The organism is Streptomyces sp. NPDC046925 (assembly GCF_040644915.1).
In the GTDB taxonomy this organism is placed as follows: Bacteria; Actinomycetota; Actinomycetes; order Streptomycetales; family Streptomycetaceae; genus Streptomyces.
On sequence record NZ_JBEYWZ010000008.1, the window covers coordinates 286058 to 342705 of the forward strand.

Genomic DNA, 56648 nt, shown 5'->3' on the forward strand with positions numbered 1-56648 from the left:
CGCGATCGCCGTCCAGATCAGCGGGGCGAGGGAGACGGCCGTGAACAGCGCGAGGACGACGTACGTCACGGGCCCCGCGTGCATCGTGCGGCCGGCCTTGAGCCCCAGCGGGCGGCCCGGCTTCGGACCCGTGGCGAGGGCGGCCTTCGGGCGCGCGACGGCGTCGGCCGGCTCGGTCACGTCGGCCTTGTCGGTCGGGTCGGTCGGGTCCGCGGCGACGCCGGTCGTCGGGCCCGTGGCGCGGGACTTCATTGGGCCTTCCTCAGACGTCGGGCGATCAGCAGATTGACCGCGGCGATGATCAGCAGGATCGCGAGCATCAGCCAGGCGACGGCCGAGGCCCTGCCCAGATGGCCGTTGATCCAGCCCTGGTCGTACAGATAGAGACCAAGCGTCTGGAACTGGTGGTCCGCGCCGCCCTTGGACCCGGCCGTGCCGCCGAACAGGAGCGGCTCGCCGAAGAGCTGGGTCGCCCCGATGGTGGAGACGACCACCGTGAACAGGATCGTCGGACGCAGCATCGGGATGGTCACGTGCCGGAACTGCTGCCAGCGCGAGGCGCCGTCGAGCGAGGCCGACTCGTACAGGTCGTGCGGCACGGCCTGCATCGCCGCCAGATAGATCAGCGCGTTGTAGCCGGTCCACCGCCAGATGACGATCGAGGACACCGCGAACTGCGAACCCCAGGAGGATTCACGCCAGTTGACGGGGTCGATGCCGACGGACCCGATGATCCAGTTGACCATGCCGCCGTCCCACGCGAAGAGCAGCGTGAAGACCAGCGAGGCACTCGCCACCGAGGTGGCGTACGGAGCGAGCATCGCCACGCGCCACAGGGTGGAGCCGCGCAGCTTGTAGTTGAGCAGATGCGCGATGCCGAGCGCGATGGCCAGCTGCGGGACGGTGGAGATGACGCCGATGGTGAAGGTGTTGCCGAGCGCGTTCCAGAAGTAGTCGCTCTGCAGCAGGTTGGTGTAGTTCTCCAGGCCGAGCCAGGTGCTGTCGTCGAGGTTGGTCAGCTCCAGGCGGTGCAGCGAGGCCCAGCCGGTGTAGAGCAGCGGGAACAGGCCGAAGGCGCCGAAGAACAGGAAGAACGGGGCGACGAAGACGTACGGCGACGCCTTTATGTCCCAGCGGTACAGGCGACTGCGCCACGAGGACGTGGGGGAGCCCTTGCGGGTCCCGGACGCGGCCGGGGCCGCGTCCCCTGAAGGGGACGCGGTCTCGGCGTGCTCAGTGGTCTCGGACATGCGCGTCACTGTCCCAGAACATCCTTGATCTCCTTCTGCGCGGCCTCCCAGCCCTCAGCCGGAGACTTGCCCTGCTGCTCCACCTGGAGCACACCGATGTCCGTGATGGACTGGCCGATCTGGGCGTCCTTCAGGCCGTAGATCGCCGAGGGGGTGTTCTTCGCGATGTCCGCGTAGATCTCCGTGATGGGCGCGTCGTTGAAGTACGCCTTCGTGGCGGGCGAGGGCTTCAGCGTGTCGTACGCCGACGGGGTGGAGGGGAAGCTGGCCTGCTTGGCGAAGACCTTCGCGAGCTGCTCGGGCTGGGTCAGCCAGACGGCGAGCTCGGTCGCCTCCTTCTTGTGCTTGCCCGCGCTCGGCACGCCCAGGAACGTTCCTCCCCAGTTGCCGTCGGTGGGCGCCTTGGCCATGTCCCACTGGCCCTTGCCGCTCGCGCCGGTCTTCTCCTGGATGTAGCCGGCCATCCACGCCGGGCAGGCCACGGAGGCGAACTTGGCGTTGGCGAAGCCCTGGTCCCAGGTCGGGTCGAACTGCTTGAGCTTGGACGACATGTCGCCCTCGGAGACCTTCATCGCCGCGTTCCAGGCGTCCTTGCGGCCCTGGCTGTCCTCGTAGATCTCCTTGCCGCTCTTGTCGTAGTACCGCTCGGTGGCACCGGCGAAGACGGCGTTGTAGACGCTGGAGGCGGAGTCCACGAACTTGGTGCCCTTGGGCGCCTTCTTCATGTACTTCTCGCCGAGCGCGACGTACTTGTTCCAGTCGCCGGCCCACTCCTTGGCGAGCTCCTCGCGGTCGGTGGGCAGGCCGGCCTTCTTGAAGAGGTCCTTGCGGTAGCAGAGCGCCGTCGGGCCGATGTCGACGCCGAGGCCGACCGTCTTGCCGTCCTCGGTCGTGGCCTGCTTCCACTTCCAGTCGAGGTACGTGGACTTGTCCACGCCCTTCGCCTTGCTCAGGTCCTCGAACTTGGCACCCTGGGTCTGCACGACCTCGGTGATGTTGCTGACCTCGACGGCGGCGACGTCGTTCACGCCCGCGCCCGACTGGAGCTGGGTGAGCAGCTTCGGGTAATAGGCGTCGTTCCGCTCGATCACGTTCTCTTTGATCTTGATGTTCGGGTGCGACTTCTCGTACTCGTCGTAGAGCCCGGCCTGCTTCAGGCCGAGCACACCGAACGTGCCCACGTTGAGCGTGACCTTGCCGTCGCTGCTCGCCGAGTCGCCCTCGTCGTCACTCGAACAACCGGCCAGCAGGCTTGTTGCCAGCGCGGTCACGGCCGCGAAGGCCACCAGCCGACCGGGTCGGCGATAACTCGTGCGCATTACGTCCTCCTGTTGCCTGACGTGCCGACCCCCCGGCCAACTGCACTTCTTGCCCCGTTGCTTGACTCTTCGGCTCGGGCGGGGAACGTGCGGGATGTGTACGTGTCAGGTACTGTGGGAGCGCTCCCACAAGTGATGAGTTGAAGAGTCGTAGCTTGAAGCGGGGGTGTCAAGGGACCGGACAGAGAGATATGTCTTCAGTTATCGGGCTGTTACGAGGACGCTCGCATGATCGGCCCTTCTGCCCGGCAAAGATCAGGCTGTTACATTCCTCTACATTCCTCGCCGGGGGAAGTGCGACGGGAGGCGGACAATGGCAGCTCACGGTGCACGCAGCCGCAGTGGCGGGCGACCCACCCTGGAGGAGGTCGCCGCACGGGCGGGAGTGGGCCGGGGGACGGTGTCCCGGGTGATCAACGGATCGCCGCGGGTGAGCGAGGCGACCCGCACGGCGGTCGAGGCCGCCGTCGCCGAACTCGGTTACGTCCCGAACACGGCGGCCCGTGCCCTCGCGGCCAACCGCACCGACGCCATCGCCCTGGTCGTGCCCGAGCCCGAGACCCGGTTCTTCGCCGAGCCGTACTTCTCCGACGTCCTGCGCGGGGTCGGCGCCGAGCTCGGCGAGACCGAGATGCAGCTCCTGCTGATCTTCGCCGGGAACGACCGCAGGCGGCAGCGCCTGGCCCAGTACCTCGCGGCCCACCGCGTCGACGGGGTCCTCCTGGTCTCGGTGCACGCCGACGACCCGCTGCCGGACCTGCTCGCCCAGCTGGAGATCCCCGCGGTGATCAGCGGCCGCCGCTCGGCCGACGAGGCGCTGCCCTCGGTCGACTCCGACAACTTCGCGGGCGCGCACTCGGCGGTGGAGCACCTCCTGGGGCGCGGCCGCACCCGCATAGCCACCATCACGGGCCGCCTGGACGTCTACGGCGCCCAGCGCCGCCTCGACGGCTACCGCGCCGCCCTCACGGACGCGGGCCACGAGGTGGACGAGCGCCTCATCGCGCCGGGCGACTTCACGGAGGAGGGCGGCCGCCGGGCGATGACGGAGCTGCTCGCCGCCTGCCCCGGCGTGGACGCGGTGTTCGCGGGCTCGGACGTGATGGCGGCGGGCGCCCGCCAGGTCCTTCGCGAGGCGGGCCGCCGCATACCCGACGACGTGGCGCTCGTCGGCTTCGACGACTCGGCGATCGCCCGCCACATGGACCCGCCGCTGACGAGCGTGCGCCAGCCGATCGAGGACATGGGCCGCGCGATGATCGACCTCCTGCTCGCCGAGATCGCCGACGACCGCCCGGCATCGGCCCGCCGCCTGGAACACCGCCAGCTGGTCCTGCCGACGGAACTGGTCGAGCGCGCGTCGTCCTGAGGCTCCGCAGGCCCCGGGGGCCCGCGGGCTACCGAGCCACGAAGAAGGCCCGGTCCGCTTTCGCGGACCGGGCCTTGATCATTCAGGGTGAGTGACGGGACTTGAACCCGCGGCCACCTGGACCACAACCAGGTGCTCTACCAACTGAGCTACACCCACCATGTCCGGTCGTTTTTCTTTCTTCCGACCGGCCGAGAAAAAGTGTACAGGGTCCGAAGGGGTGCTCGCGCACCCCTTTTCCGGACCCCGTACACAGGGGTTCCGCGCGGGCTACTCCGCAGGCAGCACGTGCTTGGCCGCGATCGTTTTCGCGGTGTCCGAGTCCGGGCCCGGCTGCGGAACGAAGACCGCCTCGCGGTAGTAGCGCAGCTCGGCGATGGACTCGCGGATATCGGCGAGCGCGCGGTGGTTGCCGTTCTTGTCCGGGCTGTTGAAGTACGCCCGGGGGTACCACCGACGGGCCAGCTCCTTGATCGAGGAGACGTCGACGATGCGGTAGTGGAGGAACTCCTCCAGCGTCCCCATGTCGCGCGCCAGGAAGCCCCGGTCGGTGCCGACCGAGTTCCCGCAGAGCGGAGCCTTGCGCGGCTCCTTGACGTGCTCACGTACGTACGCCAAGACCTGCTCCTCGGCGTCGGCCAGGGTCGTGCCCGCCGCCAGCTCGTCGAGGAGCCCCGAGGTGGTGTGCATTTTGCGCACCACCTCGGGCATGGTCTCCAGCGCCGCGTCCGGCGGGCGGATCACGATGTCCACACCTTCACCGAGCACGTTCAGTTCCGAGTCGGTGACCAGTGCGGCCACCTCGATAAGTGCGTCATCCGCCAGCGAGAGCCCGGTCATCTCGCAGTCGATCCACACCATGCGATCGTTCATGCGTCTTACCCTACGGCGCACTCCTCTGGCCGGGCAGAGGCGGACGGCCTGGCGCGTACACATCCGAGTACGGCTTTCCCGGTTCCGTCGGCAGCGAGGTCGTAGGGCCGAGCGCACTCGCGGCCGCCGTACGCCTGGTCTGCGACGGTACGGGCCCGCCTCCCTCGCTGTTCACCGTCGGCGCGGCGGGCACGGGCGCCGGGGGTTCCAGCAGGGCCCGCTCACCCCCCTGCGGCCTGCGGGCGCGGTAAGCGGCCCGGTAGGCGGCGGGCGAAGAGCCCAGCTGACGGCGGAAGTGGCCGCGCAGGGCCACGGGCGAGCGGAAGCCGCAGCGGCCCGCGACCTCGTCGACGGAGTAGTCGGAGGTCTCGAGCAGCCGCTGTGCCTGCAGTACGCGCTGAGTGATCAGCCACTGCAGGGGAGCGCTCCCGGTGAGCGAGCGGAACCTGCGGTCGAAGGTGCGCCTGCTCATGTACGCGCGCGCGGCCAGGGTCTCCACGTCGAACTGCTCGTGGAGATGCTCCAGGGCCCAGGCGACGACCTCGGCGAGCGGGTCGGCGCCGATCTCTTCGGGTAAAGACCTGTCGAGATAGCGCTCCTGGCCGCCGGCCCGGCGCGGAGGCACGACAAGCCTGCGGGCGAGCGCGCCCGCCGCTTCGTTGCCGTGGTCCGTCCGCACGATGTGCAGGCACAGATCAATTCCGGCCGCGGTCCCCGCGCTCGTGAGCACGTCTCCGTCGTCGACGAAGAGCTCACGCGGGTCCACGTGCACCGACGGATAGCGCTTGGCCAGCGTCGGTGCGTACATCCAGTGCGTCGTCGCGGGACGGCCGTCGAGCAGGCCGGCCGCCGCGAGCACGAAGGCTCCGGTGCACAGGCCCACGATGCGGGCGCCCTCTTCGTGTGCGCGGCGCAGCGCGTCGAGTGCTTCCGGCGGCGGCGATGTGATCGACCGCCAGGCCGGCACCACGACGGTGCCCGCTCGTCCTATGGCGTCAAGGCCGTGCGGCGCGGTGAGTTCGAGCCCTCCGGTCGTACGCAGCGGACCCTCTTCACCGGCGCAGACAAGCAGCCGGTAACGCGGAACCCCGGCGTCCTGCCGGTCGATCCCGAACACGGAGAGCGGTATGGAGCTCTCGAAGATGGGGCCACCGCTGAACAGCAGCACCGCGACAATCTCCCTGCGGCGGCGTCCGGAAAGCTTGCGCGACGCGGCTTCTTGCACGGCAGTGGAGTCGTGGCTCATGGTGCTAAGCCCCCCTCGGTCGTCGCGGCTCCCTGTTCTCGGCCTGTTCTGTTATTGCTGTGTCTGTTGCGGCCCTTACGGGCCCTGCGTTCCCGGCGCTCTTGGCGTTCCTGTCGGACCTGTCGCTCCTGCACGTTTCCCCTCGGTCCTCCACCAGTCCCCCGCCGTAATACAGTCATGATCGAATCTACTGCGTCCCGTGCTGCCGGGGTTACCAGTTAAGGACCCGGCACTATGTCGACATGGCAACTTGGCGTGAAGCAGTCGATCACGAAGCGTTGCACTCACGGGCGTTGCTGGGAAGTGCGCCTCGCCTCCGTGGCCGGTCCCCGTAGGGTTCAGGCGGCTTCTGTACGCCTTTCAGCCCTGGTGGGACCGGGGTTCGGTACCCCTTCGGCCAAGGAATGCATGGCCATAGGAAGTTGGCTGAAAAGTAACGGGGGAGTACGCGCGAATCGGTCAGTCCCCCGGCGCAGACCCACCAGCATGCCGACCGCCCCTGTGCGCCCCTGCGCCCGCCCGCCCGTGCCGTCCGCGGCGGTCCTCGCCCCGCTCCTCGACGAGCCGCGCCGTCCCCCGTTCCGACTGCCGCAGGAGCAGCCGGCAGACCCCCGTCACGGCCACGAGACCCAGGGCCGCCCCCGCGGCTCCGGCCAGCGACGTCCCGTAGCCCACAAGGACGACGGGGACCAGGACGCAACTGAAGGCGGCCCAGCGCACGACATCGCTCACCGAGTCCTGCGCGGGCGCGGGAGTCGGACCTTCGGCGCGCGGCGCCGGGACAGCGCCGCGCGGACGCTCGTGCGCCCCCTGCGGGGCGCGGCGGCGGCCCTGCGTCGTGGCTCGCGAGGAGGTCGTGACTTGTGAGGACACGGACGACGGTCCAGGCACGGCGGGCTCCCTGTGGCGGTGGCGTACCGGAGTTCAACGCGTGGTCGCCCGGCCGGTCACTGGCGTAGACCTTGTGGCCGAAGCAGGACCCTGCGGGTGGGTGCCCAAACCGCCTGTAGGAGGCAGCAACCATTGCCATACGGGCGCTGCTCATGCATGCTCCGGTGAACGCCGTGAGGCTCCCGCAGGGCGGACGGCAAGCTCTGGGCAGGAGAGGAGTGTCGCCGTACCCTTGGGGGTATGGGGTTGGGAAGATGATTCCCGGACACAGCTCCGGTGGTCGTCGCCGCTCCTCCTCGTCCCTGCCCGCTCCTGTCTGATCTGTCCGACCCGCTCCACCCGGAGCCGTACGACCCGAACAGAGCCGACCCTCCCACAGAGGACTCCTTCGCCGAGACACCCATGGCCGGTCACGAATTCTCCGAACCTCCAGCGGACCGCAAGCGGCAGGTCGCCGATCCCACGACGACCCCCCAGGCGGCGGAAGAACCACGTCACTCCTGCGATCCGGCCTTCCGGCACGGGGTCGTCGTCGGTTTCGACGGCTCGACCTCCAGTGAGCGCGCTCTCTCGTACGCGATCGGGATGGCCCATCGCTCCGGGTCCGGGCTGATCATCGTGCATGTCGCCAACAGACTCCCCACCACGGTGTGGGCGGGCTGCGAGCCGCCGGTCTTCGTCGACGTGCCGGACCACCGCACGGAAGTGCTCGGCCTGGAACTGGCCTGTGCGGACTATCTCGCCGAGGTGCCGTGGATCCTGGTGGAGCGCGGCGGCGACATCTGCCACGAACTCGAAGAGGTCGGCCGCGAGTACTCCGCGGACGCGATCGTCGTCGGATCGACGCACGGGATCGTGGGGCGCATTTTCGGCTCGGTCGCGGGCCGGCTCGCGCGCCGCGCGCAACGGCCCGTGGTCGTCATTCCGTAACGTCCCTTTGTCCCAGGTGGGACACGGGTGGCGTGGCGTCAACTTCCTTGCCGTGTAGATAAATCTACTCGTGCGTAAAGGTGGGTTGTGCCCTTGTGAAGGGTACGTACTAGTGGCACGACAACCTGCCGACCGTGGAGTGACGGCCACCGGCTGAGGCAGGCGCGGGTCGGGGGAATGGGCGCCCCCGCCCCTTGAAGAACGACCCCTCGCGCGTTTGGTGGCACGCGCGAGGGGTCGTTCATGTCCGGGGTGCGGTGACCGCTCCGGGCTGCGGGGACTACTCGACCGTGACGGACTTGGCGAGGTTGCGGGGCTTGTCGATGTCCCGGCCCAGGGCCAATGCCGTGTGGTAGGCGAGCAGTTGGAGCGGGATGCCCATCAGGATCGGGTCGAGCTCGTTCTCGTTCTTCGGGACGAGGATGGTCTGGTCGGCCTTCTCCTGCTCCTGGTGCGCGACCGCGAGGATCTTGCCGCTGCGGGCCTTGATCTCTTCGAGGGCGGCGCGGTTCTTCTCCAGGAGGTCGTCGTCCGGGACGATCGCGACCGTCGGCAGGGCGGGCTCGATGAGCGCGAGCGGGCCGTGCTTGAGCTCGGACGCGGGGTAGGCCTCGGCGTGGATGTACGAGACCTCCTTGAGCTTGAGGGAGGCCTCGCGGGCGACGGGGTAGCCGCGTACGCGCCCGATGAAGAGCATCGAGCGGGCGTCCGCGTACTGCTTGGCGATCTTCTTGATCTCGTCCTCCTGCTTGAGGATCTCCGAGATCTGGCCGGGCAGCTTGCGCAGGCCCTCGATGATCCGCTTGCCGTCGGAGACCGACAGGTCGCGGATGCGGCCCAGGTGCAGGGCGAGCAGGCCGAAGGCCACGGTGGTGTTGGTGAAGCACTTGGTGGAGACGACGCAGACCTCGGGGCCCGCGTGGACGTACACGCCCGCGTCGGCCTCACGGGCGATCGCGGAGCCGACCACGTTCACCACGCCGAGGACGCGGGCGCCCTTGCGCTTGAGCTCCTGGACGGCGGCGAGCACGTCGTAGGTCTCGCCGGACTGGGAGACCGCGATGTAGAGGGTGTCGGGGTCCACGACCGCGTTGCGGTAGCGGAACTCGCTCGCGGGCTCCGCGTCGGCGGGGATGCGGGCCAGCTCCTCGATCATCTGGGCGCCGATCATGCCCGCGTGGTACGAGGTGCCGCAGCCCAGGATCTTGACGCGGCGCACCTTGCGGGCGTCGTGCGCGTCGAGGTTGAGGCCGCCCAGGTGCACGGTGGAGAAGCGGTCGTCGATGCGGCCGCGCAGGACGCGGTCCACCGCGTCGGGCTGCTCGAAGATCTCCTTGTGCATGTACGTGTCGTGGCCGCCCATGTCGTACGACTCCGCCTCCCACTCCACGGTGGTCGGCGACGCGGTCGTGCGGGAGCCCTCGGTGGTGTACGTGCGGTAGTCGTCGGCCTTGATGGTGGCCATCTCGCCGTCGTCGAGGGTGACGACCTGGCGGGTGTGCGAGACGAGCGCGGCGACGTCCGAGGCGACGAACATCTCCTTCTCGCCGATGCCGAGGACGACGGGGGAGCCGTTGCGGGCGACGACGATGCGGTCGTTGAAGTCGGCGTGCAGGACGGCGATGCCGTACGTGCCCTCGACGTGGCGCAGGGCCTCGCGGACCTTCTCCTCCAGCTTGTCCGCCTGCGAGCGGGCGATGAGGTGGGTCAGGACCTCGGTGTCCGTCTCGGAGAGGAACTCGACGCCGTCGGCGGTGAGCTTGGCGCGCAGCTCGGAGGCGTTGTCGATGATGCCGTTGTGGACGACGGCGACCTTGTCGTCGCCGGACATGTGCGGGTGGGCGTTCTCGTCGGAGGGGGCGCCGTGGGTGGCCCAGCGGGTGTGGGCGATGCCGGTGGTGCCCTTGAAGCGGGCGGGCACCTTGGCCTCCAGGTCGCGGACGCGGCCCTTCGCCTTGACCATCTTCAGGCCCGACGCCTTGGGGCTGGTGATGACGACGCCCGCGGAGTCGTAGCCGCGGTACTCCAGGCGCTGGAGACCTTCGAGGAGGAGGGGGGCCACGTCACGCTTGCCGATATAACCGACGATTCCACACATAGAGGGTTTCCTAGCCGTAGATGATGCGACGCAACTGCCGGAGCGTGAGCTCGGGCGGCGCGACCGCGCGGTATTCGAGGTCCGCCGAGATCTGCTCGAAGATCGCCGCGTTCAGCAGGCCCTGACCCTGCAGTTCGCGGTGGCGGCGACGGACGAACGCTTCGGTCGTCTCGTCGAAGTAGGCGAGCACGTCCTGGATGACCCGCAGCGCTTCGCCCCGCTGGAGCGGGGTGCTGCGGGTCAGATGGTCCACCAGGTCGTCGTGCATTCGTTGATCCTGAGGGAATAGCCCTCCGGGTGCAACAATCCTGCCCGGAATCGGGCAGGGTCGCGTCGAAAATAAGCCCCGGCGGCTTACATGGGCTGGGGATCGCCCTCCACGCGCTCCGGGATCGCCCTACATGCGCTTCAGGATCGCCTGCTTGGCGAGGGAGAACTCCTCGTCGGTGAGTATCCCGGCCTTGTGCAGTTCGCCCAGCTCACGCAGTCGGCGCAGCAGCGCGTCGTGATCGTCCTCGGCGGGCGCCGGAGCGGGAGCGGCAGCCGCAGCCAGGGCGGCCGGAGCCTCCGCGGACTCCGCGGCGCCCGGCGCCCCCGCCGGATGCGGAAGGCGGACCTGTACGGCCGCCGCGACCAGCGCCATCAGCGGGTCCTTCTTGAAGCCCCACAGCTCGACGGAGTTCGGGTCGTACTTCGGCGGGGCCTTGGTGGGCGAGTGCCGCACGGTGAAGCGGAGATAGCCGTTCTCCAGGCCCACCGCGGGCTGCCACTCCACCGACGCGACATCGGCGAGGGCCAGCGTGCGCGTGCCGGACGCCGACTTCGCCTCCTCCGTCTTCCAGTTCCACTCCAGGCGGATGTGCTCCCCGTCGAAGCTCGCCGTGCCGTCCCCCGCCGACACCGAGAGCGGCACCGAAGGGCCCGGAAGCAGATAGCTCTCGCAGGACACGGGCGGCACCTGCTCGATGAGGAGGGCGTTGCGGACCTCGTCCACGACGTACTCCGCGACCCCGTAGCGGTCCGACTCCACCGCGAGCTGGTACGGATCCTCCGCTTCCCCCAGTTTGCCGCCGGCAGCCTGCAGCAAGGGGTCGGCGCCGTCCCGCAGACGCAGCCTCAGACGCCCCGTCTTCTTGCCCTGCTCGAAGGCGATGCCCGCCAGCGCGGCCAGCGGCACGGCCAGTTCTCCCAGCGATTTGCGCAGCAGGGACACGTTCTTGTCGCGTCCCGGCACAAGGCGCAGCGTCTCTCCGTCGAAGGTCCAGGTCCCGTCGCGCTGGATGATTTCCGCCATGCGACGATTCTTCCATCGGAGGGCGGCCGAAGTGGTCTACACCCTTGACCCGCCACGGGGTGCAGGGTACGCATGGTGACCGTTCGATTGCGTTGCACCACAGTGACGGCCCGTCGAAGGGACCCGCTCGTGAGACAGCACCACAGATCGACCCGTCTGTTCGGCTCGCTGCTGCTCGTCGCCGCGGCCGGATTCTCGTCCGTGGCCGCTGTGCCCGGCGGCGGCAGCGGCGTGAAGGAGGCAGCCACGGCCACCACCCCGACCCCGCTCGGCCAGGTCATTCCGGCCCCGGCGTCCGCCGACCCCGGCGGCTCCCCGTACGAGATCAGCTCCAAGACCCGCATCCGGGTCGGCGACTCGCGCGACGCGCACCGCATCGGCAGCTATCTGGCGGACGTCCTGCGCCCCTCCACCGGCTACTCCCTGAAGGTCACCGACGACGGGGGCCGCGACGGCATCCGGCTGCGGCTCGACTCCAAGGACAAGTCCCTGGGCGACGAGGGCTACCGCCTGGAGTCGAAGCGCGGTTCCGTCACCATCACGGCCCGCAAGGCCGCGGGCCTCTTCTACGGCGTCCAGACGCTGCGCCAGCAACTGCCCGCAGCCGCCGAGCAGAAGACGAAGCAGAAGGGCCCCTGGCTGGTCGCCGGCGGCACCATCGAGGACTCGCCCCGCTACGAGCACCGCGGCGCGATGCTCGACGTGTCGCGGCACTTCTTCTCGGTCGACAAGGTCAAGCGCTACATCGACCAGATGTCGCTCTACAAGGTCAACAAGCTGCACCTGCACCTGAGCGACGACCAGGGCTGGCGCATCGCCATCGACTCCTGGCCCAAGCTGGCGACCTACGGCGGCTCCACGCAGGTCGGCGGCGGCAAGGGCGGCTACTACACGAAGGCCCAGTACAAGGACATCGTCAAGTACGCCGCATCGCGGCAGCTCGAAGTGATCCCCGAGATCGACATGCCGGGTCACACGAATGCCGCACTGGCCTCGTACGCCGAGCTGAACTGCGACGGCGTCGCGCCGCCGCTCTACACCGGCACCGAGGTCGGCTTCAGCTCGCTGTGCGTGAAGAAGGGCGTCACGTACGACTTCGTGGACGACGTCATCCGCGAGATCGCCGCCCTGACGCCCGGCAAGTACATCCACATCGGCGGTGACGAGGCGCACTCCACCAGCCACGAGGACTATGTGACCTTCATGAACAAGGTCCAGCCCGTCGTCGCCAAGTACGGCAAGACCGTGGTCGGCTGGCACCAGCTGACCGGCGCCACGCCCGCCAAGGGCGCCCTCGCGCAGTACTGGGGCTACGACGCCACCGGCGCCGCCGAGCGCGAGCAGGTGGTGAACGCGGCGAAGAAGGGCACCAAGCTGGTCCTCTCGCCCGCCGACCGCTCGTACCTCGACATGAAGTACGACAAGGACACCCCGCTCGGCCTGTCCTGGGCGGGCTATGTCTCGGTGCAGCGCAGCTACGACTGGAACCCGGCGACGTATCTCGCGGGCGCGCCCGCGGACTCGATCCAGGGTGTCGAGGCCGAGCTGTGGTCGGAGACGCTCTCGACCTCCGCGCACATCGAGTACATGGCGTTCCCGCGGCTTCCCGGCATCGCCGAGCTCGGCTGGTCGCCCGCGTCGACGCACGACTGGAACACGTACAAGCAGCGGCTCGCCGAGCAGGGGCCGCGCTGGGACGCCCTCGGCATCGGCTACTACAAGTCGCCCGAGGTGCCCTGGCCGGGCAAGTAAGCACGTACGTACGCATATGAGTGGGCTCCCGGCCCGCGGCGGAGCCGCTATTGATTGCAGCGTCCCGGGAGCCCACTCGGCTTATGCGCGGCCGTCTACGCGATCGGGTTCTTCAGCGTCCCGACCAGCTGCAGCGCGCCCGCCGGATCTGCGAGGTCCACCATCTGCTCGTTGTCCCGCAGCTGGAGCCGGTTCAGGCAGGACCGGGCGAACTCGGGGGCGAACATGTCGTACTGCTTGAACTTGTCGGCCAGCTGGGGCGTGGCCTCCTGGTACGCCGTGACGCACTCGGCGACGGCGTTCCAGAACGTCTCCTCGTCCACCAGGCCCTCGGTGACGAGGTTCGCGGACAGGAAGCGGAAGAAGCAGTCGAAGACGTCCGTGAAGATCGACAGGAGCTTCTGGTCGTCGGGGACCTCGACCCGCAGCCGCTCGACCGCGGGCGGCAGGACCGCGTCCGGGTCCATGACCGCGATCTCCTCGGCGATGTCCTTGAAGATCGCCCGCTGTACGACGCCGTCCTTCAGGACCAGGATGACGTTCTCGCCGTGCGGCATGTAGACGAGGTCGTACATGTAGAAGCTGTGCAGCAGCGGCGTCAGGTAGGCGTGCAGATAGCCGCGCAGCCACTCCGCGGGGGTGAGGCCCGAGCGCTCGATGAGGGCGCCCGCGAAGGACGCGCCCTCCAGGTCCGTGTGCAGGAGCGAGGCCATGGTGGCCAGCTGCTCGCCCTCCGCGAGGGACGGGACGGGGCTCTCGCGCCACAGGGCCGCGAGCATTTTGCGGTACGGGGAGTAGCGGTCGGTCGCGGCCTCGTACTCCAGGTGCCGGTAGCCGACGGCCGCGCGCTCGCGGATGATCGTGAGGCCGGTCTTCTTCAGGGTTTCGTCGGTGTCGATGAGGTTCGCGAGCCAGTCGTTGATCGCCGGGGTCGCCTCCATGTACGCAGCGGAAAGCCCGCGCATGAAGCCCATGTTGATGACCGAGAGGGCCGTTTTGACGTAGTGCTTGGCCGGGTCGCTCTTGTTGAAGAAGGTACGGATCGACTGCTGGGCGAGGTACTCGTCGTCGCCCTCGCCCAGGCAGACCAGATGCCGCTGGGCGACCTCCGCCGCGAAGGTCACGGAGAGCTTGTTCCACCACTGCCAGGGGTGGGCCGGGATCAGGAGGTAGTCCTCGGGGGCCAGGCCCTGGTCACGGAGTTTGCGGTCGAAGCGGTCCAGGGTCTCCTGGCCGAGCTCGGCCCGCAGGAACGACTCGTAGTCGATGCCCGCGCCCGCCGTGAACGCGGCCCGCTCCTTGCTCGCGGCCAGCCACACCAGGCGTACGGGGCTCGCGGTCTCGGGAGCGTACGAGAGGTACTCGTGCACGCCGAAGCCGAGCCGGCCGTTGTTGGCGACGAAGCAGGGGTGGCCCTCGGTCATGCCGGTCTCGATCTCCTGGAAGCCGGAGCGGGAGAGCTCGGCGGCCGGGATCGCGGGCTTGGTCAGTTTGTAGCAGGTGCCGGAGAGGGTGGAGGAGATCTCCTCCAGGTAGACCGGCAGGATCTCGTCGCTCAGGCCGAGCGCCGTGCGCAGCTCGATGAAGAAGTCCAGCGCGTTCAGCGGGAGTTCCGTGCCGTCGCGGTGGCGCGATATCGAGTCGGCGTCGACCTGCCAGTGGTCGAGACGGAGGCGCTTGGCGGTGAAGCGGTAGCGGGTCAGGGCGTCGTCGCTGCGGATGACGTATTTGTCCTCGCCGAGCGGCTCCGGGGTGAGCAGCCGTTCGTGGGAGAACTCGGCGACGGCTTTGCGGATGAGGAGGCGGTTGGCCTGCTCCCAGCGCTCGGGGGAGAGGTGCGCCGTTGCGTCGGACAGGGTCATATCGCCGATTCCCTTTCGCGTACTGCTGTTTCGAACTGTTCGCGGGTGCAGAAGCTCAGCAGAGCCTTCTTCTCCGGCTTCTGGATGACTTCGGAAGCACGGAACCCGACGGCTTCGTTGAGGGCGTGCACCGCCGTGTTGTCGATGTCGGGCTCGACGACCACGCGCGCGGTCGCCGGGTCGGCGAAGAGCGTCGCCATGACCTTGGTGATCACGTCCCGGGTGAAGCCGGGGATGCGGACGTCGGAAGGCGCGGTGAGGAAGTGCATGCCCACGTCGCCGGGCTGCGGCTCGTAGAGGCCGACGAGCTCGACGTACCGCGGGTCGTAGCGCTCCATCAGGAAGGCGGGAACGCCTTTGTGCAGACCGATGAACGCGTCGTGGTGCTCATGGGCGGCGATCGCCATGTACTCGCGCTCGACGTCGGGGAGCGTCGCCTCCTGCATCATCCAGAACGAGGCCTTGGGGTGGGTCACCCAGCCGTGCAGGAGTTCCGCGTCCTTCAGCGGGTCGAGGGGGCGCAGGGTGAGGTCTGAGGTGTCGCTCATACGGAGAACTCCTGGAACGCGATGGCCTTCTCGACGGGGTAGTACTCCGCGCCGAGCAGCTCACCGATGATGTACGCGTTGCGGTAGGGGCCCATGCCCAGGTCCGGGCTGGTCAGGGAGTGGGCGTGCACGGCACCGTTCTGCAGGAAGATGCCGCGTCCCGTGGTGTCGATCGAGTAGTTGCGGGCGACCTCGAAGCGGCCGCGGCCGTCCCAGCGGATGCGGTCGCGCACCGGCTCCAGGAAGTCCGGGGTGGCGTACTGGTAGCCGGTGGCCAGGATCAGGCCCTCGGACTCAAGATCGAAGTCCTTGCCCTGCTCGTCCTGGCGCAGGCCCAGGGTGTAGGTGCCGTTCTCGTGCCGGGCGCTCTGCAGCGAGGAGTTGGTGAGCAGGCGCGTCGGCACCGGGCCGCCGAGGTTCTTCTGGTAGAGCAGGTCGAAGATGTCGTTGATCAGGTCGCCGTCGATGCCCTTGAAGAGCGTCTTCTGCTGGTCCTGGAGGCGGTAGCGGGTCGCTTCCGGCAGTGCGTGGAAGTAGTCGACGTACTCCGGAGAGGTCATCTCCAGGGTCAGCTTGGTGTACTCCAGGGGGAAGAAGCGCGGGGAGCGCGTGACCCAGTTGAGCTGGTAGCCGTGGACGTCGATCTCGCTCAGGAGGTCCTGGTAGATCTCGGCGGCGGACTGGCCGCTGCCGACGAGCGTGATCGACTTCTTGCGCTGGAGCTCCGCCTTGCCCTGCAGATAGCGGGAGTTGTGGATGAAGTCCCCGCCGAGGTCCGCGCACGCCTCGGGGATGTGCGGCGGGGTGCCGGTTCCCAGGACGAGGTGGCGGGCGCGCAGCGTTTCGCCGGTGGAGGTGTGCACGACGTACAGGTCGTCGGCGTACGTCACCTCGGTCACCGTCGTGCTGAAGCGGATCGAGGAGAGCTTCGCGGCGGCCCAGCGGCAGTAGTCGTTGTACTCGGTGCGCAGCGGATAGAAGTTCTCGCGTATGTAGAACGAGTAGAGGCGCCCGGCTTCCTTCAGATAGTTGAGGAAGGAGTACGGCGACGTCGGGTCCGCGAGGGTGACGAGGTCCGACATGAACGGGGTCTGGAGGTGAGCGCCCTCCAGGAACATGCCCGAGTGCCACTCGAAGTCCGGCTTGGACTCCAGGAAGAGGCCGCTGAGCTCGGTTATGGGTTCGGTCAGACAGGCGAGGCCGAGGTTGAAGGGGCCAAGGCCGATACCGATGAAGTCCAGGGGTTCCACCGGTCCCACTGATTCCAGTGGTTCTCGGTGATCAGGAAGCGCGGTCAAGGGTCTCTCCCAGGTACTGCTCGGCGTGGCCGGCGATCAGATCGAGGACGGCCGTGATGTCGGCGACCGTCGTCTCGGGGTTGAGCAGGGTGAACTTGAGGTACTGGCGTTCGCCGACCTTGGTGCCCGCGACGACGGCGTCACCGGAGGCGAACAGCGCCTTGCGGGCGTACAGGTTGGCGCGGTCGATCGCGGTCGGGTCGCAGATCGACCCGGGGATGTAGCGGAAGACGAGCGTCGAGAGCTGGGGCTCCACGACGACGTCGTAGCGCGGGTCGGCGGCCAGCAGCCGCCAGCCCTCGTCCGCCATGTCGCAGACGGAGTCGAAGAGCTCGCCGACGGCGTCGGCGCCCATCACGCGCAGCGTCATCCACAGCTTGAGGGCGTCGAAGCGCCGCGTCGTCTGGAGGGACTTGTCGACCTGGTTGGGGATGCGCTCCTGCACCATGCGGCGCGGGTTGAGGTACTCCGCGTGGTACGTCGCGTGGCTCAGCGTCGTCCGGTCGCGGACCAGGACGGCGGAGGAACTCACCGGCTGGAAGAAGGACTTGTGGTAGTCCACGGTCACGGAGTCGGCGCGGTCGATGCCGTCGAGGAGGTGCCGGTTCTTGAGCGAGACGAGCAGCCCGCAGCCGTATGCCGCGTCGACGTGCATCCAGGTGCCGTACTGCTCGCAGAGTTCGGCGATCTCGGGGAGCGGGTCTATGGAGCCGAAGTCGGTGGTGCCCGCCGTGGCGACGACCGCCATGGGGGTGAGGTCGTTGTCGCGGCAGCGCTCCAGCTCGCGGGCGAGTGCCACGGTCTGCATGCGCTTGTCGTGATCGGTGGGGATGACGATCACGGCGTCCTCGCCGAGGCCGAGCAGCGTCGCGGCCTTCTGGATGCTGAAGTGGCCCACTTCGGAGGCGAAGATGCGCAGCTCGGAGGCCGGCTTTCCGGCCTTGGCGGCCTCCTCGCGGGCGAGCAGCATGGCCTGGAGGTTGGACTGCGAGCCGCCGCTGGTGAAGACGCCGTCGGCGGCCGGGCCGAGCCCGATGCGTTCGGCGGTCCAGTCGATCAGACGGCGCTCGATCAGTGTGCCGCCGGCGGATTGATCCCACGTGTCGAGGGAAGAGTTGACGGCGGAGAGCACCGCCTCGCCGAGCACGGCCGGAATGACGACCGGGCAGTTGAGGTGCGCGAGATAGCGCGGGTGGTGGAAGTACACGGCGTCGCGCAGGTAGAGCTCGTCGAGCTCGTCCAGGGCGGCGATGGTGTCGTGCAGGGGCTCGTCCAGGTCGACGGCCTCGATGCGGGGCGCGAGGTCGTCTACGGAGACGCCGGTGAAAGGGCGTGAGGTGGTGGCGATTCTGGCCGCCACCCGCTCGACTCCTTCGGTCACGGAGCTGCGGTAACGCTCCGCGGTGGTGTCGTTGAGCAGGTGCGAGCGCATGAACTTCCTCGGGGTGAGGGGACTTGGGGGAAGTGAGGCAAGCCTAACCTAACTTCCTCTGACTTAAACCCAGGGGGTCCCCTCGGTCACCAAGAGGCAGAAAAACGGAACAGCCCTCTCCGAAATGCGGAGAGGGCTGTGCTGTGGGGCCGTGCTGTCGGGCTGTGCTGTGCGGGCCTCGGACGAAGGGTCAGCTGACCTTCTTGGCCTTCTCGATGGCGTCGGCGAGGTCCTCGAGGATCGGGGCGCACTTGTCGTACGAGTAGATGGGCTCGGTGACGCGGGGGATGACCTGGCCGGCCTTGACCGCGGGCAGCTTCGCCCACGTCGGCTTGGACTTGTCCAGGGCGGCGGGCTGGAGCGCGGAGGTGCGGTTGTCCATCATGATGACGTCCGCGCCGTGCTTGTTGACGTTCTCCCAGCTCAGGTTCTCGAACCAGCCGCCGCTCTCCTTCTTGGCGGCCTCGGACGGCTCGACGAAGTTCACGCCGAGGGACTTGAAGTACTCCAGGTCGGCGGAGAGGTTCGTGCCGGAGACGTAGAAGATGTCCTGGCTGGCCGAGCCGACCATGACCTTGATGTCCTTGTTCGCCTTGGCGACCTTGCGCAGGCGCTCGGCGGCGGCCTCGAAGCGCTTCTTCGCCTTGACGACCTTCTCGGCCTTCACGTCCGCGCCGAGCGACTCGGCGAGCGAGAGCAGGCGCTGGAGGGGCTGGGTCATCTGGCGGTCGTAGACGCTGATGCCGGCGCTCGGGGCGAGCTTGAGGATCTTGTCCTTGCTCTCCTCGGGGACGTACCAGAGGGTGCCGGCGTCGTCGAACATCGTGGAGACGAGGAGGTCGGGGGCGAGGCCCGCGTACTTCTCGATGTTGAACTGACCCCATTCGTTGCCGATGATCGTCAGCTTACTGATGTCCATGTCGCCGGCCTGGACGTCCGCCTTGCCGTCCTTGGTCTTCGTCGGGCCGAAGACGCCCTTGACCTCGACTCCGTAGTCGAAGAGGGCGGCGGCGACGCCGGTGAAGGCGACGATGTTCTTCGGGGTGCCCTTGCTCTTGGCGGTCGTGCCCCGGTCGTCCTTGAAGCTCCAGGGGCCGGAGTCACCGGAGTCCGCCGCGCCCGAGCCGTCCTTCTTCTCGTCGCCGCAGGCTGCCAGCAGGGCGGTGAGGCCGAGGGCGCCGCCGGCGGCGAGGATGCCGCGGCGGGAGGGCTGGGGGAAGCGGGCGTTCGGCATGAGGTCTCTGCTTTCGTGAGGACGGTGGCGAGTGGCCACTGGCCGGAATCAGCGCTTAGGCTAACCTAACCTAAGCGGAAGTCCAGTGGCCGCTCGCGGTCGCCTTCCCCAGCCCGGGAATGGTTATCCGGCCGTTGCCCGGTCCGTCCCGACCAGCCCCCGCTGCCTCACTACCCCGCTACCCCGCGAAGCCCAGCTCCCTGGCGATCAGCATGCGCTGCACCTCGCTGGTGCCCTCGCCGATCTCCAGGATCTTGGAGTCCCGCCACATCCGGGCCACCGGATACTCGTTCATGAAGCCGTACCCGCCGTGGATCTGCGTGGCCTCGCGGGCGTTGTCGACGGCGACCGTGGAGGAGTAGAGCTTCGCGATCGCCGCCTCCTTCTTGAAGGGCTCCCCGCCGACGAGGCGCGACGCCGCGTCCCGCCAGCCGACCCGCGCCATGTGCGCCCGCGTCTCCATGTCGGCGATCTTGAACTGGATCGCCTGGTTCGCCCCGATCGGCTTGCCGAAGGCGTGCCGCTCCTTGGCGTACTTCACGGACTCGTCGACGCAGCCCTGCGCGAGGCCCGTCGCGAGCGCGGAGATGGCGACCCGGCCCTCGTCGAGAATCCGGAGGAACTGGGCATATCCGCGGCCCTCTTCGCCGAGGAGGTTCGCGGCCGGGACCCGCACGTCCGAGAAGGAGAGCTCGCGGGTGTCCGAGGCGTTCCAGCCGACCTTCGAGTACGGCGCTGCGACCGTGAAGCCGGGCGTCCCGGACGGCACGATGATCGAGGAGATGAGCGGACGGCCGTCCGCCTTGCGGCCGGTGACGGCGGTGACCGTGACCAGACCCGTGATGTCCGTGCCGGAGTTCGTGATGAAGCACTTGGAGCCGTTGATCACCCACTCGTCGCCGTCCCGCACCGCGGTCGTGCGCGTGCCGCCCGCGTCGGAGCCGCCGTCCGGCTCGGTCAGGCCGAAGGCGCCGAGCAGTTCACCGGAGCAGAGCCGCGGCAGCCACTCCCGCTTCTGCTCGTCCGTGCCGAAGAGGTGGATCGGCATGGCGCCGAGCGAGACGCCCGCCTCCAGGGTGATCGCCACGGAGGAGTCGACCCGCGCCAGCTCTTCGAGCGCGATGCCGAGGGCGAGATAGTCACCGCCCATGCCGCCGTACTCCTCGGGGAAGGGCAGGCCGAACAGGCCCATGCGGCCCATCTCGCGGACGATCTCGTACGGGAACTCGTGGCGCTCGTACAGGTCGCCGATCTTCGGGGCGACGACTTCGTGCGCGAACTCCTCGACCGTGCGGCGGAGTTCCTCGTGCTCGGGGGACAGACGGTGGTCCATCGTTCTTCACTGCTCCTGGTGGGAGGTGCCCGTCAGGGCACGGACGGTGCGGGACGGGCTCGGTCGGCCCAGTTGTTCGGCCATCCACGCGCTGGTGGCGCTGAGGCGGCCGAGATCGACCCCGGTCTCGATGCCGAGGCCGTCGAGCATCCATACGAGGTCTTCGGTGGCGAGGTTGCCGGTGGCGCTCTTCGCGTACGGACAGCCGCCGAGGCCGCCCGCCGACGCGTCGACCGTGCGCACGCCGTGCTGGAGGGCGGCGAGGGTGTTGGCGAGCGCCTGGCCGTACGTGTCGTGGAAGTGCACGCCGATGCGGTCCGTCGGCACGCCCTCCTCGTTCAACTCGGCAAGGAGGGACAGGACATGGCCCGGTGTGGCCACGCCGATGGTGTCGCCCAGGCTCAGTTCGTCGCAGCCCATGTCCATCAGGGCCTTCGCCGTGCGGACGACCTGCGCGATGGGCACCGGGCCCTCCCACGGGTCGCCGAAGCACATCGAGAGATAGCCCCGCACGTGCGCCTTCTGCTCGCGTGCGCGGGTCACGACCGGCTCCGACATGGCCAGGGCCTCGGCCATCGTGCGGTTGAGGTTGGCCTTGGCGAAGGACTCCGTGGCGCTGACGAAGACCGCGATGCTGCGGGCGCCGAGCGCCAGGGCGCGGTCGAGGCCGCGGTCGTTCGGGACCAGGACGGGGAGCCGCGCTTTCCTGTCCCCTTCGAGGTCCTGTACGAGCGGGAACAGCTGCTCGGAGTCGGCCAGTTGGGGCACCCACTTGGGGTGCACGAAGCTGGTCGCCTCGACGGTCGTGAGACCCGCGGCGGCGAGGCGGCGGATGAACTCCGCCTTGATCTCCGTGGGGACGACCGCTTTCTCGTTCTGCAGGCCGTCCCGGGCGCCCACCTCGTAGATGCGGACGCGGGGCGGGAGGTCCTGGGTGGGGACGGCCATGGGGAGGCCGCCGGGCCGTGCGTCGGTGGTCATTTCCTGTCCTCCTCCGTGCCGTCCGCCTCGTCCGTGTCGTCGGGGATCACCACGGCCAGGATCTGGTCCATGGCGACGGTCGCGCCCGGTGTGACGTCGAGTTCGCTGACGGTGCCCGCGTGCGGGGCGGAGATGACGTGCTCCATCTTCATGGCCTCCACCACGAGGAGGCTCTGCCCCTGCGTCACGTGATCGCCGGTGGACACCTTGACGACCGTGACCGTGCCCGGCATGGGGGCGGTCAGGGCGTCGGCCCCGGCGTGCGCGGCGCCCGTGAGGCCGGCCTCCACGGGGTCGTGGTCCTGGACGTGCCAGGCGTCGCCGTCCCTGCCCAGCCAGTCGGCGGCGCGGTGGAAGGTGTGGGTGAGGCCGTCCACGTGGACCGTGACGCGGCCGGGCTCCACCGTGCGCGGGCCCGCACCCGCGATGTGCGCGACGGGCTCGTGTCCCGGCACCCTCAGGTGGTGCGTCAGAGGGGCGGGGGTGCCGCCCATGCGCCAGCCCCGCGGGACCGAGAACGGGTCGCGCCAGCCCTCGCCGGTCGGTTCCAGGGCGGCGGCGCGGACGGCCGCGGCGGCTTCGTACACCTCGTCCGGGACGCCTTGGGGGACGAGGCTCTCCGCCTCGCGCTCGACCAGGCCCGTGTCCAACTCGCCGGCGGCCACCGCCGGATGGGCGAGGAGCCGCCGCAGGAAGCCCGCGTTGGTCGGCACCCCCAGGGTGACCGTCTCCGCGAGGGCGGCGCGCAGCTTGCGCAGGGCGGTGGGGCGGTCGGGACCGTACGCGATGACCTTCGACAGCATCGGGTCGTACAGGCTGCCGACCTCCGTGCCCTCGCTCAGCCCGGAGTCGGTGCGCACGCCGTCGCCCTGCGGTTCGTGCAGGGCGAGGACCGTGCCGCCGGACGGCAGGAAGCCGCGTGAGGGGTCTTCGGCGCAGACGCGGGCCTCGATCGCGTGCCCGGTGAGCGTGATGTCCTCCTGCCCGTACGGCAGTTCCTCACCGGCGGCGACCCGCAGCTGCCACTCCACCAGGTCGATGCCGGTGATCAGCTCCGTCACCGGGTGCTCCACCTGGAGCCGCGTGTTCATCTCCATGAAGTAGTACGAGGACGGGTCCTTGCCCGGCACGATGAACTCCACCGTGCCCGCGCCCGCATACCCGCAGGAGCGCGCCGCCTGGACGGCGGCCTCGCCCATCGACGCGCGCGTGGCCTCGTCGAGCAGGACGCTGGGCGCCTCCTCGATGATCTTCTGGTGGCGGCGCTGGAGCGAGCACTCGCGCTCGCCGAGGTGGACCACGTTGCCGTGGCCGTCCGCGAGGACCTGGATCTCGATGTGCCGGGGGCGGTCGATCCACCGCTCCACGAGCAGCGTGTCGTCACCGAAGGACGAGCGCGCCTCGCGTCGCGCGGCGGCGATCTCGTCCGCGAGCAGGGCGGCGTCCCGCACGAGCCGCATGCCCTTGCCGCCGCCGCCCGCCGACGGCTTGAGCAGCACCGGCATGCCGATCTCCCTGGCGGCGTCGGCCAGTTGGGAATCGGTCAGGCCGCTACCCGAGGAGCCGGGGACGACCGGGACCCCGGCCGCCTGCACCGTCTCCTTGGCGCGGATCTTGTCGCCCATCAGGTCGATCGCCGAAGCGGGCGGCCCGATGAAGACCAGGCCCGCGTCCGCGCAGGCCTGTGCGAACTCGGCGTTCTCCGCGAGGAAGCCGTACCCCGGATGGACCGCCTGCGCGCCGCTGCGGGCCGCCGCTTCGAGCAGCCGCTCGGCCGACAGATAGCTCTCCGAGGCCGGCGCGGGGCCCAGGCGCACGGCCGTGTCCGCCTCGCGCACATGCCGGGCGTCCGCGTCCGCGTCGCTGAACACGGCGACCGAGCGCACGCCGAGCGCCCGCAGCGTCCGGATCACGCGGACCGCGATCTCGCCCCTGTTGGCGACCAGAACCGTGTCGAACATCGTCCCTCTCCCGGAGATGGTCCCTTGCTGGAAGTCGCTCATCGTCCGCCCCTCACATCCGGAAGACGCCGAAACCGGGCTCGCCCAGCGGGGCCTCGGCGCACGCGGTCAGGGCGAGGCCGAGGACCTGCCGGGTCTCCATGGGGTCGATCACACCGTCGTCCCACAGCCGCGCGGTGGCGTAATAGGCGTTGCCCTGCGCTTCGTACTGGGCGCGGACCGGGTCCTTGAAGGCCTGCTCGTCCGCGTCCGACCACTCCTCGCCCCGCGCCTCGATCTGGTCGCGCTTGACGGTCGCGAGGACCGAGGCGGCCTGCTCGCCGCCCATCACGGAGATCTTGGCGTTCGGCCACATCCACAGGAAGCGGGGGGAGTAGGCCCGGCCGCACATGGAGTAGTTCCCCGCGCCGTACGAACCGCCGATCACGACCGTCAGCTTCGGCACGCGCGCGCAGGCCACGGCCGTCACCATCTTGGCGCCGTGCTTGGCGATGCCGCCCGCCTCATAGTCCCGGCCGACCATGAAGCCGGAGATGTTCTGCAGGAAGACGAGGGGGATGCCGCGCTGGTCGCAGAGCTCGATGAAGTGCGCGCCCTTCTGGGCGGACTCGGAGAACAGGATGCCGTTGTTCGCGATGATCCCGACCGGGTGGCCGTGGATGTGGGCGAAGCCCGTCACCAGCGTCGTGCCGTACTCCGCCTTGAATTCGGCGAAGCGGGAGCCGTCGACCACGCGCGCGATGACCTCGCGGACGTCATAGGGGGTGCGGGAGTCCGTGGGCACCGCTCCATAGAGGCCGAGCGGGTCGACCTTGGGCTCCTCGACGGCTTGGACGGTCCAGGGGAGTTCGCGGCGCTCGGGGAGCGTGGAGACGATGGTCCGCACGATCCGCAGCGCGTGCGCGTCGTCCTCCGCGAGGTGGTCCGTCACTCCGGAGACCCGCGAGTGGACCTCGCCGCCGCCGAGCTCCTCGGCCGTCACGACCTCGCCGGTCGCCGCCTTCACCAGGGGCGGGCCGCCGAGGAAGATCGTGCCCTGATTGCGGACGATGACCGCTTCGTCGCTCATCGCGGGGACATACGCCCCGCCCGCCGTGCACGAGCCGAGCACGGCCGCGATCTGCGGGATGCCCGCACCGGACATCCGCGCCTGGTTGTAGAAGATCCGCCCGAAGTGCTCGCGGTCCGGGAAGACGTCGTCCTGCATGGGCAGGAAGGCGCCGCCCGAGTCCACCAGATACAGGCAGGGGAGGCGGTTCTCCAGCGCGACCTCCTGGGCGCGCAGGTGCTTCTTCACCGTCATGGGGTAGTACGTCCCGCCCTTGACGGTGGCGTCATTGGCGACGATCACGCAGGTGCGCCCGGAGACCCGGCCGATCCCCGCGATGACTCCGGCGGCCGGTGCGTCCCCGCCGTACAGACCGTCGGCCGCGAGGGGTGCCAGCTCCAGGAAGGGCGAGCCGGGGTCCAGCACGCCGTCCACGCGGTCGCGGGGCAGCAGCTTGCCGCGCGCGACATGGCGGGTGCGGGCCCGCTCGCCGCCGCCGAGCCTGGCCGCCGCGAGCTTGGCCCGCAGCTCTTCGACGAGGGCGGTGTGCGCCGCCTCGTTCGTCCGCCATGCTTCGGACGCGGGATCAGCCGCGCTCGTCAGCACCGGTGCCTGCACCATCAGTCGAGCCCCCTTGCTCGGTTAATGAGCGTTAACGCGTTTCATTAAGGTTAACGAGCGCTAACCGCCCTGTCTAGAATTGATTCCATGGCCACCAGAACCGACGCCCCCACCCGGCGCGAGCAAATCCTCAAGGAAGCCGCCCGGCTCTTCGCCGAGCGCGGCTTCCACGGAGTCGGAGTGGACGAGATAGGGGCCGCCGTCGGCATCAGCGGCCCCGGCCTCTACCGCCACTTCGCGGGCAAGGACGCGATGCTCGCCGAGCTGCTCGTCGGCATCAGCGGACAGCTCCTGACCGGCGGCAAGCGGTGCGTGGCCGACGCGGACGGATCGCCGGAGCAGGTGCTCGACGCCCTCATCGAGGGGCATATCGACTTCGCCCTGAACGACCGCTCCCTGATCACCCTGCACGACCGCGAGCTCGACCGGCTGCGGGACACCGACCGCAAGCTGGTCCGCCAGCTCCAGCGGCAGTACGTGGAGATCTGGGTCGACGTCGTGCGCAAGGTCTATCCGGACCTCGCCGAGAACGAGGCCCGCGTCTGCGTGCACGCCGTCTTCGGGCTGCTCAACTCCACGCCGCACCTGAGCCGCCGCGACGTGCTGCCCAGCCGTACGGCCATGGCCGAGCTGTTGCACGGCCTTGCCCGCGGGGCCTTCGCGGCCGCCGTGGCGTGACGGGAGCGACAGGGCTTCTCTCTGGACGGTCCGGTGACCGGCGGGTAACGTTTGTCTGAGCAAGCGCTTAGTCGTGTTGTGTCTGCTTGCTGCCCGCCCGAGCCTGGTGTCGTTCCGAAGGAGTCCCCCCGTGCGCCGTACCGTTTTCAATGAGGACCACGAGGCGTTCCGGGAGACCCTGCGCGCCTTCATCGAGGCCGAGGTCGTCCCGGTCCACGAGGAGTGGTTCGCGGCGGGCCAGGTGCCGCGCGAGTTCTACTACAAGCTGGCCGAGCTCGGCCTGTTCGGCATCAACGTCCCCGAGGAGTTCGGCGGCGCGGGCCTGGACACCCACAAGTTCGAGGCCATCCAGTACGAGGAGACCGCCCGCGCGGGCGTCACCTTCGGCGGCTCCGGCGTCCACGTCCTGCTCGCCCTGCCCTACATCAAGGCGCTCGCCACCGACGAGCAGAAGAAGCGCTACCTCGAGAAGTTCGTCTCCGCCGAGGAGATGTGGGCCCTGGCGATGACCGAGCCGGGCACCGGCTCCGACCTCGCGGGCATGAAGAGCACGGCCAAGCTCTCCGAGGACGGCACGCACTACGTCCTCAACGGCTCCAAGACCTTCATCACCGGCGGCGTGCACGCCGACCGCGTGATCGTCTGCGCCCGCACCTCCGCGCCCACCGCCGAGGACCGCCGCTACGGCATCTCCCTCTTCGCCGTCGACACCAAGTCCGAGGGCTACTCCATCGGCCGCAAGCTCGACAAGCTCGGCCTGAAGACCTCCGACACCGCCGAGCTCGCGTTCGTCGACGTCAAGGTGCCCGTCGAGGACCTCCTCGGCGAGGAGAACAAGGGCTTCTACTACCTCGGCAGCAACCTCCCCTCCGAGCGCTGGGGCATCGCCTACGGCGCGTACGCGCAGGCCAAGGCCGCCGTGCGGTTCGCCAAGGAGTACGTCCAGGACCGCACGGTCTTCGGCAAGACGGTCGCCTCCTTCCAGAACACCAAGTTCGAGCTGGCCGCCTGCCAGGCCGAGGTGGACGCGGCCGAGGCCGTCGCCGACCGCGCCCTGGAGGCCCTGGACGCGGGCGAGCTGACCGCCGCCGAGGCCGCCTCCGCGAAGCTGTTCAACACCGAGGTCGCCCACCGCGTCATCGACAAGTGCCTCCAGCTGCACGGCGGCTACGGCTTCATGAACGAGTACCCCATCGCCCGCCTGTACGCGGACAACCGCGTCAACCGCATCTACGGCGGCACCAGCGAGGTCATGAAGATGATCATCGCCAAGAACATGGGCCTCTGAGGACATGGGCCTGTAAAGACCGCCCTGTAGAACTGGATTCATGAACAAGGCACTTGAGTCACTCCTCGATCTGCTCGACCTGGAGCAGATCGAGGAGGACATATTCCGGGGCGAGAGCCGCTCGGCGCTCGTCCCGCGCGTCTTCGGCGGCCAGGTGGCCGCCCAGGCGCTGGTGGCGGCCGGGCGCACCGTCCCCGCCGATCGGCCCGCCCACTCCCTGCACGCGTACTTCCTGCGTGCCGGGGACCCGGGCGCGCCCATCGTCTACACCGTCGACCGGATCCGCGACGGGCGCTCCTTCACCACGCGCCGGGTCGTCGCCGTCCAGCACGGGCAGCCGATATTCCACCTCTCCGCGTCCTTCCAGACGTACGAAGAGGGCCTGGAGCATCAGACGGGGATGCCGTCGGCACCGGACCCGGAGACACTTCCGACCGCCGCCGAGATGCTGCCCCGCCATCTCCCGCAGCACGTCGCCGACCGCCTGATCGAGGCCCGCGCGGCCGTCGACCTGCGCTACGTGGACGCGCCGCCCTGGGCCAGCGTCGGGCAGCCGCGCGAACCGCGCTCCCAGGTGTGGTTCCGCACGAACGGCAAGCTCGACGACTACGCCAACCACACCGTCGACTCCCTGCTGCACGTCTGCCTCGCCACGTACGTCTCCGACATGACGCTCCTCGACTCGGTGCTGCTCGCGCACGGCCGCGGCGGCTGGGCGGTCGGTGACGTCGTCGGTGCCTCGCTCGACCACGCCATGTGGTTCCACCGCCCCTTCAAGGCGGACGAATGGCTCCTGTACGACCAGGAGTCGCCGTCCGCGTCCGGCGGCCGCGGTCTCGGTCAGGCGCGGATCTGGACGCAGGACGGACAGCTCGCGGTGACGGTGATTCAGGAGGGCGTCGTCCGCGTCCCGCGCTGACCGGAACGGAGCGCCGCCCCCGGTCGACGTTTCGCGTTCCCCGGTGATCGGACATACCGTCCGATACATGAGCGAGCAGGTCGACAGAGCCCAGCCCGAGCCGCCGGAGGGCGGCGGCGAGAGCACGTTCACCGTCATCGTCGCCGCCGTCGCCAACCTCGGGATCGCCGTCGCCAAGGCCGTCGCCGGTGTCATCAGCGGCTCCAGCGCGATGCTCTCCGAAGCGGCGCACTCCCTGGCCGACACGGTCACCGAGCTGTTGCTCCTCACCGCCCTGAAACGCAGCGAGAAGCCCGCCGACGAGGACCACCCGCTCGGCTACGGCCCCGAGCGCTACATCTGGGCGATGCTCGCGGCCGTCGCCACCTTCGTCGGCGGCGCCGTCTTCTCGATCTACGACGGCATCCACACGCTGGTCGCCGGCGAGGAGCTCGGCGACCCGCTCATCTCGTACATCGTGCTCGCCATCGCCTTCCTCCTGGAGGGCTACTCCCTGCGCACCGGCGTCAAGCAGGCCCGCGGCGAGGCGGAGCGCTTCGGGGCTTCCTTCGGGCGCTACCTGCGCTACACGCCCGACACCGCCGTGAAAGCCGTCGTCATGGAGGACTCCGCCGCCCTCGCCGGACTCGTCCTCGCCGCACTCGGGCTGCTCGGCGGGCAGCTCACCGGCTCCGGCGTCTGGGACGGTGTGGCCTCGCTCTGCATCGGCGCGCTGCTCCTGTACGTGGCCTGGGTGCTCGGGCGCAGCAACGCGCAGCTCCTCATCGGGCGCCCGCTGCCGAAGCCGATGCGCAAGGAGATCCGCGACGAACTCCTCGCCTCCGAGCACGTCGAGGCCGTGCTCGAACTGACGACGCTGCTCCAGGGACCGCGCGAGGCCCTGGTCGCCGCCAAGGTCGACTTCCGGGACGCCTCGACGGCGGCGCAGATCGAATGGGCCTGCGAGCAGGCCGAGCGGCGGGTGCGGGAGCGGTTTCCCGGCGTACGGCGGGTCTATCTGGACCCGACGCCGGGGTACGCCCAGCGCCGCGAGGAAGGGCTCAACCCGTGGCCGTGAGACCCGCCGCGTCCAGGAGGTAGGCCGTCATCGGGTCGTAGAAGCGCGGGCTGGTGACGTGGTCGTCCAGCGGAACCGTCACCTGGAGGGTGCCCTCGGCCTCGCCGATGAACAGCGCCGGGTCGTTGCAGTCCGCGTACCCCATGGAGTCGATGCCGCGCTGGCCCGCCCGTCCGGCCCACCCGTGGTCGGCGACGACGAGGTTCGGCAGCGGGCGCCCCTCGCGCTCCAGGCCGTCCAGGATCGCGTTCATCGGCTCGGGGGAGTGCGTGTGCCACAGGGTCGCGCCGCGCTCCAGCATCGCCACGTCCGCGAACTGGAAGACCATGCCCTCGTCGGCGGTGAGGCCCTCCGGGATGACGACGATCTCGCAGCCCGCCGTACGCAGGGCGGCGGCCGTCGCGCGGTGCACGTCGAGCAGGCCTCCGGGGTGGCCGGTGGCGAAAAGGACCCTCTCCTTGCCGGCCGCCGCCTTGCGCAGCCGCGCCGCCATCCGCTCCAGGGCGTCGACCGTCAGCTCCGGGTCGATGGTGTCCTGCCCGTGCCGGTGCGCGTCGTCGTCGACGACACCGCAGCGCTCCGCCATCACCGCGAGGACGTCCTGCTCGTCGGTCCAGCGGTCGCCGAGCTCCAGGCCGAGCCAGTAGTGGCGGTCGCCGTTCGCGAGCTTCCTGTAGTGGCTGAGGTTGTTCTCGCGGGGCGTGGCGACGTCGCCGGCGATGCGGGAGCGGACTAGGTGGTCGACGAGCGCGGCGCGGGTGGGTATTGGCATGGTCCCTATTCTGCCGCCGGTAACCGCCTGGTGGCGGGCAGTCCCGAAGCCTGGACTGTGAGGTGCGCTGCGTTTGGCTCTGGCGGGGGTGCTTCTCCTACGGGGTCCGGCCCAGCGCGAACCACAGCTCCATGCGGACGTCGGGGTCGTCCAGGTCCGCGCCCAGCAGCGCCCCGCACCGCGTGATGCGCTGCCTGACCGTGTTGCGGTGGACGCCGAGCGCCGTCGCCGTGCGGTCCCAGTTGCCGTGCAGGGAGAGCCAGGTGCGCAGGGTTTCGGTGAGTGCCGTGCTGCCGCCGAGCGGGGCGAGCAGCACGCGCGCGTGGGCGGTCGCCTCGGCGGGCGCGACCAGGGCGGCGATGCCCGCCTCGCGGTGCCGGACGAGGGGCGCGTGGGTGGCCTCGGCGCGGCGCAGGGCGCGGTCCGCCTGCGCGTCGGCCGCGGGCAGGTCGCCGGGGGCGGCGGGGGCCGAGACGCCGAGGGTCCAGCCCGGCTGCCCGGTGACCTCGCGATCGGCGGGGAGCAGAAGCCGTACGAGATCCCGCTCCGGGTCCGTGTCGACCAGGCCGCTGCCCAGCGCCGCGGCCAGCGCGGACGCGGCCACGGAGTGGGCCACCGGGTCGTTGCCGGCATCCCCGCGCGCGTGCACCACGGTCCACTCCTCGCCCCCCAGGAGAGGCGCGACATCGCCCGCCGCCGAGCCCAGGAGCAGCCGCACGAGCGCCGCCGAGCGCACGGAGTCGGCGGCCCCCTGGTGCTTGCCGGTCAGGAGCGAGAGCAGTACGACGGCGACCCCGGTGATGGTGTGGTCCCCCGGCTCGCGCTGTTCGGTGGCGACCCCGAGCGCGAACCCCTGCCCGCCGCCGAGCGCGTACGCGGTGAGCCGGGTGCCGCCGAGGGAGTCGGTCGCCGATGCCGGGGCGGGGCCGGGCCGCCCCGCGGGACGTACGACTCCGGAGAGGTCGTGCACCGCCTGCCGCACCCCCGCTCCCTGAGCCGTCCCCGCCGTGTGGAGCACCGTGCCGTCCGGTGCGTAGAGCACAGCCCAGCCGCTCAGCCGCGCCGCGAGCTGGCGCAGCACCGCCGGTACGGGATCGGGGCGCGCGGCGGCCGTGGCGAGGCCCTGCTGGGCCTCCGTCACCCGGCGCAGCTCGGCGTGCCTGGCCTCCGCCACCAGCTGCCACACCGCGCGGGCGACCCCGCTGAACGTCGTGCGCGGCGGCACCTCAAGGAGGGGCAGGCCGTGGTGGTCGCAGGCCGTGACCAGGGCGCGCGGCACCGTGTCGTGCACGGGCGCCACACCGAAGCCCAGGGCCGCGCCGCCCGCCTCGACGATCCGCGCCACGTAGTCGTCCAGATAGACGCCCGCTCCCACCGGGTCGGTGATGTGCACGCCCGCGGTCAGGAGCAGCTCGCCGCCCAGGAGGTACGGGTAGGGGTCCGCCATCTCCGAGGTGTGCACCCACTGGACGGCCGCACCGCTCTCCCCGGCGTCGGGTCCCGCGATCTGGCGCAGGCCCAGATCGTCCCGGCCGAGCAGCGCGGTGAGCGGGACCGGCGGGGTCGGGGGAGGCGCTGCGGGGGCGGCAGGGTCCTGCACGGTGGATGTTCCATCCATGTCGATCACGGGAAGTGGATGAAACGTACACTTCAGCGTTGCTTTCCGGCCACCTAAGGTCGTGCCGACCCCAGGCCGCGGGTACGGGCGGATGTCCCCACGGCCGGTTGCCACCCCCCCCTCACCCCCATCTGCACGACACGCCACCGAGGTGCGCGAAGGAGGGCCCTATGGCCGTCGACTACACAGTGATCGTCGTCTATCTCGCCGGCATGCTCGCCATGGGCTGGTGGGGCATGCGCCGCGCCAAGTCCAAGAGTGAGTTCCTGGTCGCCGGACGCCGCCTCGGACCGTGGATGTACTCCGGGACGATGGCCGCCATCGTCCTCGGCGGCGCGTCCACCATCGGCGGCGTCGGCCTGGGCTACCAATACGGCCTCTCCGGCGCCTGGATGGTCTTCACGATCGGCCTCGGCCTGCTCGCGCTGAGCGTCTTCTTCTCGGCGCGCATCGCACGCCTGAAGGTCTACACCGTCTCCGAGATGCTCGACCTGCGCTACGGCGGACGGGCGGGCGTCATCTCCGGAGTCGTCATGTGGGCGTACACGCTGATGCTCGCGGTTACCTCGACCATCGCGTACGCCACGATCTTCGACGTCCTGTTCGACATGAACCGCACGATCGCGATCATCCTCGGCGGCTCGATCGTCGTCGCCTACTCGACGCTCGGCGGCATGTGGTCCATCACGCTCACCGACATGGTGCAGTTCGTGGTGAAGACCATCGGCGTGCTGCTCCTGCTGCTGCCCATCGCGGTCGTCAAGGCCGGCGGCTTCAGCGAGATGAAGGCCAAGCTGCCCACCGAGTACTTCGACCCGCTGGGCATCGGCGGCGAGACGATCTTCACGTACGTCCTGATCTACACGTTCGGCATGCTCATCGGGCAGGACATCTGGCAGCGCGTCTTCACCGCGCGCAGCGACAAGGTCGCCCGCTACGGCGGCACCGTCGCCGGTACCTACTGTCTCGTCTACGCGATCGCGGGCGCCGTCATCGGCACGGCCGCCAAGGTCATGTACCCGAAGCTGCCCAGCGCGGACGCGGCCTTCGCGACCATCGTCAAGGACGAACTGCCCATGGGCGTACGGGGCCTCGTGCTCGCCGCGGCGCTCGCCGCCGTGATGTCCACCTCCTCCGGAGCGCTCATCGCGTGCGCGACCGTCGCCAACAACGACATCTGGTCGCGTCTTCGCGGGGTCGTGAAGACCGACGGAGCGGGCGACGAACCGCACGACGAGGTGAAGGGCAACCGCCTCTTCATCCTGATCATGGGCGTCGCCGTCGTCCTCATCGCCATCGCCCTGAACGACGTCGTGCAGGCGCTCACCGTCGCCTACAACCTCCTCGTCGCCGGTCTTCTCGTGCCGATCCTCGGCGGGCTGCTGTGGAAGCGCGGCACCGCCGAAGGCGCGCTCGCGGCCGTCGCCGCCGGTGGCCTCTCCGTCATCGGGCTCATGTGGGGCTACGGAATCCTCGCCAACGAGCCCATCTACTACGGCCTGCTGATCTCCCTGGCCGTGTACGTCGTCGTCTCCCTCGCCACGAAGCCCACCGACGCCTCGATCCTCGCGGCCTGGCGCGAACGGCTCGCGGGCCGGGGCTCCCAAGAAGCGGAACCGGAATCACCGGTGGCCGTCTAGTCCTGCGCGCGGCCCACTGTCGGTGGGCCGCGCGACACTTGTCCCAGCACCACAGCAGCACTCGTACCAGCAGGAGGAAACCGACCATGAGCACCGCCGAGACCCCGACCCCCCGCGGCCCGGTCGACTCCTCCCGCATCCCCCGGTACGCGGGCCCGGCGACCTACGCCCGGCTGCCCCGCCTCGACGAGGTCGGCGGCAAGACGGACGTCGCCGTGGTCGGCGTGCCCTTCGACACCGGTGTCTCGTACCGCCCCGGCGCCCGCTTCGGCGGCAACGCGATCCGTGAGGCCTCGCGCCTCCTGCGTCCGTACAACCCCGCGCAGGACGCCTCGCCCTTCGCGCTCGCCCAGGTGGCGGACGCGGGCGACATAGCCGCGAACCCGTTCAACATCAACGAAGCGGTGGAGACCATCGAGGCCGCCGCCGACGACCTCCTCGGCTCCGGCGCCCGCATGATGACGCTCGGCGGCGACCACACGATCGCCCTGCCGCTGCTGCGCTCGGTCGCCAAGAAGCACGGCCCGGTCGCCCTGCTCCACTTCGACGCGCACCTGGACACCTGGGACACGTACTTCGGCGCGGAGTACACCCACGGCACGCCGTTCCGCCGGGCCGTCGAGGAGGGCATCCTCGACACCGAGGCGCTCTCCCACGTCGGCACCCGCGGCCCGCTCTACGGCAAGCAGGACCTCACGGACGACGAGAAGATGGGCTTCGGCATCGTCACCTCGGCGGACGTCTACCGCCGCGGCGCCGACGAGGTCGCCGACCAGCTGCGCCAGCGCATCGGCGACCGTCCGCTGTACATCTCCATCGACATCGACTGCCTGGACCCGGCCCACGCGCCCGGCACGGGCACCCCGGAGGCGGGTGGCATGACGTCGCGCGAGCTCCTGGAGATCCTGCGGGGGCTCTCCTCCTGCAACCTCGTCTCGGCCGACGTCGTCGAGGTCGCCCCCGCCTACGACCACGCGGAGATCACGGCCGTCGCCGCCTCGCACACCGCGTACGAGCTGACGACGATCATGTCCCGCCAGATCGCGGAGGCCCGGACCACCGAGGGGAGCGCGGCCAAGTGACGCACGACCACGACGTAGTACTGCGGCCCACGGACGCACAGCGGGACGCGGCCCTGAGCCCGCCCCCGGGGCGCAACGGCGGCGATCTCGTCGTGGAGACCCTCCAGGGCCTCGGCGCGACGACCGTCTTCGGCCTCCCCGGCCAGCACGCGCTCGGCATGTTCGACGCCCTGCGGCGCTCGTCCCTGTCGTACGTGGGCCTGCGCGTCGAGAACAACACGGGCTTCGCGGCCGACGCGTACGGCCGGATCACCGGTGAGGTGGCCCCCCTGCTGCTCTCCACCGGCCCCGGCGCGCTGACCTCGCTGGCCGCGCTCCAGGAGGCGGCGGCCGGTTCCTCGCCCGTGCTCGCGATCGGCAGCCAGATCCCGGTGGCGGGCCTCGGCGGCGGCCGGCACGGCTACCTCCACGAGCTGCGCGACCAGCAGGCGTCCTTCCGCGACATCGTGAAGTCCGTCCACACGGTCCGTACGGCCTCGCAGATCCCCTCCGCGATCGCCGCGGCCTGGGAGTCGGCGCTCACCGCCCCGCACGGCCCCGTGTGGGTGGAGATCCCGCAGGACGTCCTGCTCGCGGAGACGACCCTGCCCGTCGTCACGGCCATGGACGCCACCCCGGACGAGGTCGTCCCGCGCCCCGAGCTGACCGCGGTGGCGGCCGACCTGCTGTCCCGTGCCGAGCGCCCGGCGATCATCGCGGGCGGCGGAGTCGTGCGCTCGGACGCCTCCGGCAAGCTGCTCGCGCTCGCCGAGCTGGTGAACGCGCCCGTCGTCACGACCTTCGGCGGCAAGGGCGCCTTCCCCTGGGAGCACCCGCTGTCCCTCCAGTCGTGGCTGGAGGACCGGTACACCACGGACTTCCTGGAGGACGCGGACGTCCTCCTTGTGATCGGTTCCGGGCTCGGCGAGCTCTCCTCGAACTACCACACGTTCAAGCCGCGCGGCCGGGTCATCCAGATCGAGGCGGACGCCGGGAAGCTGGAGTCCAACCACCCGGCGCTCGGCATCCACGCGGACGCCCGCCTCGCGCTCTCCGCGCTCCTGGAGACGATCGACGCGCCCCGCGAGGACCCCACGGCCCCGGAGCGGGTCCGGACGGTCCTGGCCAAGGTCAAGGAGCGGATCGCCGCCCAGGAGCTCACCCTGGAGCAGCAGGTCCTCGCCTCGGTGCGCGAGGCCCTGCCGGACGCGGCGCCGTCCTTCTGGGACATGACGATCCTGGCGTACTGGGCCTGGTCCGCCTTCGACGCGCGGCGCCCGAACACGATGCACTCGGCGCAGGGCGCGGGCGGCCTCGGGTACGGCTTCCCGGCCGCCCTGGGCGCGGCGGCAGCCGACCCGACGAAGCCGGTCCTCGCCGTCTCGGGCGATGGCGGCGCGATGTACTCGATCGCGGAACTGGCCTCCGCCAAGCAGCACGACCTGCCCGTCACCTGGCTGATCGTGGACGACGGGGGATACGGAATCCTCCGCGAGTACATGTCCGAGGCCTTCGGCGAGCCCACGGCCACGGAGCTCTCGCGGCCCGACTTCGTCGCGCTCGCGGAGTCCTTCGGGGTGCCCGCCGTCCGTACGACTCCGGAGGCACTCCGCGACGACCTCGCGAAGGCGCTCGCGGCCCCCGGACCCTCCGTGGTGGTGCTCCCGGCGGTGCTGCGGATGTTCGAGCCGACGCACCTCTGAGCCCCGCCAGCTGTAGATAACTCCCGGCGTCACACGCTTCACGCGGTGTGACGCCGGGACTTTTCTGCGACCGGCCAGGCAACCGGCGTATTACAGATCGGTCATCTGTTCCCAAATTTGTGCAACCTCCTACTGGTGCCGGTGAGTCAAGAGGGGTGAGTGTGCCGGGGGGCGCGCTTGTACGGGCCCGGGGGGCCTCGTACGAACCCAAGGGGATGGGAAGACTCCATGAATCACCCGGTATCCGGGATATCCAGGCGTGCCCGCGTGCTCTCGGCGGGACTCGCCGCCGGGGTGCTCGTGCCGCTCGGCGCGGTCGCGACCGCCACGCCCGCGGCCGCCGCGGCGGCACCGCAGGTCACCTGCACCTCCGCGCAGAGCGGCCTGGCCGCCAAGCTCAAGAAGGACATCACGACGGCGCTCAAGAACCGCAAGGGCACCGTCGCGGTCGGCCTCCACGACCGCACCACGGGCACCACCTGCACCCTGCGCCCGACCACCTCGTTCGACTCGGCGAGCGTCGTCAAGGCGACAGTCCTCGCCACGCTCCTGTGGGACGCCCAGAAGACCGGCCGCGCGCTGACGTCCCGCGAGAAGACCCTCGCCACCGACATGATCACCAAGTCCGACAACAACGCCACCAGCACGCTCTGGCGCCAGCTCGGGGTGACCAAGGTGAAGGGCTTCCTCACGGCGGCCAAGATGACGAAGACCGTGCCGGGCTCCGGCGGCTACTGGGGCCTGACCCGGATCAACGTCACCGACGAGCAGAAGCTCCTCGCCCTGTTCACCGGCAAGAACACCGTCCTGACCGACGCCTCCCGCGCCTACGTCCTCAAACTGATGGGCAAGGTCGTCTCCTCGCAGCGCTGGGGCACCCCCGCGGGCGCGCCGTCCGGCGTCGCGATACACGTCAAGAACGGCTGGCTGCAGCGGTCCACCCACGGCTGGCGCGTGCACAGCATCGGCGCGTTCAAGGGCGGCGGCCACGACTACACGATCTCCGTGCTCACCCACGGCAACAGCACCATGAACTACGGCGTGGCCACCATCCAGGGCGTCGCCAAGGCCGTCCACAAGGACCTGGCGCCCAGGACCTCCGCGGCCGCCCGCTACACCCCGACGGTGACGCCGCGGGAGGCCTTCGTGTCCGTCCCCGGCAGCTGACGGGTTCCGACGGGGCCGGATGTTCGAGACCACCCACCTCCGGGTGGTCCTAGGACCTCCGGCCCGTCTTTGTTGCGGTGGGATGAAATTGTCCTCCCACCGCGTTGGGCCTCTCGGCAGGTCAGGTCGACGGGAGGCAGCACGTGGTGGAGCAACGGGGCGGAGTCGAGCCGGGGAAGTCCGGCTGGGCGAAACGGCTGACCGGGTACGCGTGGCGGTACCCGAAGGACGTCGTGCTCGCGCTCGGCTCCTCGCTCGGCGGCATGGCCGTCATGGCGCTCGTACCGCTCATCACCAAGGTGATCATCGACGATGTCATCGGCGACAAGACCCGCTCCATGGGCCCCTGGGCGGGCGCCCTCATCGGCGCCGCCGTCCTCGTCTACGTCTTCACCTACATCCGCCGCTACTACGGCGGCCGCCTCGCCCTCGACGTCCAGCACGACCTGCGCACCGAGATGTACGGGACGATCACCAGGCTCGACGGGCGCCGGCAGGACGAGCTGTCCACCGGACAGGTCGTCGGCCGCGCCACCAGCGACCTCCAGCTGATCCAGGGCCTGCTCTTCATGCTGCCGATGACCATCGGCAACATCCTGCTCTTCGTGATCTCCCTCGTGATCATGGCGTGGCTCTCCCTGCCGCTCACCCTCGTCGCGCTCGCCGTCGCCCCCGCCCTCTGGTTCATCGCCAAGCGCAGCCGCAGCAAGCTGCACCCCTCCACCTGGTACGCGCAGGCCCAGGCCGCCGCCGTGGCCGGAGTCGTGGACGGCTCCGTCTCCGGCGTACGCGTCGTGAAGGGGTTCGGCCAGGAGGAGCAGGAGACCGGGAAGCTCAGGGAGGTCGGCCGCAAGCTCTTCGCGGGCCGCCTGCGCACCATCCGCCTGAACTCCAAGTACACCCCCGCCCTCCAGGCCGTGCCCGCGCTCGGGCAGGTCGCGATGCTCGCGCTCGGCGGCTGGCTCGCGGTGCGCGGACAGATCACGCTCGGTACGTTCGTCGCCTTCTCCAGCTATCTCGCCCAGCTCGTCGGGCCCGTCCGCATGCTCGCCATGGTGCTCACCGTCGGCCAGCAGGCCCGCGCGGGCGCCGAGCGCGTCCTCGAGCTCATCGACACCGAGCCGACGCTCAAGGAGGGCACCAAGGAGCTGCCCGCCGACGCCCCGGCCACCGTCGAGTTCGACGACGTCTCCTTCGCCTACGAGGACAGCCGCCCCGTCCTGGACGGCCTCTCCTTCGAGATCAGGCCCGGCGAGACCCTCGCCGTCGTCGGCACGTCCGGCAGCGGCAAGTCCACCGTCTCGCTGCTGCTTCCCCGCTTCTACGACGTGACGCACGGCGCCGTCCTCATCGGCGGGCACGACGTGCGCGAGCTGACGGCCGACTCGCTGCGGGCCGCGATAGGCCTCGTGCCCGAGGACTCCTTCCTCTTCTCCGACACCATCCGCGCCAACATCGCCTACGGAAAGCCGGACGCCACCCCGGAGGAGATCGAGGCCGCGGCCCGCGCCGCCCAGGCCGACGGCTTCATAGCCGACCTGCCCGACGGGTACGACACCCCCGTCGGCGAACACGGGCTCACCCTCTCCGGCGGCCAGCGCCAGCGCGTGGCCCTGGCTCGCGCCATCCTCACCGACCCCCGCCTCCTCGTCCTCGACGACGCGACATCGGCGGTGGACGCACGCGTCGAGCACGAGATCCACGAGGCCCTGCGCGGCGTCATGGCGGGCCGCACGACCCTCCTCATCGCCCACCGCCGCTCCACCCTGAACCTCGCCGACCGCATCGCCGTACTCGACGGCGGAAAGCTCGCCGCGATCGGCACGCACGAGGAGCTGACCGAGGGCTCGGCGCTCTACCGGCGCCTGCTGACCGACCCGGAAGAGCTCGGTGGCGTATCGCCGGGACACGCGGTGCCGGTCGAGATTCCCGAGGACACCTCCGTACGCGCAGAACTCGACGCCGAGTTCGACGCCGAGCGCGGCATCACCCCGCAGCTCTGGGTCGGGGACCGGGAGCCCAAGGACACCGCGATGTCCGGGATGCCCGCGACACCCGAACTCCTTGCGCAGGTCGACGCGCTGCCCCCGGCCACCGACACCCCCGGCATCGACGAGGCCCGCGCGGTCACCCCGGAGGAGTCGTACGGCCTGCGCCGCCTGCTCGCCGGGTTCGGGAAGCCGCTGCTGCTGGCGCTGCTCCTGGTCGCGATCGACGCGGGCATGGGCCTGCTGCTCCCCGTACTGATCCGGCACGGCATCGACGAAGGCGTATCGCAGCTCGCGCTCGGCGCGGTGTGGGCGGCGTCCGGCCTCGCGCTGCTCGCCGTGCTCGTCCAGTGGACGGCGCAGATCGGCGAGACGCGGATGACCGGACGGACCGGCGAGCGGGTGCTCTACTCCCTCCGCCTCAAGATCTTCGCCCAGCTCCAGCGGCTCGGACTCGACTACTACGAGCGGGAGTTGACCGGGCGCATCATGACCCGGATGACGACCGACGTGGACGCCCTGTCCACCTTCCTGCAGACGGGCCTGGTCACCGCGTTCGTCTCCGTCGTCACCTTCTTCGGCATCATGGTCGCCCTGGTCGTCATCGACGTGCAGCTCGCGCTCGTCGTCTTCGCGACGCTGCCGCCGCTGATCATCGGCACGTTCTTCTTCCGCCGCTCCAGCGTCAAGGCGTACGAACTGGCCCGTGAGCGCGTCTCGGTGGTCAACGCCGACCTCCAGGAGTCCGTCGCCGGGCTGCGCATCGTGCAGGCCTTCCGGCGCGAGCGCTCGGGCCGCGAGAAGTTCACCGAGGGAAGCGCCGCCTACCGCAGCGCGCGCATCCGCGGACAGTGGCTGATCTCGATCTACTTCCCGTTCGTGCAGCTGCTCTCGGCGGTCGCCGCGGCGGCCGTCCTGATGGTCGGCGCGGGACGCGTGGAGGCAGGGACGCTGACCACCGGCGCCCTGGTCGCCTACCTCCTCTACATCGACCTGTTCTTCGCGCCCGTCCAGCAGCTCTCCCAGGTCTTCGACGGCTACCAGCAGGCCACCGTCTCGCTCGGCCGCATCCAGGAACTGCTCCGGGAGCCGACCTCGACCGAGGCAGCCGACGAACCCCTTGACGTCCTGTCCCTGCGCGGCGAGATCGCCTTCGAGGACGTCGACTTCGCCTACGGCTCCGACGACGAACCGGAAGAGGCGCTGAGCGACGTACGCCTGCGCATCCCCGCGGGCCAGACCGTCGCCTTCGTCGGCGAGACCGGCGCGGGCAAGTCGACCCTGGTCAAGCTCGTCGCCCGGTTCTACGACCCGACCGGCGGCCGCGTCACCGTCGACGGCACCGATCTGCGCTCCCTGGACCTCACCTCGTACCGCCACCGCCTCGGTGTCGTGCCGCAGGAGGCCTACCTCTTCGCGGGCACGGTGCGCGACGCGATCGCCTACGGGCGGCCCGAGGCCACCGACGCGCAGGTGGAGGCCGCGGCCCGCGCGGTCGGCGCGCACGACATGATCGCCACCCTGGACGGCGGCTACCTCCACGAGGTCTCCGAGCGCGGCCGCAACCTCTCCGCCGGCCAGCGCCAGCTGATCGCGCTGGCCCGCGCGGAGCTCGTCGACCCGGACATCCTGCTCCTCGACGAGGCGACCGCCGCGCTCGACCTCGCCACGGAAGCCCAGGTCAACCTCGCCACCGACCGCATCGCGGGCAAGCGCACCACGCTCGTCGTCGCCCACCGCCTCACCACCGCCGCCCGTGCGGACCGCGTGATCCTGATGGACCACGGGCGGGTCGCCGAGGACGGCACGCACGAGGAACTGCTCGCGCTCGACGGGCGGTACGCGACGCTGTGGCGGACGTTCGTGGGCGAGGCCGAGCCGTCCGCCGCGTAGTCCGCGGGGCACATCGGGTCGGTCCGCGGGACACCTTGGTCGACCCGTCGAACAAATCGGGGTCCTCGCGCAACCGGGGACCCCGTGGCCCGCGTCCGTACATCAGTACGCTGATGCGGAAGTGTCGGGAGGGAATCTGGTGAGCAGTGGTCGAATACGGCGGAGCCTTGCGCTCGGCGCCGCCGTCCTTGCGACTGCCGTCCTGCTCGGGGTCGCGGGCGCCGGTGCGGCGCAGGCACAGGCGCAGGCCGGGCGCTGTGCCGGGCACAAGGTGCGCACCCTCTCCTTCAGCACGGGCAAGGTCCTCGTCTACAAGAAGCGCGGCTACGTCTGCGCCGTCACCGTCGCCAAGCGCCCCGGCGCCCGCAAGACGATGTCGGTCAGCGTCCAGGCCCGCGGCAGCCGACCGGCCAGGGACAAGGGCAGCTACACGCATCACGCGGGCCCGGTGACGGTGCACGCGGGCCACCGGTGCGTGTGGGTGAAGGGGAAGGTGGGCGGGGGAAGCACCAGCTCGGGCTGGATCATGTGCTGAGGCGGATGCCCAGTTTGTGTCGTACTGAGACGTACTGCGTTCTAGTGTGACGCAAGAGCCCCTAGGCGTGAGCGAGTTGCTCCGATAAGTTCCGGCGGACGCAATCGCGAACTTAGGGGAGAGTGCATGCGCAAGGCGCTCAGATGGCTGCTGTCGCTAGTGGTGCTCATAGGCATAGGCACCGCGGGCACGGCGAGTGCGGCAGGGGCGGCCACCGCCGCGAAGCCGCAGGCCACGGACATCAAGGACCGGCTCCTGGCGATACCGGGCATGAGCCTGGTCGAGGAGAAGCCGTACACCGGCTACCGCTACTTCGTCCTCAACTACACCCAGCCGGTCGACCACCGGCACCCCTCCAAGGGCACCTTCAAGCAGCGCCTGACGGTCCTGCACAAGGACACCGCCCGCCCCACGGCCTTCTTCACCAGCGGCTACAACGTCTCGACGACGCCCAGCCGCAGTGAGCCGACGCGGATCATCGACGGCAACCAGGTCTCCATGGAGTACCGCTTCTTCACGCCGTCCCGCCCCGAGCCCGCCGACTGGTCCAAGCTCGACATCTGGCAGGCCGCGAGCGACCAGCACCGCATCTTCAAGGCGCTCAAGCCCGTCTACGACAAGAAGTGGGTGGCGACCGGCGGTTCGAAGGGCGGCATGACCGCCACGTACTACGAGCGCTTCTACCCGAAGGACATGGACGGCGTCGTCGCGTACGTCGCCCCGAACGACGTCGTGAACAAGGAGGACTCGCGCTACGACGAGTTCTTCAAGACGGTGGGCACCAAGGAGTGCCGCGCCAAGCTGGAGGCCGTGCAGCGCGAGGCGCTGGTGCGCCGTGAGCCGCTGGAGAAGAAGTACGCCGCGTTCGCCGCCGAGGGCAACTACACCTTCAAGACGGTCGGCAACCTGGACAAGGCGTACGAAGCCGTCGTACTCGACCTGGTGTGGGGCTTCTGGCAGTACCAGCCGGAGTCCGCGTGCGCGGACGTGCCGGACGCCAAGTCCGCCTCCGACCAGGCGATCTTCGACTACGTCGACCAGGTGGGCGGCTGGACCTCCTACACGGACCAGGGCCTGACCCCGTACACGCCGTACTACTACCAGGCCGGTACGCAGCTGGGCTCGCCCGACATCTCGCAGCCCTGGCTCGGCGACCTGAGCCGCTACGGCTACCAGCCGCCGCGCAACTTCGTGCCGCGTGACATCCCGATGAAGTTCAAGTCCGGCGCGATGGCGGACGTGGACCGCTGGGTGCGGCACAACGCGACGCGCATGCTCTACGTCTACGGCGAGAACGACCCGTGGGGCGCGGAGCCGTTCCGCCCCGCCAGGGGCGCGAAGCACGACTCCTACGTCTTCACCGCGCCGGGCGCCAACCACGGCGCGAACGTGGCCGGGCTCGTCCCCGCGGAGAAGGCCAAGGCCACGGAGCGCATCCAGGCCTGGGCCGGCGTCTCCACCTCGTCGTCCCCGAAGCCGCTGGCTCCGTACGACGCGAAGCTCGACCGCAAGGACCAGCAGAAGCAGCTGACCCTGCGCCCGTAACCGGGACCGCACCGTCGATCACCGGTTCCGCCGGGGCCGACCTCGCATGCCGGGCGGGCTGATTCGGTTCAGCCCGCCCGGCGTTTGCCGCTCACACCCGCACCGCGCACCCCACCGGCTTCCGGCCCTCCAGCGACACGTACAGCTCGGTGGCGGCAGGGCATTGGGCGCGCGAGGCCACCGCCACCGTCACCCGGTACTCCGGAGCCCTCGCGCCTGACCCGTCGCAGGCGGTCTCCCGCACCTCTCCGCGCCCCGCGCCGTACACGCAGTCCCCGACGACCGTCCGGGGCCCGCCCCCGGCACCGGGATCCCCGGGATGCGGCAGTTCGAGATTGCGCATGCACGCGTAGCCGCGGGGAACCGCCCCGTCCCCGTCCTCGTCCCCCGCGGGCCGCCCCTCGCTGATGTGGAGCACGAAGTCCGTGCGGGCCGGGCACGCGGGCCCCTCCGCGACCTTGCCGTCGTAGCGCGCGACGACCCGCGCCGCCGCCCGCTCGCTCGTGCACGGCACCTCCGTGAAGGTCTCGCGCCCCCGCGAACTGCACTCGTCCACGGCGAGGAACACGGCTCCGTACCCGGACGGGGACACCGGAGAGGATGGCTTACGGTCCGGCGTCTCCGATCCGGGCGCCGAGGACTTCTGGCAGCCGGCCACGCCGGCGGACACCGCGAAAAGCACGACCGCACACCTCAAGCCCAGCATGGCGCGCATGGCAAACCCCCCGATATGTGCACCCAGCGTGACCCGCAGGAGCGGGCGCACGCCAGGTGCGTGGGGTGCTTTGGGTCAGGTGGAGAGAGCGCGCCGGGGGCGCGGCGTACGGATCAGTACGTCAGGCCGTACCCGACCGGATACAGCACCTGCGCCGGATCGTCCGCCCGCTGCACCGGCACGGGCAGCTTCCCCCGGGGACGGACGCGCCCCGCGATCACCCGTACCGCGGCGCGCAGTTCGACGTCCGTCCAGCAGTACGCGGCAAGGGACGCGCCCACCCCCTGCAGATGCGCCACGTCGTACGGATTGCGGATCGCCACGGCGACGACCGGAACCCCCGTCGCCACCAGCGCCTCGACCAGGGCGATCTGCGCGCTGCCCGCCGTCACGTTGTACGTGCCCACGAGCACCGCGTCCTTCCCCGCGGCAGCCGCCACCGCCTCAGCGATCTTCGCGGCGGAGGGTGCCGTTCCCGTCGGAAGGACCGTCGGCGTGAAGCCGAGATCCGTCAGCTCCCGCCCGATGACCGTCGTCGGCGGCCCGGTCGTGCCGGAGGGCGACGCGGGGTCCGCGCCCACGACGAGCACGTCCCGCTGCGTACGCCGTGACAGCGGAAGCAGCTCGTCCTCGTTGAGCAGCAGCGTCGTCGTCTCGTCGGCGATCCGGTCGGCGGCGGTGAGATGCGCGCGCGTGCCCACGGTCCGGTCGACGCCGCGCGAGGTGACGTACGGGTCGGAGAACAGGTCGAGCTTCGCCTTGAGGCGCAGGATCCGCAGGATCGATTCGTCAAGGCGCGCCTCCGTCAACTCGCCGTCCCGCACCGCCTGGAGCACCGCGTTCCAGGCGATCTCCGGCTTCGGCGGGTTCAGGAGCTGGTCGACGCCCGCCTTCAGGGCAAGGACCGGGACGCGGTCGTCGCCGTACTTCGTGCGGACGCCCTGCATGCCGAGGGAGTCGGTCACCACGACGCCGTCGTAGCCGAGTTCCTCGCGCAGGATGCCGGTGAGGATGGGACGGGAGAGCGTGGCGGGGTCCTCGGCCGGGTCGAGCGCCGGGACCACGATGTGCGCGGTCATGATCGAGTCGATGCCCGCTGCCACCGCCGCCCGGAACGGCGGTGCGTCCAGGGTCTCCCACTGCTCACGGGTGTGGTGGATGTACGGCAGCTTGGAGTGGCTGTCGTCCTTGGTGTCGCCGTGCCCGGGGAAGTGCTTGGACGTCGACGCGATCTCCGTGCTCTGGTAGCCCTTGACCTGCGCGGCGACCAGATCGGCGACCGCTTCGGGGTCCGAGCCGAAGGACCGTACGCCGATGACGGGGTTGCCGGGATTGACGTTCACGTCGGCCACCGGGGCGTAGTTCTGCCGGATGCCGAGCGCGCGGAGTTCGGCGCCGGCGATGCGGGCCGCCTTGCGTGCGGTGGAGCGCGAGCCCGCGGCGCCCAGGGCCATCGCGCCGGGCAGGAGCGTGGCGGGGATGCCCACGCGGGCCACGGCGCCGTGCTCCTGGTCGGTGGAGATGAGCAGCGGGATGCGGGCGGTCGGCGAGTCCTCCGGGTCGAGGGCCGCGTGCTGGATGCCGTTCGAGAGGTCGGCGATCTGGTGCGGGGCGCGGGTGTTGTGGGCCCAGCCGAAGTAGATGATGCCGCCGAGGTGGTACTTGGCGACCGCCTCCGCGGCCGTACGGACGCCGAGTTCCTCGAGGTTGGAGTCGATGTCCGCCTGGTCGGGCTCCGTGGCGGAGTGGCCGTACACATGCATCACGAAGAGCTGGCCGACCTTCTCCTCGAGGCTCATGCGGGAGACGATCTCCCGCAGCTTCCGGTCGCGAGCGCGGTCGCCGCCGCCCGCCGCGTGGGCTGCGGAGGGCGCGGCGAGGGCCGTCGCCGCGACGGCCGTGGCGGTGAGCAGAGTACGTCTGGAGGCGTTGCGGTGGGACATGAGCGCTCCTTCGGAGACGGAAGCCGGACCGGAGCCGGACTGGGGAAACCGGCTGAAGGAAACTTTCCGAGTGTCACGGATATCCCGAAGATTTCTGCCGGTCAAGACAGTCGGCAGCCACTGTGCGGAGAGTCGGCGGTCACTGTGGAGGAGAGGGGCCGTCACCGGCGCTGGTGAAGGGGGGCGCACCGGTGACGGCATGCTGCCGGCCGCGGGCGGCAGAGAGGGTGGTCAGCGTTCGCAGCCAGCAGCGATGCCGACACCGCCGCGCGGAGACTCACCCGACAGCACGACATTTGGACGGTGGTGTCTGCACGTGGGTTCCCGGCGGAGGGCGATTTCCGGAAAGTGGTACGAGGGGGATTCCTGAGGCTCAGGAGGCCGTCTCGGGAGGGTGTCTCGGAGGGCGCCTCAGGAGGCCGTCAGGAGGCCGTCTCCCGGGGTGCGGCGGCGGGCCAGTGGGCCTGGAGCGTCCGGACCGTCTCGGCGATCGCGGGGCGCCGTGAAGCCCCCTGCCGCCACAGCGCGTAGAGCCGCCGCACCGGCAGCGGATCGAGCCGCACGGTGACCGCGCCCTCCGGGACCGGGCCGCGGCCGAGGCGGGGGATCAGGGCGATGCCGAGGCCCGCCGCGACCAGGGCGACCAGGGTGGGGTTCTCCTCGGCGTGGTGCGCGATGTCCGGCTCGCAGCCCGCCTCGCGCAGGGTGCGCACCAGCCACTCGTGGCAGACGAGCCCGGGCGGCTGGGTGATCCACCGCTCGCCCTTCAACTCCTCGCGGCGCACGGAATCACGCCCCGCGAGCCGGTGTCCGACGGGCACCACGAGATCGCAGAGGTCGTCGCCGATGACGGCCTGCCCGATGCCCGGCGGTGTCGGCAGCGGCGCGATGTCCCAGTCGTGCACCACGGCCATGTCCACCGCGCCCTTGGCCACCAGGTCGATGGAGAGATGCGGGTCGACCTCCGACATCCGGGCGTCGAGCGCGGGATGCCGCCGGGCGAGATCCGCGAGGACACCGGGCAGCAGACCGCGCGCGGCGGAGGCGAACGCGGCGATGGTCAGCCGCCCGGCGGGCAGCCCGCGCCGCTCCTCCAGCTCGGTCTCCGCGCGCTCGACGATCGCCATCAACTCCTGTGCGGTGGCCGCGAGATGGCGCGCCTCCTCGGTGAGCGCGACGCCCCTGCCCTGTCGTTCGAGGAGGGTGGTGCGGGTCTCGCGCTCCAGCTTGGCTATCTGCTGGGAGACGGCGGAGGGGGTGTAGCCGAGCGCCGTGGCGGCGGCGCCGACGGTGCCGTGCACGGAGACGGCGTGCAGGGCGCGGAGCCGGGCGAGATCGAGCACGGAAGGCCCTCCCCAATCGTCGGCGACGCCTCCGGGCGTCGCGCGATTCGTAAGCGTTGCTTCATCCCATGATGCAGAGATCCGCGCTGGTCCTACATGGTCGAGGCGGGTGATCCTCGACGCATGCGACCCGCTCATGTCCTTCTGGCCGTCCTCGTCGCCGCCGTGTGGGGCGCCAATTTCGTCGTCGTCGAGGTGGGCCTCGACCACTTCCCGCCGCTGCTCTTCTCCGCCCTGCGCTTCCTGGTCGCGGCGCTGCCCGCGGTCTTCTTCGTGGGGCCGCCGAAGGTCGCGTGGAAGTGGATCGCGGGGGTCGGACTCGTCCTCGGGGTGGCCAAGTTCGGGCTGCTGTTCATCGGCATGGACGCGGGGATGCCCGCCGGGGTCTCCTCGCTGGTGCTCCAGATCCAGGCGGTGTTCACGGCCCTCTTCGCCTTCGCGGTCCTCGGTGAACGGCCGGGGCGCGTACGCCTCGTCGGCATGGTCGTCGCCCTCGCGGGGATCGGCGTCGCGGCGGTCGACGAGGGGGAAGCGGGCCCGCTCACGGCCTTCGCGCTGCTGATCGGCGCCGCGGCCTGCTGGGGCATCTCGAACGTCCTGACCCGCAAGGCGGCCCCGCCCGACGCCCTCAACTTCATGGTGTGGGTGAGCACGGTCCCGGTGCTTCCGCTGCTCGCCCTCTCGCTGCTCTTCGAAGGGCCGTCCGCGGATCTCGCCGCCCTGCGCTCCCTGGACTGGCGGGGCGCGGGCATCATCGTCTACGTCGCGTGGATCACGACGGTCTTCGGCTTCGGCGCCTGGGGCTACCTGCTGCGCCGCCACCCCGCGTCGACCGTGGCGCCCTTCTCGCTCCTGGTCCCGGTGTTCGGGATGTCCGCCGCGGGGCTCTTCCTGGGCGAGTCGGTGAGCGGGCGCGGGTGGTGCGCGGCGGCGCTCCTGGTCGGCGGGGTGGGGCTGACGTCCCTTGCGGGTGCTGCCGGGCGTGGCGGCTCTGGTGTCGGGCGCGGCCGTTTCGGCGTAGGGCGTGGCGCTTTTGGTGCCAGGTGGGGCGCTCTTGGGGTCAGGCGGGGCGGTTCAGGAGCCGTGACAGGAAGTCCCGTCCCGGACCCAGGAGTTCCGGCAGCGGAGCCGCACCCTCGTACCACCGCTTCTCGTACTCCCAGCACAGCCAGCCGTCCCGGTGGTCACCGCTGAGCAGCGCGTCCACGCACTCGGCGAGCGGCAGCACGCCCTCGCCGAGCCCCAGCGGCGTCGTGTCGTCGGCCGACGCGATGTCCTTCACCTGTACGTAGCCGAGGTACGGGGAGAGGGCCGCGTGGCTCTCCGCGGGGGTCTCGCCGCCGAGCCAGGTGTGCATCACGTCCCACAGGGCGCCCGCGTGCCGGTGGCCGACCGCGCCGAGCACGCGGGTCGCCGCGGCGCCGGTGCGGTGCGAGTCGTGGGTCTCCAGGAGGATGCGTACGCCGAAGTCCGCGGCGTGCTCGGCCGCGGTGCCAAGGCGCCGGGCCGCCGTCGCGTCGGCCTCCTCCGCGCCCTGCTCGGTGCCGCCGCCGGGGAAGACGCGGATGAAGGGGGCGCCCAGGTCGCGGGCGAGGGTGAGCAGGGCCGTTATCTCGTCGAGCACGGGCTCGTCGTCGCCGGGCGCCGCCACGCGCGCGTACCCGGAGATGCCGAGGATCTCGACGCCCGCCGCCTTGAACTGGGCGGCCACGTCGGCCCGTTCGGCCAGGTCGATGCCGGGGTGGACCGGTTCCTCGGGGTGCGCGCGCAGCTCGACGCCGTGATAGCCGTGGGTGGTGGCCAGGTGCAGCACGTCGGCGACGGGGAGCCCGGGCACGCCGAGAGTGGAGAAGGCGAGTTTCATGACGCAGACCCTAGGGGGTGTCCGTACCGGTCAGGTGCAACTGCCAGTCCTGCCCCACCAGGTCGACGCCGAACGAGCGGTGCGGTTTCTCGTCGACGAGGACGAATCCGTGCCGCCGGTAGATGGCGCGGGCGGCGCCGAGGATGTCGTTGGTCCACAGGACCATCTCGCGGTAGCCCACGCCGCGGGCGAAATCGACGCAGGCGCGGACGAGTTGGTCCCCGATGCCGTGCCCCCGCGCGTCCGGCTCCACGAGCAGCAGCCGCAGCCGGGCGGTCCCCGGCGCCTCGTCGCGCACGCACATCACGCACCCCACGCGCCGCCCGTCGAGCTCGGCGATCCAGGTCCGCTCCAGATGGGGGTCGTGGTCCTGCGCGAAGTCGGCGACGATCCGGGCGACCAGGCCCTCGTAGTCGATGTTGAACCCGTACTCGGCGGCGTACAGGGCGGCGTTGCGCTCCACGATCCACCCGAGATCGCCCGGACCCGGCTCACGCAGGAAGGGACGCGGGGCCGCCGCCGCCCCGTCCCCGCCGGCGCTCAGGATCTCCCGCACGGTGCGCATCGCCTCCGCGAGGCGGGGCCGTTGGGCGGACGGGACGTCCGAGAGCAGCGAACCGACGGCCTCGCTTGACCGCTCGTCGAGCAGGGCGGCGGTCTCGCGCCCCCGCGCGGTGAGCGTGATGCGCTGGCGCCGCGGATCACGCGCGGAGGGCGCGCGCTCGACGATCCCGGCCTTCTCCAGCTTGCCGAGCAGCCGGCTCAGGTACCCGGCGTCCAGGGTGAGCTCGGCGCGCAGATCGGCGGCGTCCAGATGCCGCGCGTGATTGAGCTCGTACAGCACACGGGCCTCGGTGAGGGTGTACGGGACGTAGAGCTGGCGGCTGTAGTCGAGGGCGCCGATGAGGTTCGTGTAGAAACGGTTGAAGGCCCGGACCTCTTGAACGGGCCGGACGGCGGCGTCATGCGGCATCGCGAATCACTCCAGGGGGCATCCAGGCTACTTACCCTTGACTGAGTCAACGGTACGCCGAGTCGGCGCCCACGGCTATGCCTGCCGCACCGGGATCCGCCGGATCAGTCGAGGTCCCCGGCTTTCGGGAAACCGTCCGTCGTGATGGTGATGTCGCGCCCGTGCAGGGGCAGGATCAGATCCTGGCCGAAGGGGATCTTGCATCCTCGTAGCTCCCTGTCCTGTTCGGGCCGCGGTGGACGGTGCAGACGCCGTCCTCAGGGTCGATGACCACGTAGACGGGGATGCCGCATTCGGCGTAGAGACGGAACTTCTTGGCGAAGTCGTTGTCCCGGCTGCTCCGCGAGACCACCTCGATCACCGCCTCCAGGCTGTGCCATTCGAAGCGGCCCCGGCTGTTGCGTTCGGCGCCGGGGGCGATGATCGCGAGGTCGGGTGCGTAGCCGTATTGGCTTGACGGGAAGTCGATCATGACGTCCGACAGGACGGTGCCACGCCCGGCAAGCTGCTGATCGATCTGCGGGGCGGATGCGAGAACGACCGTCCACGGGTACTCACCGCGCGGCGTCATAATGATCTTCCCCTCCGTGATCTCGACGCGGTAGCCGCGGGGAAGGGTGACGCCGTCCAGTACGTCCCAGGCGCTGGGTGCGTTCATGACCATGGCTGCCATACGAGCCTCCGTTTCCGAGGAGGTCAACGCAGCCGAGAGCTCACCGACACGGCGGCGCAGTCGACCCCCGCACCATCAGCTCCGCGGCGATCGTCGCCACGCCGCCGGGCGGGGCCTCCTCCGCGCCCGTGGCGAGGCGACCCGCGCGGGCGCCCGCCTCGTACAGCGGCAGTCGTACGGTCGTCAGGGCGGGGACGGCGTCCACCGAGAAGGGCAGGTCGTCGAAGCCCGCCACCGAGATGTCCTCGGGGATGCGCAGGCCGCGGTCGCGCAGGGCGGCCGCCGCGCCCAGGGCGACGGTGTCGTTGGCGGCCACGATCGCGGTCAGGTCGGGCGCGCGGCGCAGGAGTTCGAGGGTGGCGTCGTAGCCGGACGCGCGGGTGTAGGGGCCGTGGACGGTCAGTTCGTCCTGGTCACCGCCCCCGGTGGCCCCGGCGCCCGACGCCGCAAGCGCGTCCCGGTGCCCTTCGAGCCGGTGCCGGGTGGTCGTGCGCTCCACCGGTCCCGCCACGTACCCGATCCTGCGGTGCCCCAGCGCCAGCAGGTGCTCCGTGAGCCGCCGCCCGCCGCTGCGGTTGTCGAAGGTGAGCGTGGCCACCGCCGCTTCCGAGTCCTCCAGGGGCGGCCGCCCGCAGAGCACGATCCGGGTCCCCGCGTCCGCCAGGCGGGCCAGCTTCGCGGACATCGCGGCGGCGTGGGCGGGGTCCTCCAGGGCGCCGCCGGTCAGGACGAGCGCGGCGGCGCGTTGGCGCTGGAGCAGGGTCAGATAGGTCAGCTCGCGCTCCGGGGAGCCGCCGGTGTTGCACACCACGGCCATCCGCTCGCCGCCGGCCCGCCCGCCGGGACCGCCGATCTCGGACTGGACGGCGCCCGCCATGATCCCGAAGAAGGGGTCGGCGATGTCGTTCACGAGGATGCCGACCAGGTCGGAGGTGGCCGCGGCGAGCGAACTCGCGGGCCCGTTGAGGACGTAGTCGAGATCGTCCACGGCCTTGAGGACGCGCTCCCTGGTGGCCGCCGCCACGGGGTAGTTGCCGTTCAGCACGCGGGAGACGGTCGCGGGGGAGACCTGGGCGCGGGCCGCCACATCCGACAGGGTCACGGTCATCTCGTCGTCCTCCGGTCACGGCTCTGGTCCGAAGCCCTTGTCCGAACCTTGTGCGGCAGGCTAGCTTCTTCTTGGATAGAAAGCGCTTGCTATCCGCTTACCTGCGTACGGAGGGACCCCTGTGACTCGCAAGACGGTGCGCATCGCCATGAACGGTGTGACGGGACGGATGGGCTACCGCCAGCACCTCGTCCGCTCGCTGCTCGCCCTGCGCGAGCAGGGCGGGCTGCCCCTCGGCGACGCCGAGGGCACGGTGCTGTGGCCCGAGCCGGTCCTGGTGGGCCGCAGAGAACACGCACTGCGGGAGATCGCCCGGCGCCACGGGCTCGACGCCGAAACGAGCGTCTCGACCGACCTGGACGCCGTGCTCGCCGACCCGACCATCGACATCTACTTCGACGCGCAGGTCACGTCGGCCCGCGAGGAGGCCATCAAGCGGGCCATCGCGGCGGGCAAGCACATCTACACGGAGAAGCCGTCCGCGACCGGCCTCGACGGCGCCCTGGAACTCGCCCAACTGGCCAAGGACGCCGGCATCAAGCACGGCGTCGTCCAGGACAAGCTCTTTCTGCCGGGACTGCTCAAGCTGAAGCGCCTGATCGACGGCGGCTTCTTCGGCAAGATCCTGTCCGTCCGCGGCGAGTTCGGCTACTGGGTCTTCGAGGGCGACTGGCAGAGCGCCCAGCGCCCCTCCTGGAACTACCGCTCGGAGGACGGCGGCGGCATCGTGGTCGACATGTTCCCGCACTGGGAGTACGTGCTGCACGAACTGTTCGGCCGCGTACGCAGCGTGCAGGCACTGGCCGCGACCCACGTACCGCAGCGCTGGGACGAGCAGGACAAGCCCTACGACGCCACGGCGGACGACGCCGCGTACGGCATCTTCGAGCTCGAAGGCGGCGCGATCGCGCAGATCAACTCCTCCTGGACGGTCCGCGTGAACCGCGACGAACTGGTCGAGTTCCAGGTGGACGGCACCGAGGGCTCGGCGGTCGCCGGCCTGCGCAACTGCCGCGTGCAGCACCGCGCCGCCACCCCCAAGCCGGTCTGGAACCCGGACCTGCCCGTCACCCACTCCTTCCGCGACGACTGGCAGGAGGTCCCCGACAACCAGGAGTTCGACAACGGCTTCAAGGCGCAGTGGGAACTGTTCCTGAAGCACGTGTACGCGGACGCGCCCTACCACTGGGACCTGCACGCGGGCGCACGCGGCGTGCAACTCGCGGAACTGGGTCTGAAGTCCTCGGCGGAGGGCCGCCGCATCGAGGTGCCGGAGATCGCACAGTGACGCTCCTGCTCCCGCGCGCGGACGGCACCACGCGCCCGTACGAACCCCGCGAAGCCCCCGCGCGCCCGGCGCCCGGCAGCTCCCCTCTCACCTCCCGCACGGTCTTCTCGGCGGCGCACGTCGTCGCCGACCCGTACGCCGACGTCTCCCCGGACTCCCCGGCGGCCGTCGACTGGGACGCGACCCTCGCCTTCCGCCGCCACCTGTGGGCGCAGGGCCTGGGCGTGGCCGAGGCGATGGACACCGCCCAGCGGGGCATGGGCCTCGACTGGAAGGGCGCGGCGGAACTGATCACGCGTTCGGCGGCGGAGGCGAAGTCGGTGGGCGGCGCGATCGCCTGCGGCGTAGGCACGGACCAACTCACTCACCCGGCCGACCTCCCGACGGTCCTCTCCGCCTACGAGGAACAGCTGACCCTGGTCGAGTCGAGCGGCGCGCAGGTGATCCTGATGGCGTCGAGGGCGCTCGCCGCGGCTGCTACGACACCGGACGACTACCTGGAGACGTACGGGCACCTCCTGCGCCAGGCGAGCGAGCCGGTGATCCTGCACTGGCTCGGCCCGATGTTCGACCCGGCGCTCACCGGCTACTGGGGAAGCGAGGACCTGGACGAGGCGACCGAGACGTTCCTGGAGGTCATCTCCGCGCACCCGGACAAGGTCGACGGCATCAAGATCTCCCTGCTCGATCCGGGCCGCGAGATCGCCCTGCGCCGCCGCCTCCCGAGGGGCGTGCGCTGCTACACCGGCGACGACTTCAACTACCCCGAGCTGATCGAGGGCGACGAACAGGGCTTCAGCCACGCCCTCCTCGGCATCTTCGACCCGCTGGCTCCACTGGCGGCAGAGGCGGTACGGCTCCTGGACACGGGCGACACGAAGGCGTTCCGCGCCACCCTCGACCCCACGGTCGAACTCTCCCGCCACCTCTTCCAGACGCCCACCCGCTTCTACAAGACCGGGGTGGTCTTCCTGGCCTGGCTCGCGGGCCACCAGAGCCACTTCACGATGGTGGGCGGCTTCCAGTCGGCACGCTCGCTGCCGCACTTCTGCCGGGCGTACGAACTCGCCGACGCCCTGGGTCTGTTCCCGGACCCCGCTCTGGCCGAGTCCCGCATGAAATCCCTGCTCACGGTGTACGGAGTCCAGCAATGAGCAACGACGGCGAGGGCCTGGCGCGCTTCTCCATCAACCAGATGACGGTCAAGCAGCTTTCGCTCCCGGAACTGGTCGCCGCATGCACGCAATTGGGCGTCCCCGGGGTGGGCCTGTGGCGAGAGCCGGTCCAGTCCCACGGCCTGGAGGCAACCGCGAAACTGATGCGCGACGCGGGCCTGACGGTCACCACGCTCTGCCGGGGCGGCTTCCTCACGGCGATCGATCCGCACGCGCGCGTGCGGGCCATCGATGACAACAAGGCGGCGATCGACGAGGCGGCGACGCTGGGTACGGACACGTTGGTCCTGGTCTCGGGCGGCCTCCCTGAGGGCAGCAAGGACCTCCACGGCGCACGTTCCCGCATCGCGGACGCGCTCTCGGACCTGGCCCCGTACGCAGCGTCCCGCGGCGTCCGTCTGGCCATCGAACCCCTCCACCCCATGTTCGCCTCGGACCGCTGCGTGGTCTCCACGCTGGCCCAGGCGCTGGACCTGGCGGAGCAGTTTCCGGCCTCGCAGGTCGGGGTCTGCGTGGACACGTACCACGTGTGGTGGGACGACAGGGCTCCCGCGCAGATCGACCGCGCGGGACGCGGCGGCCGCCTCCACGCCTTCCAACTGGCCGACTGGATCACCCCGCTCCCCGAGGGCGTTCTCAACGGCCGCGGCCAGCTGGGGGAGGGCTCCATCGACCTCCGCGCATGGCGCTCCCTGGCGGAGAAGGCGGGCTACGGCGGCCCCATAGAGGTCGAACTCTTCAACGACACCCTGTGGACCCACCCCGGCGTTCGACTCCTCACGGAAACAACCCGCAGCTACATGCAACACGCCTGCTAGCCCGAAGAATGGCTGGATTGCAGGAAAGTCCCGTGAAGGACACCGCTAGGCGGCGTGCCGACGGGACTTTTTTGCAACGGGTCAGTTCGAGGCGGTCTTGAGGGTGCGTATCAGAGCGTGGAGGGGGGCGGGGGTTGTGGTGAGGGCGATGTCGGGGGTGTCGCTTTCCCGGAGGCGGATGGTGCCGTCGGGGGTGGCGGCGAGGTAGACGCAGGAGGAGGCCTCCTGGCTGTGGGATGACTTCTGCCAGTGCAGTTCCGGCACTTGGGCTCCTCTAGAGATCGCGGATCAGCCGCATGATGTGATCCCGGGACTTGCCCGGCGCCAGAGCGGCGGCCTCCATGCGGTCCAGAACCAGACGGTAGCGCTCCAACTGCGCGGGCGAATCGATCAGCTCCCCGCCGTGGTCGGTATCGATCTGCACCGTGTCGAGTTGCTGAACCGGGCCGTGGAAGTAGTCGATGCCCTGACCAGACGTGTGGAAAGGGCCGCTGTCGAACGTGATCACGGCAACGACCACATGTTCCGCCTCGCTCATCGCGGTGAGGTGGTCTAGTTGGGCCCGAGTGGTGGCCCGGTTGCCGAACCGCATGCGCAGTGCGGCTTCGTGAATGATCGCGGTGTACGGGGGAGGGTGCTCGCGGTGCAGGATTTCCTGACGCTTGATGCGGTGCGAGACGCGATGCTCGATCTCGTGTGGCTTCAGCGGTGGCACGGTCTGGTTGAACAGGGCTCGCGCGTGGTCCGGGGTTTGGAGTAGCCCGGGGATGTTGATGATCTGCGCCACTCGCAGTGCGTGGGCGTGGTGTTCGACCTCTGTGAGGTCGAGCATCCGGTGGGAGTGGACCTCGCGGTACTCCTCCCACCAACCTCGCCTTCGTTCACCTGTCATGGAGGCGAGTGCGTCCACCAGGGCTTCGTCGGTGCTGTCGTAGTGCCGAGCGAGAGTGCGCACGCGTTCGCCGCTGACTCCATAGCGTCCGGCCTCGATATTGCTGATGCGTGACTGGGTGGCGCCCAGCAGCGCGGCTGCCTCGGTGGCTGACAGATCCGCACGTTCGCGCAGCCTGCGGAGCTCGGTCCCGAGGCGTCTGCGGCGGGCGGTGGGTGGCGGGCTCGTCGACGGCATCAGCGGTACTCCTTGCTCGTACGCGTCGTGCAGAGGTAACTCACACGAGCTAACTAGGTCTACATTCCCTGTTTTGCATGGAATGTAGTCCATGAAGCTGGCTACGGTGTGTCTCACGCCGCTCAACTGCTCTGGCTCGTAAGGCGGAAGTGCACCGCGCCGCATGGTCGCGGCATTGCCACCGCCAGGCGGGCGAACCGTCGAGTGGGTCGACCCCTTCCCTGGGAGGCCTCAATGGTCACCGTAGCCCCACCCCAAGGCTGGTCCTACGCTCTCCACTTGCCGCATGATCCAAGAGCGCCCCGCGTAGCCCGTGTGACCTTGAGAGCCGCGCTCACCGGGCACGGTATGGGGGAACTCCTCGACGTTGCCGAGCTGTTGACGTCGGAGATGGTCACCAATGCCTACCGGCACA

The 56648-nt window shown here is 70.2% G+C and carries 47 protein-coding genes, 1 tRNA gene and 1 pseudogene (2 of these 49 running past the window's edge); 19 read left to right on the top strand and 30 right to left on the bottom strand.

Features of this window, described 5'->3' with window-relative positions; all coding sequences use genetic code 11:
• From ABZ906_RS29930 to ABZ906_RS29940, 3 genes are all read right to left on the bottom strand, one after another.
• Positions 1-84: the 5' portion of a carbohydrate ABC transporter permease gene (locus ABZ906_RS29930; protein WP_361186948.1), read on the bottom strand. Its footprint begins 729 nt before the window's first position; only the first 84 of its 813 coding nucleotides appear in the window; its start codon is at positions 82-84; its stop codon lies beyond the left edge, outside the window.
• 164 nt (positions 85-248) lie between these two features.
• Entirely contained in the window at positions 249-1250 is a 1002-nt protein-coding gene (locus ABZ906_RS29935; protein WP_361186419.1) for a sugar ABC transporter permease, read from the bottom strand.
• A gap of 5 nt (positions 1251-1255) precedes the next feature.
• Positions 1256-2569, bottom strand: coding sequence for an ABC transporter substrate-binding protein (locus tag ABZ906_RS29940; protein ID WP_361387902.1), 1314 nt, complete (start codon positions 2567-2569; stop codon positions 1256-1258).
• 313 nt (positions 2570-2882) lie between these two features.
• Here ABZ906_RS29940 and ABZ906_RS29945 point away from each other — a divergent pair, with 313 nt between their 5' ends.
• A complete protein-coding gene (locus tag ABZ906_RS29945) occupies positions 2883-3938 on the top strand; it encodes a LacI family DNA-binding transcriptional regulator (RefSeq protein ID WP_361186413.1) in 1056 nt (351 codons plus the stop codon).
• Between the two features lie 86 nt (positions 3939-4024).
• On the opposite strand, the gene ABZ906_RS29950 is transcribed toward ABZ906_RS29945, so the two are convergent.
• The 4 genes from ABZ906_RS29950 to ABZ906_RS29965 form a co-directional block, all read right to left on the bottom strand.
• Positions 4025-4097: transfer RNA gene (locus tag ABZ906_RS29950), tRNA-His, on the bottom strand.
• A 111-nt stretch (positions 4098-4208) separates the two neighbouring features.
• Positions 4209-4811 carry an oligoribonuclease gene (orn, locus tag ABZ906_RS29955; RefSeq protein ID WP_361186410.1) on the bottom strand — a complete coding sequence of 201 codons (603 nt, stop codon included), beginning with the start codon at positions 4809-4811 and terminating at the stop codon, positions 4209-4211.
• 10 nt (positions 4812-4821) lie between these two features.
• A complete protein-coding gene (locus ABZ906_RS29960; RefSeq protein WP_361387905.1) occupies positions 4822-6057 on the bottom strand; it encodes a helix-turn-helix domain-containing protein in 1236 nt (411 codons plus the stop codon).
• A gap of 459 nt (positions 6058-6516) precedes the next feature.
• On the bottom strand, positions 6517-6789 hold the full coding sequence (locus tag ABZ906_RS29965; RefSeq protein WP_361388052.1) for a hypothetical protein: 273 nt from the start codon (positions 6787-6789) through the stop codon (positions 6517-6519).
• Positions 6790-7350: 561 nt separating this feature from the next.
• On the opposite strand from ABZ906_RS29965, the gene ABZ906_RS29970 reads away from it, so the two are divergent.
• Complete coding sequence (locus tag ABZ906_RS29970; protein WP_361186403.1) at positions 7351-7878, top strand: universal stress protein; 528 nt, start codon at positions 7351-7353, stop codon at positions 7876-7878.
• Positions 7879-8158: 280 nt separating this feature from the next.
• Here ABZ906_RS29970 and glmS read toward each other — a convergent pair whose 3' ends face one another.
• The 3 genes from glmS to ABZ906_RS29985 all read right to left on the bottom strand — a co-directional run bounded on the left by glmS (position 8159) and on the right by ABZ906_RS29985 (position 11270).
• Positions 8159-9976 carry a glutamine--fructose-6-phosphate transaminase (isomerizing) gene (glmS, locus tag ABZ906_RS29975; protein WP_361387908.1) on the bottom strand — a complete coding sequence of 606 codons (1818 nt, stop codon included), beginning with the start codon at positions 9974-9976 and terminating at the stop codon, positions 8159-8161.
• Between the two features lie 10 nt (positions 9977-9986).
• Positions 9987-10244 (bottom strand): hypothetical protein, encoded by a 258-nt coding sequence (locus ABZ906_RS29980; RefSeq protein WP_361186399.1) that lies wholly within the window; start codon positions 10242-10244, stop codon positions 9987-9989.
• A 129-nt stretch (positions 10245-10373) separates the two neighbouring features.
• Positions 10374-11270 carry a DUF4429 domain-containing protein gene (locus ABZ906_RS29985; protein WP_361186396.1) on the bottom strand — a complete coding sequence of 299 codons (897 nt, stop codon included), beginning with the start codon at positions 11268-11270 and terminating at the stop codon, positions 10374-10376.
• A gap of 129 nt (positions 11271-11399) precedes the next feature.
• On the opposite strand from ABZ906_RS29985, the gene ABZ906_RS29990 reads away from it, so the two are divergent.
• Positions 11400-13022 carry a beta-N-acetylhexosaminidase gene (locus ABZ906_RS29990; protein ID WP_361387911.1) on the top strand — a complete coding sequence of 541 codons (1623 nt, stop codon included), beginning with the start codon at positions 11400-11402 and terminating at the stop codon, positions 13020-13022.
• A 95-nt stretch (positions 13023-13117) separates the two neighbouring features.
• Here ABZ906_RS29990 and ABZ906_RS29995 read toward each other — a convergent pair whose 3' ends face one another.
• From ABZ906_RS29995 to ABZ906_RS30035, 9 genes are all read right to left on the bottom strand, one after another.
• Positions 13118-14884, bottom strand: a complete 1767-nt coding sequence (locus ABZ906_RS29995) for an IucA/IucC family siderophore biosynthesis protein (RefSeq protein WP_361387914.1) — start codon at positions 14882-14884, stop codon at positions 13118-13120.
• On the bottom strand, positions 14881-15432 hold the full coding sequence (locus tag ABZ906_RS30000; protein ID WP_361186389.1) for a GNAT family N-acetyltransferase: 552 nt from the start codon (positions 15430-15432) through the stop codon (positions 14881-14883). Before ABZ906_RS30000 ends, ABZ906_RS29995 begins: the two co-directional genes overlap by 4 nt.
• A complete protein-coding gene (locus ABZ906_RS30005; protein ID WP_361387917.1) occupies positions 15429-16691 on the bottom strand; it encodes a lysine N(6)-hydroxylase/L-ornithine N(5)-oxygenase family protein in 1263 nt (420 codons plus the stop codon). The genes ABZ906_RS30000 and ABZ906_RS30005 overlap by 4 nt, the downstream gene beginning before the upstream one ends.
• Positions 16692-16713: 22 nt before the next feature.
• Positions 16714-18162 carry an aspartate aminotransferase family protein gene (locus ABZ906_RS30010; protein WP_361186386.1) on the bottom strand — a complete coding sequence of 483 codons (1449 nt, stop codon included), beginning with the start codon at positions 18160-18162 and terminating at the stop codon, positions 16714-16716.
• A gap of 190 nt (positions 18163-18352) precedes the next feature.
• Complete coding sequence (locus ABZ906_RS30015; RefSeq protein WP_361387920.1) at positions 18353-19396, bottom strand: ABC transporter substrate-binding protein; 1044 nt, start codon at positions 19394-19396, stop codon at positions 18353-18355.
• Positions 19397-19574: 178 nt separating this feature from the next.
• Positions 19575-20729, bottom strand: a complete 1155-nt coding sequence (locus ABZ906_RS30020) for an acyl-CoA dehydrogenase family protein (RefSeq protein ID WP_361186383.1) — start codon at positions 20727-20729, stop codon at positions 19575-19577.
• Positions 20730-20735: 6 nt separating this feature from the next.
• Positions 20736-21710 carry a hydroxymethylglutaryl-CoA lyase gene (locus tag ABZ906_RS30025; RefSeq protein WP_361387923.1) on the bottom strand — a complete coding sequence of 325 codons (975 nt, stop codon included), beginning with the start codon at positions 21708-21710 and terminating at the stop codon, positions 20736-20738.
• Positions 21707-23671, bottom strand: a complete 1965-nt coding sequence (locus ABZ906_RS30030; protein ID WP_361387926.1) for an acetyl/propionyl/methylcrotonyl-CoA carboxylase subunit alpha — start codon at positions 23669-23671, stop codon at positions 21707-21709. Before ABZ906_RS30030 ends, ABZ906_RS30025 begins: the two co-directional genes overlap by 4 nt.
• Positions 23672-23723: 52 nt before the next feature.
• Complete coding sequence (locus ABZ906_RS30035) at positions 23724-25340, bottom strand: carboxyl transferase domain-containing protein (RefSeq protein WP_361186374.1); 1617 nt, start codon at positions 25338-25340, stop codon at positions 23724-23726.
• Positions 25341-25427: 87 nt separating this feature from the next.
• Between ABZ906_RS30035 and ABZ906_RS30040 the strand changes: the two genes are divergently transcribed.
• The 4 genes from ABZ906_RS30040 to ABZ906_RS30055 all read left to right on the top strand — a co-directional run bounded on the left by ABZ906_RS30040 (position 25428) and on the right by ABZ906_RS30055 (position 29282).
• Positions 25428-26018: a TetR/AcrR family transcriptional regulator gene (locus ABZ906_RS30040; RefSeq protein WP_361186372.1), complete on the top strand. Its 591-nt coding sequence runs from the start codon at positions 25428-25430 to the stop codon at positions 26016-26018.
• Positions 26019-26148: 130 nt separating this feature from the next.
• Entirely contained in the window at positions 26149-27306 is a 1158-nt protein-coding gene (locus tag ABZ906_RS30045) for an acyl-CoA dehydrogenase family protein (protein ID WP_190080337.1), read from the top strand.
• Positions 27307-27346: 40 nt separating this feature from the next.
• Positions 27347-28225, top strand: coding sequence for an acyl-CoA thioesterase II (locus tag ABZ906_RS30050; RefSeq protein WP_361186369.1), 879 nt, complete (start codon positions 27347-27349; stop codon positions 28223-28225).
• 67 nt (positions 28226-28292) lie between these two features.
• Positions 28293-29282 (top strand): cation diffusion facilitator family transporter, encoded by a 990-nt coding sequence (locus tag ABZ906_RS30055; RefSeq protein ID WP_361387929.1) that lies wholly within the window; start codon positions 28293-28295, stop codon positions 29280-29282.
• Here ABZ906_RS30055 and ABZ906_RS30060 read toward each other — a convergent pair.
• Together ABZ906_RS30060 and ABZ906_RS30065 are read right to left on the bottom strand one after the other, a co-directional pair.
• Positions 29266-30054, bottom strand: coding sequence for a phosphatase (locus ABZ906_RS30060; protein WP_361186364.1), 789 nt, complete (start codon positions 30052-30054; stop codon positions 29266-29268). The genes ABZ906_RS30055 and ABZ906_RS30060 overlap by 17 nt on opposite strands.
• A 97-nt stretch (positions 30055-30151) precedes the next feature.
• On the bottom strand, positions 30152-31672 hold the full coding sequence (locus ABZ906_RS30065; protein WP_361387932.1) for a PucR family transcriptional regulator: 1521 nt from the start codon (positions 31670-31672) through the stop codon (positions 30152-30154).
• A gap of 170 nt (positions 31673-31842) precedes the next feature.
• Between ABZ906_RS30065 and ABZ906_RS30070 the strand changes: the two genes are divergently transcribed.
• From ABZ906_RS30070 to ABZ906_RS30100, 7 genes are all read left to right on the top strand, one after another.
• Positions 31843-33312 (top strand): sodium:solute symporter, encoded by a 1470-nt coding sequence (locus ABZ906_RS30070; protein ID WP_361186360.1) that lies wholly within the window; start codon positions 31843-31845, stop codon positions 33310-33312.
• An 86-nt stretch (positions 33313-33398) separates the two neighbouring features.
• The gene (speB, locus tag ABZ906_RS30075) at positions 33399-34394 is read left to right on the top strand and encodes an agmatinase (protein ID WP_361387935.1); all 996 of its coding nucleotides are present in this window, start codon (positions 33399-33401) and stop codon (positions 34392-34394) included.
• On the top strand, positions 34391-36076 hold the full coding sequence (locus ABZ906_RS30080) for a thiamine pyrophosphate-binding protein (protein WP_361387938.1): 1686 nt from the start codon (positions 34391-34393) through the stop codon (positions 36074-36076). The genes speB and ABZ906_RS30080 overlap by 4 nt, the downstream gene beginning before the upstream one ends.
• Positions 36077-36304: 228 nt before the next feature.
• Complete coding sequence (locus ABZ906_RS30085) at positions 36305-37243, top strand: serine hydrolase (RefSeq protein WP_361387941.1); 939 nt, start codon at positions 36305-36307, stop codon at positions 37241-37243.
• A gap of 143 nt (positions 37244-37386) precedes the next feature.
• Positions 37387-41124: an ABC transporter ATP-binding protein gene (locus ABZ906_RS30090; protein WP_361387944.1), complete on the top strand. Its 3738-nt coding sequence runs from the start codon at positions 37387-37389 to the stop codon at positions 41122-41124.
• A 139-nt stretch (positions 41125-41263) separates the two neighbouring features.
• Complete coding sequence (locus ABZ906_RS30095) at positions 41264-41659, top strand: hypothetical protein (protein WP_361186348.1); 396 nt, start codon at positions 41264-41266, stop codon at positions 41657-41659.
• Positions 41660-41785: 126 nt separating this feature from the next.
• A complete protein-coding gene (locus ABZ906_RS30100; RefSeq protein ID WP_361186346.1) occupies positions 41786-43204 on the top strand; it encodes a S28 family serine protease in 1419 nt (472 codons plus the stop codon).
• Between the two features lie 91 nt (positions 43205-43295).
• Here the strand turns inward: ABZ906_RS30100 and ABZ906_RS30105 are convergent, their stop codons facing one another.
• The 3 genes from ABZ906_RS30105 to ABZ906_RS30115 form a co-directional block, all read right to left on the bottom strand.
• Positions 43296-43919, bottom strand: coding sequence for a hypothetical protein (locus tag ABZ906_RS30105; protein WP_361186343.1), 624 nt, complete (start codon positions 43917-43919; stop codon positions 43296-43298).
• Between the two features lie 113 nt (positions 43920-44032).
• Complete coding sequence (locus tag ABZ906_RS30110; protein ID WP_361387947.1) at positions 44033-45862, bottom strand: glycoside hydrolase family 3 protein; 1830 nt, start codon at positions 45860-45862, stop codon at positions 44033-44035.
• 422 nt (positions 45863-46284) lie between these two features.
• On the bottom strand, positions 46285-47205 hold the full coding sequence (locus ABZ906_RS30115; protein WP_361186338.1) for a LysR family transcriptional regulator: 921 nt from the start codon (positions 47203-47205) through the stop codon (positions 46285-46287).
• 123 nt (positions 47206-47328) lie between these two features.
• On the opposite strand from ABZ906_RS30115, the gene ABZ906_RS30120 reads away from it, so the two are divergent.
• Positions 47329-48399: an EamA family transporter gene (locus ABZ906_RS30120; RefSeq protein ID WP_361387950.1), complete on the top strand. Its 1071-nt coding sequence runs from the start codon at positions 47329-47331 to the stop codon at positions 48397-48399.
• Here ABZ906_RS30120 and ABZ906_RS30125 read toward each other — a convergent pair.
• From ABZ906_RS30125 to ABZ906_RS30140, 4 genes and pseudogenes are all read right to left on the bottom strand, one after another.
• Positions 48353-49069: pseudogene (locus tag ABZ906_RS30125) on the bottom strand (sugar phosphate isomerase/epimerase family protein); the annotation flags it as partial. The gene ABZ906_RS30120 and the pseudogene ABZ906_RS30125 overlap by 47 nt on opposite strands.
• A gap of 10 nt (positions 49070-49079) precedes the next feature.
• Positions 49080-50042 (bottom strand): bifunctional helix-turn-helix transcriptional regulator/GNAT family N-acetyltransferase, encoded by a 963-nt coding sequence (locus ABZ906_RS30130; protein WP_361186334.1) that lies wholly within the window; start codon positions 50040-50042, stop codon positions 49080-49082.
• Between the two features lie 175 nt (positions 50043-50217).
• The gene (locus ABZ906_RS30135) at positions 50218-50715 is read right to left on the bottom strand and encodes a Uma2 family endonuclease (protein ID WP_361387953.1); all 498 of its coding nucleotides are present in this window, start codon (positions 50713-50715) and stop codon (positions 50218-50220) included.
• Between the two features lie 40 nt (positions 50716-50755).
• Positions 50756-51823, bottom strand: a complete 1068-nt coding sequence (locus tag ABZ906_RS30140) for a LacI family DNA-binding transcriptional regulator (protein ID WP_361387956.1) — start codon at positions 51821-51823, stop codon at positions 50756-50758.
• 121 nt (positions 51824-51944) lie between these two features.
• Between ABZ906_RS30140 and ABZ906_RS30145 the strand changes: the two genes are divergently transcribed.
• From ABZ906_RS30145 to ABZ906_RS30155, 3 genes are read left to right on the top strand one after another with little or no spacing between them, the layout of a single operon-like run.
• On the top strand, positions 51945-53111 hold the full coding sequence (locus ABZ906_RS30145) for a Gfo/Idh/MocA family oxidoreductase (protein WP_361387959.1): 1167 nt from the start codon (positions 51945-51947) through the stop codon (positions 53109-53111).
• Complete coding sequence (locus tag ABZ906_RS30150; protein WP_361387962.1) at positions 53108-54265, top strand: dihydrodipicolinate synthase family protein; 1158 nt, start codon at positions 53108-53110, stop codon at positions 54263-54265. Before ABZ906_RS30145 ends, ABZ906_RS30150 begins: the two co-directional genes overlap by 4 nt.
• Positions 54262-55104 (top strand): sugar phosphate isomerase/epimerase family protein, encoded by an 843-nt coding sequence (locus ABZ906_RS30155; protein WP_361387965.1) that lies wholly within the window; start codon positions 54262-54264, stop codon positions 55102-55104. The genes ABZ906_RS30150 and ABZ906_RS30155 overlap by 4 nt, the downstream gene beginning before the upstream one ends.
• Positions 55105-55185: 81 nt before the next feature.
• Here the strand turns inward: ABZ906_RS30155 and ABZ906_RS30160 are convergent, their stop codons facing one another.
• Together ABZ906_RS30160 and ABZ906_RS30165 are read right to left on the bottom strand one after the other, a co-directional pair.
• The gene (locus ABZ906_RS30160; protein ID WP_361387968.1) at positions 55186-55368 is read right to left on the bottom strand and encodes a DUF397 domain-containing protein; all 183 of its coding nucleotides are present in this window, start codon (positions 55366-55368) and stop codon (positions 55186-55188) included.
• A gap of 10 nt (positions 55369-55378) precedes the next feature.
• Positions 55379-56233, bottom strand: a complete 855-nt coding sequence (locus tag ABZ906_RS30165; RefSeq protein ID WP_361387971.1) for a helix-turn-helix transcriptional regulator — start codon at positions 56231-56233, stop codon at positions 55379-55381.
• Between the two features lie 234 nt (positions 56234-56467).
• Between ABZ906_RS30165 and ABZ906_RS30170 the strand changes: the two genes are divergently transcribed.
• A protein-coding gene (locus tag ABZ906_RS30170; protein WP_361387974.1) for an ATP-binding protein crosses the window boundary here: on the top strand, positions 56468-56648 show its beginning. 293 nt of this gene lie beyond the right edge of the window; only the first 181 of its 474 coding nucleotides appear in the window; its start codon is at positions 56468-56470; the stop codon falls past the right edge of the window.

What these genes read in the sequence shown, in the direction of transcription:
- ABZ906_RS29935 (WP_361186419.1), bottom strand. Translation starts at nt 1,250, where the DNA reads ATGTCCGAGACCACTGAGCACGCCGAGACCGCGTCCCCTTCAGGGGAC.
- ABZ906_RS29940 (WP_361387902.1), bottom strand. Translation starts at nt 2,569, where the DNA reads ATGCGCACGAGTTATCGCCGACCCGGTCGGCTGGTGGCCTTCGCGGCC.
- ABZ906_RS29945 (WP_361186413.1), top strand. Translation starts at nt 2,883, where the DNA reads ATGGCAGCTCACGGTGCACGCAGCCGCAGTGGCGGGCGACCCACCCTG.
- orn (WP_361186410.1), bottom strand. Translation starts at nt 4,811, where the DNA reads ATGAACGATCGCATGGTGTGGATCGACTGCGAGATGACCGGGCTCTCG.
- ABZ906_RS29960 (WP_361387905.1), bottom strand. Translation starts at nt 6,057, where the DNA reads ATGAGCCACGACTCCACTGCCGTGCAAGAAGCCGCGTCGCGCAAGCTT.
- ABZ906_RS29970 (WP_361186403.1), top strand. Translation starts at nt 7,351, where the DNA reads ATGGCCGGTCACGAATTCTCCGAACCTCCAGCGGACCGCAAGCGGCAG.
- glmS (WP_361387908.1), bottom strand. Translation starts at nt 9,976, where the DNA reads ATGTGTGGAATCGTCGGTTATATCGGCAAGCGTGACGTGGCCCCCCTC.
- ABZ906_RS29980 (WP_361186399.1), bottom strand. Translation starts at nt 10,244, where the DNA reads ATGCACGACGACCTGGTGGACCATCTGACCCGCAGCACCCCGCTCCAG.
- ABZ906_RS29985 (WP_361186396.1), bottom strand. Translation starts at nt 11,270, where the DNA reads ATGGCGGAAATCATCCAGCGCGACGGGACCTGGACCTTCGACGGAGAG.
- ABZ906_RS29995 (WP_361387914.1), bottom strand. Translation starts at nt 14,884, where the DNA reads ATGACCCTGTCCGACGCAACGGCGCACCTCTCCCCCGAGCGCTGGGAG.
- ABZ906_RS30000 (WP_361186389.1), bottom strand. Translation starts at nt 15,432, where the DNA reads ATGAGCGACACCTCAGACCTCACCCTGCGCCCCCTCGACCCGCTGAAG.
- ABZ906_RS30010 (WP_361186386.1), bottom strand. Translation starts at nt 18,162, where the DNA reads ATGCGCTCGCACCTGCTCAACGACACCACCGCGGAGCGTTACCGCAGC.
- ABZ906_RS30015 (WP_361387920.1), bottom strand. Translation starts at nt 19,396, where the DNA reads ATGCCGAACGCCCGCTTCCCCCAGCCCTCCCGCCGCGGCATCCTCGCC.
- ABZ906_RS30020 (WP_361186383.1), bottom strand. Translation starts at nt 20,729, where the DNA reads ATGGACCACCGTCTGTCCCCCGAGCACGAGGAACTCCGCCGCACGGTC.
- ABZ906_RS30025 (WP_361387923.1), bottom strand. Translation starts at nt 21,710, where the DNA reads ATGACCACCGACGCACGGCCCGGCGGCCTCCCCATGGCCGTCCCCACC.
- ABZ906_RS30030 (WP_361387926.1), bottom strand. Translation starts at nt 23,671, where the DNA reads ATGTTCGACACGGTTCTGGTCGCCAACAGGGGCGAGATCGCGGTCCGC.
- ABZ906_RS30035 (WP_361186374.1), bottom strand. Translation starts at nt 25,340, where the DNA reads ATGGTGCAGGCACCGGTGCTGACGAGCGCGGCTGATCCCGCGTCCGAA.
- ABZ906_RS30040 (WP_361186372.1), top strand. Translation starts at nt 25,428, where the DNA reads ATGGCCACCAGAACCGACGCCCCCACCCGGCGCGAGCAAATCCTCAAG.
- ABZ906_RS30050 (WP_361186369.1), top strand. Translation starts at nt 27,347, where the DNA reads ATGAACAAGGCACTTGAGTCACTCCTCGATCTGCTCGACCTGGAGCAG.
- ABZ906_RS30055 (WP_361387929.1), top strand. Translation starts at nt 28,293, where the DNA reads ATGAGCGAGCAGGTCGACAGAGCCCAGCCCGAGCCGCCGGAGGGCGGC.
- ABZ906_RS30060 (WP_361186364.1), bottom strand. Translation starts at nt 30,054, where the DNA reads ATGCCAATACCCACCCGCGCCGCGCTCGTCGACCACCTAGTCCGCTCC.
- ABZ906_RS30065 (WP_361387932.1), bottom strand. Translation starts at nt 31,672, where the DNA reads ATGGATGGAACATCCACCGTGCAGGACCCTGCCGCCCCCGCAGCGCCT.
- ABZ906_RS30070 (WP_361186360.1), top strand. Translation starts at nt 31,843, where the DNA reads ATGGCCGTCGACTACACAGTGATCGTCGTCTATCTCGCCGGCATGCTC.
- speB (WP_361387935.1), top strand. Translation starts at nt 33,399, where the DNA reads ATGAGCACCGCCGAGACCCCGACCCCCCGCGGCCCGGTCGACTCCTCC.
- ABZ906_RS30085 (WP_361387941.1), top strand. Translation starts at nt 36,305, where the DNA reads ATGAATCACCCGGTATCCGGGATATCCAGGCGTGCCCGCGTGCTCTCG.
- ABZ906_RS30100 (WP_361186346.1), top strand. Translation starts at nt 41,786, where the DNA reads ATGCGCAAGGCGCTCAGATGGCTGCTGTCGCTAGTGGTGCTCATAGGC.
- ABZ906_RS30105 (WP_361186343.1), bottom strand. Translation starts at nt 43,919, where the DNA reads ATGCGCGCCATGCTGGGCTTGAGGTGTGCGGTCGTGCTTTTCGCGGTG.
- ABZ906_RS30110 (WP_361387947.1), bottom strand. Translation starts at nt 45,862, where the DNA reads ATGTCCCACCGCAACGCCTCCAGACGTACTCTGCTCACCGCCACGGCC.
- ABZ906_RS30120 (WP_361387950.1), top strand. Translation starts at nt 47,329, where the DNA reads ATGCGACCCGCTCATGTCCTTCTGGCCGTCCTCGTCGCCGCCGTGTGG.
- ABZ906_RS30130 (WP_361186334.1), bottom strand. Translation starts at nt 50,042, where the DNA reads ATGCCGCATGACGCCGCCGTCCGGCCCGTTCAAGAGGTCCGGGCCTTC.
- ABZ906_RS30135 (WP_361387953.1), bottom strand. Translation starts at nt 50,715, where the DNA reads ATGGCAGCCATGGTCATGAACGCACCCAGCGCCTGGGACGTACTGGAC.
- ABZ906_RS30140 (WP_361387956.1), bottom strand. Translation starts at nt 51,823, where the DNA reads ATGACCGTGACCCTGTCGGATGTGGCGGCCCGCGCCCAGGTCTCCCCC.
- ABZ906_RS30155 (WP_361387965.1), top strand. Translation starts at nt 54,262, where the DNA reads ATGAGCAACGACGGCGAGGGCCTGGCGCGCTTCTCCATCAACCAGATG.
- ABZ906_RS30165 (WP_361387971.1), bottom strand. Translation starts at nt 56,233, where the DNA reads ATGCCGTCGACGAGCCCGCCACCCACCGCCCGCCGCAGACGCCTCGGG.